At 70.5% G+C, this 57,671-nt stretch carries 42 protein-coding genes, 1 pseudogene and 1 riboswitch (1 of these 44 running past the window's edge); of the genes and pseudogenes, 19 read left to right on the forward strand and 24 right to left on the reverse strand.

Translation table 11 applies throughout. The annotated features are described in order from the left end of the window. Positions 1-141: 141 nt before the first annotated feature. Positions 142-2,106 (forward strand): protein kinase, encoded by a 1,965-nt coding sequence (locus IPL40_12015; protein ID MBK8481886.1) that lies wholly within the window; start codon positions 142-144, stop codon positions 2,104-2,106. A gap of 70 nt (positions 2,107-2,176) precedes the next feature. Here IPL40_12015 and IPL40_12020 read toward each other — a convergent pair whose 3' ends face one another. The 3 genes from IPL40_12020 to IPL40_12030 form a co-directional block, all read right to left on the reverse strand. Continuing rightward, complete coding sequence (locus tag IPL40_12020) at positions 2,177-3,235, reverse strand: LPP20 family lipoprotein (protein ID MBK8481887.1); 1,059 nt, start codon at positions 3,233-3,235, stop codon at positions 2,177-2,179. Between the two features lie 80 nt (positions 3,236-3,315). Further along, complete coding sequence (locus IPL40_12025) at positions 3,316-4,701, reverse strand: hypothetical protein (protein MBK8481888.1); 1,386 nt, start codon at positions 4,699-4,701, stop codon at positions 3,316-3,318. A 68-nt stretch (positions 4,702-4,769) separates the two neighbouring features. Further along, positions 4,770-5,396, reverse strand: coding sequence for a penicillin-binding protein activator LpoB (locus tag IPL40_12030; protein MBK8481889.1), 627 nt, complete (start codon positions 5,394-5,396; stop codon positions 4,770-4,772). 401 nt (positions 5,397-5,797) lie between these two features. On the opposite strand from IPL40_12030, the gene IPL40_12035 reads away from it, so the two are divergent. The 3 genes from IPL40_12035 (at position 5,798) to IPL40_12045 (ending at position 8,638) form a co-directional block, all read left to right on the forward strand. Next, on the forward strand, positions 5,798-7,036 hold the full coding sequence (locus IPL40_12035; GenBank protein ID MBK8481890.1) for an aminotransferase class I/II-fold pyridoxal phosphate-dependent enzyme: 1,239 nt from the start codon (positions 5,798-5,800) through the stop codon (positions 7,034-7,036). A 106-nt stretch (positions 7,037-7,142) separates the two neighbouring features. After that, positions 7,143-7,805 (forward strand): sigma-70 family RNA polymerase sigma factor, encoded by a 663-nt coding sequence (locus IPL40_12040; protein MBK8481891.1) that lies wholly within the window; start codon positions 7,143-7,145, stop codon positions 7,803-7,805. Beyond that, positions 7,802-8,638, forward strand: coding sequence for a zf-HC2 domain-containing protein (locus IPL40_12045; protein MBK8481892.1), 837 nt, complete (start codon positions 7,802-7,804; stop codon positions 8,636-8,638). Before IPL40_12040 ends, IPL40_12045 begins: the two co-directional genes overlap by 4 nt. A gap of 57 nt (positions 8,639-8,695) precedes the next feature. Here IPL40_12045 and IPL40_12050 read toward each other — a convergent pair whose 3' ends face one another. Continuing rightward, positions 8,696-11,020, reverse strand: a complete 2,325-nt coding sequence (locus IPL40_12050) for a VacB/RNase II family 3'-5' exoribonuclease (GenBank protein MBK8481893.1) — start codon at positions 11,018-11,020, stop codon at positions 8,696-8,698. A 449-nt stretch (positions 11,021-11,469) separates the two neighbouring features. On the opposite strand from IPL40_12050, the gene IPL40_12055 reads away from it, so the two are divergent. After that, entirely contained in the window at positions 11,470-12,351 is an 882-nt protein-coding gene (locus tag IPL40_12055; GenBank protein ID MBK8481894.1) for a hypothetical protein, read from the forward strand. Between the two features lie 49 nt (positions 12,352-12,400). Here IPL40_12055 and IPL40_12060 read toward each other — a convergent pair whose 3' ends face one another. The 3 genes from IPL40_12060 to IPL40_12070 form a co-directional block, all read right to left on the reverse strand. Next, positions 12,401-15,742 (reverse strand): valine--tRNA ligase, encoded by a 3,342-nt coding sequence (locus IPL40_12060; GenBank protein ID MBK8481895.1) that lies wholly within the window; start codon positions 15,740-15,742, stop codon positions 12,401-12,403. Between the two features lie 23 nt (positions 15,743-15,765). Then, complete coding sequence (locus IPL40_12065; protein MBK8481896.1) at positions 15,766-16,842, reverse strand: PilT/PilU family type 4a pilus ATPase; 1,077 nt, start codon at positions 16,840-16,842, stop codon at positions 15,766-15,768. Positions 16,843-17,010: 168 nt separating this feature from the next. Next, a complete protein-coding gene (locus tag IPL40_12070; protein ID MBK8481897.1) occupies positions 17,011-17,190 on the reverse strand; it encodes a hypothetical protein in 180 nt (59 codons plus the stop codon). A 1,242-nt stretch (positions 17,191-18,432) separates the two neighbouring features. Between IPL40_12070 and ftsH the strand changes: the two genes are divergently transcribed. Next, the gene (ftsH, locus tag IPL40_12075) at positions 18,433-20,049 is read left to right on the forward strand and encodes an ATP-dependent zinc metalloprotease FtsH (protein ID MBK8481898.1); all 1,617 of its coding nucleotides are present in this window, start codon (positions 18,433-18,435) and stop codon (positions 20,047-20,049) included. Here the strand turns inward: ftsH and IPL40_12080 are convergent. The 7 genes from IPL40_12080 to IPL40_12110 all read right to left on the reverse strand — a co-directional run bounded on the left by IPL40_12080 (position 19,951) and on the right by IPL40_12110 (position 28,224). Beyond that, positions 19,951-21,954: a hypothetical protein gene (locus IPL40_12080; protein ID MBK8481899.1), complete on the reverse strand. Its 2,004-nt coding sequence runs from the start codon at positions 21,952-21,954 to the stop codon at positions 19,951-19,953. The two genes, ftsH and IPL40_12080, sit on opposite strands and share 99 nt — an antisense overlap. Further along, positions 21,955-23,160, reverse strand: a complete 1,206-nt coding sequence (locus tag IPL40_12085) for a hypothetical protein (protein MBK8481900.1) — start codon at positions 23,158-23,160, stop codon at positions 21,955-21,957. It abuts the gene before it with no gap. Positions 23,161-23,346: 186 nt separating this feature from the next. Beyond that, a riboswitch (cobalamin riboswitch) is annotated at positions 23,347-23,539 on the reverse strand. Between the two features lie 108 nt (positions 23,540-23,647). Continuing rightward, positions 23,648-24,445 (reverse strand): endonuclease/exonuclease/phosphatase family protein, encoded by a 798-nt coding sequence (locus IPL40_12090; GenBank protein MBK8481901.1) that lies wholly within the window; start codon positions 24,443-24,445, stop codon positions 23,648-23,650. Between the two features lie 132 nt (positions 24,446-24,577). Continuing rightward, entirely contained in the window at positions 24,578-24,934 is a 357-nt protein-coding gene (locus IPL40_12095) for a hypothetical protein (protein ID MBK8481902.1), read from the reverse strand. 252 nt (positions 24,935-25,186) lie between these two features. Then, complete coding sequence (locus IPL40_12100; protein MBK8481903.1) at positions 25,187-26,128, reverse strand: polysaccharide deacetylase family protein; 942 nt, start codon at positions 26,126-26,128, stop codon at positions 25,187-25,189. Positions 26,129-26,131: 3 nt separating this feature from the next. Continuing rightward, entirely contained in the window at positions 26,132-26,878 is a 747-nt protein-coding gene (locus tag IPL40_12105; GenBank protein MBK8481904.1) for a glycosyltransferase, read from the reverse strand. 38 nt (positions 26,879-26,916) lie between these two features. Beyond that, positions 26,917-28,224: an FAD-dependent oxidoreductase gene (locus tag IPL40_12110; GenBank protein ID MBK8481905.1), complete on the reverse strand. Its 1,308-nt coding sequence runs from the start codon at positions 28,222-28,224 to the stop codon at positions 26,917-26,919. A 123-nt stretch (positions 28,225-28,347) separates the two neighbouring features. Here IPL40_12110 and IPL40_12115 point away from each other — a divergent pair, with 123 nt between their 5' ends. Continuing rightward, positions 28,348-30,504: a glycosyltransferase family 39 protein gene (locus IPL40_12115; GenBank protein MBK8481906.1), complete on the forward strand. Its 2,157-nt coding sequence runs from the start codon at positions 28,348-28,350 to the stop codon at positions 30,502-30,504. 45 nt (positions 30,505-30,549) lie between these two features. Here IPL40_12115 and coaD read toward each other — a convergent pair whose 3' ends face one another. Continuing rightward, positions 30,550-31,068 (reverse strand): pantetheine-phosphate adenylyltransferase, encoded by a 519-nt coding sequence (gene coaD / locus IPL40_12120; protein ID MBK8481907.1) that lies wholly within the window; start codon positions 31,066-31,068, stop codon positions 30,550-30,552. Beyond that, the gene (gene rsmD, locus IPL40_12125; protein ID MBK8481908.1) at positions 31,065-31,643 is read right to left on the reverse strand and encodes a 16S rRNA (guanine(966)-N(2))-methyltransferase RsmD; all 579 of its coding nucleotides are present in this window, start codon (positions 31,641-31,643) and stop codon (positions 31,065-31,067) included. Before rsmD ends, coaD begins: the two co-directional genes overlap by 4 nt. Positions 31,644-31,775: 132 nt before the next feature. Here rsmD and IPL40_12130 point away from each other — a divergent pair, with 132 nt between their 5' ends. From IPL40_12130 to IPL40_12155, 6 genes are all read left to right on the forward strand, one after another. Next, positions 31,776-32,312 (forward strand): hypothetical protein, encoded by a 537-nt coding sequence (locus IPL40_12130; GenBank protein ID MBK8481909.1) that lies wholly within the window; start codon positions 31,776-31,778, stop codon positions 32,310-32,312. Next, entirely contained in the window at positions 32,309-32,971 is a 663-nt protein-coding gene (locus IPL40_12135) for a hypothetical protein (protein ID MBK8481910.1), read from the forward strand. Before IPL40_12130 ends, IPL40_12135 begins: the two co-directional genes overlap by 4 nt. After that, entirely contained in the window at positions 32,968-34,290 is a 1,323-nt protein-coding gene (locus IPL40_12140; protein ID MBK8481911.1) for a FliI/YscN family ATPase, read from the forward strand. Before IPL40_12135 ends, IPL40_12140 begins: the two co-directional genes overlap by 4 nt. Before the next feature lie 72 nt (positions 34,291-34,362). Continuing rightward, positions 34,363-35,661 carry a hypothetical protein gene (locus IPL40_12145; protein ID MBK8481912.1) on the forward strand — a complete coding sequence of 433 codons (1,299 nt, stop codon included), beginning with the start codon at positions 34,363-34,365 and terminating at the stop codon, positions 35,659-35,661. A 64-nt stretch (positions 35,662-35,725) separates the two neighbouring features. Next, the gene (locus tag IPL40_12150; protein ID MBK8481913.1) at positions 35,726-35,980 is read left to right on the forward strand and encodes a hypothetical protein; all 255 of its coding nucleotides are present in this window, start codon (positions 35,726-35,728) and stop codon (positions 35,978-35,980) included. Next, positions 35,977-37,488, forward strand: a complete 1,512-nt coding sequence (locus IPL40_12155) for a HAMP domain-containing histidine kinase (protein ID MBK8481914.1) — start codon at positions 35,977-35,979, stop codon at positions 37,486-37,488. Before IPL40_12150 ends, IPL40_12155 begins: the two co-directional genes overlap by 4 nt. A gap of 82 nt (positions 37,489-37,570) precedes the next feature. Here the strand turns inward: IPL40_12155 and IPL40_12160 are convergent, their stop codons facing one another. Next, positions 37,571-39,214, reverse strand: coding sequence for a glycosyltransferase family 39 protein (locus IPL40_12160; protein ID MBK8481915.1), 1,644 nt, complete (start codon positions 39,212-39,214; stop codon positions 37,571-37,573). Positions 39,215-39,319: 105 nt separating this feature from the next. On the opposite strand from IPL40_12160, the gene IPL40_12165 reads away from it, so the two are divergent. Further along, positions 39,320-40,726, forward strand: a complete 1,407-nt coding sequence (locus tag IPL40_12165; protein MBK8481916.1) for a sigma-54-dependent Fis family transcriptional regulator — start codon at positions 39,320-39,322, stop codon at positions 40,724-40,726. Positions 40,727-40,971: 245 nt separating this feature from the next. Here the strand turns inward: IPL40_12165 and IPL40_12170 are convergent, their stop codons facing one another. Beyond that, the gene (locus IPL40_12170) at positions 40,972-41,235 is read right to left on the reverse strand and encodes a collagen-like protein (protein ID MBK8481917.1); all 264 of its coding nucleotides are present in this window, start codon (positions 41,233-41,235) and stop codon (positions 40,972-40,974) included. Between the two features lie 112 nt (positions 41,236-41,347). Here IPL40_12170 and IPL40_12175 point away from each other — a divergent pair, with 112 nt between their 5' ends. Continuing rightward, positions 41,348-42,277: a hypothetical protein gene (locus IPL40_12175; protein ID MBK8481918.1), complete on the forward strand. Its 930-nt coding sequence runs from the start codon at positions 41,348-41,350 to the stop codon at positions 42,275-42,277. A gap of 10 nt (positions 42,278-42,287) precedes the next feature. Here IPL40_12175 and IPL40_12180 read toward each other — a convergent pair whose 3' ends face one another. From IPL40_12180 to groES, 3 genes are all read right to left on the reverse strand, one after another. Further along, the gene (locus IPL40_12180; protein MBK8481919.1) at positions 42,288-43,562 is read right to left on the reverse strand and encodes a hypothetical protein; all 1,275 of its coding nucleotides are present in this window, start codon (positions 43,560-43,562) and stop codon (positions 42,288-42,290) included. 71 nt (positions 43,563-43,633) lie between these two features. After that, complete coding sequence (gene groL / locus IPL40_12185; protein ID MBK8481920.1) at positions 43,634-45,256, reverse strand: chaperonin GroEL; 1,623 nt, start codon at positions 45,254-45,256, stop codon at positions 43,634-43,636. Between the two features lie 15 nt (positions 45,257-45,271). Beyond that, positions 45,272-45,559: a co-chaperone GroES gene (groES, locus tag IPL40_12190; GenBank protein ID MBK8481921.1), complete on the reverse strand. Its 288-nt coding sequence runs from the start codon at positions 45,557-45,559 to the stop codon at positions 45,272-45,274. A gap of 548 nt (positions 45,560-46,107) precedes the next feature. On the opposite strand from groES, the gene IPL40_12195 reads away from it, so the two are divergent. The 3 genes and pseudogenes from IPL40_12195 to IPL40_12205 all read left to right on the forward strand — a co-directional run bounded on the left by IPL40_12195 (position 46,108) and on the right by IPL40_12205 (position 48,192). After that, positions 46,108-46,698, forward strand: coding sequence for a hypothetical protein (locus IPL40_12195; GenBank protein MBK8481922.1), 591 nt, complete (start codon positions 46,108-46,110; stop codon positions 46,696-46,698). A gap of 122 nt (positions 46,699-46,820) precedes the next feature. Continuing rightward, a pseudogene (locus tag IPL40_12200) lies at positions 46,821-47,027 on the forward strand (ATP phosphoribosyltransferase regulatory subunit). A gap of 91 nt (positions 47,028-47,118) precedes the next feature. Continuing rightward, positions 47,119-48,192 (forward strand): ATP phosphoribosyltransferase regulatory subunit, encoded by a 1,074-nt coding sequence (locus IPL40_12205; protein ID MBK8481923.1) that lies wholly within the window; start codon positions 47,119-47,121, stop codon positions 48,190-48,192. 90 nt (positions 48,193-48,282) lie between these two features. Here IPL40_12205 and topA read toward each other — a convergent pair whose 3' ends face one another. Next, complete coding sequence (topA, locus tag IPL40_12210) at positions 48,283-51,249, reverse strand: type I DNA topoisomerase (GenBank protein ID MBK8481924.1); 2,967 nt, start codon at positions 51,247-51,249, stop codon at positions 48,283-48,285. 148 nt (positions 51,250-51,397) lie between these two features. Between topA and IPL40_12215 the strand changes: the two genes are divergently transcribed. After that, entirely contained in the window at positions 51,398-54,109 is a 2,712-nt protein-coding gene (locus tag IPL40_12215) for a protein kinase (GenBank protein MBK8481925.1), read from the forward strand. A gap of 30 nt (positions 54,110-54,139) precedes the next feature. On the opposite strand, the gene rpmG is transcribed toward IPL40_12215, so the two are convergent. Beyond that, positions 54,140-54,313, reverse strand: a complete 174-nt coding sequence (rpmG, locus tag IPL40_12220) for a 50S ribosomal protein L33 (protein ID MBK8481926.1) — start codon at positions 54,311-54,313, stop codon at positions 54,140-54,142. Between the two features lie 18 nt (positions 54,314-54,331). Then, positions 54,332-57,671 carry the 3' portion of a DNA-directed RNA polymerase subunit beta' gene (gene rpoC / locus IPL40_12225; GenBank protein ID MBK8481927.1) on the reverse strand. Its footprint extends 881 nt past the window's final position, so only the last 3,340 of its 4,221 coding nucleotides appear in the window; its start codon lies beyond the right edge, outside the window; the stop codon is at positions 54,332-54,334.

A 57,671-nucleotide genomic window follows, 5' to 3' on the forward strand; every position in this document is an offset into this window, starting at 1 on the left:
GCGGGGCGACGAAGCGCTGCCCTGCTGCCTCTACTGCCTCTACTGCCTCTGCTGCCGGGCCGGATTGCCAAGGCGCGACCGTACTAATAGCATGGGACGCTTGCTGGCAAGGTCGATCGCGTGCGTCAAGATCCAGCCTCCATGTTTCCGCCCGATCGGCCCGACGCGTCGCAGCTCGGCGCGATCATCGGCGGCCGCTATCGCCTGACGCGACTGCTCGGCAGCGGCGGCATGGGCGAGGTCTACGCCGCCGAGCACCTCCACATCACCAAGCGTGTGGCGATCAAGCTGCTGCATCCGGAGATCCGCGATAGCCCCGAGGCTCTCTCGCGCTTCAAGCAGGAGGCCCAGTCGGCCTCGAGCATCGGCCACGAGGCGATCATCCGCATCGACGACTTCTTCGAGCTCGACGACGGTCGGGTCTGCCTTTGCATGGAGTACCTGGAGGGGCAGAGCCTCAACCAGCTCTTTCATGGCCTACCGCCGCTCGACCCGGCGCGCGGCGTCGACGTGCTCTGCCAGGTCTGCGCCGGCCTGGCTGCGGCCCATGCCAAGGGGATCGTCCATCGCGACATGAAGCCGGAGAATGTCTTCGTGACGACGCGGCCCGATGGCGGCGATCAGGTCAAGATCCTCGACTTCGGCATCGCCAAGGTGCTGAACAGCGACGGCAGCAGCCTGACCAAGACGGGCACGGTCTTCGGCACGCCGAATTACATGTCGCCCGAGCAGGCCCTCGGTCACCGGGTCGACGCGCGTGCGGACGTCTACTCGCTCGGCGTGATGCTCTTCGAGCTCTACACCGGTGACGTGCCCTTCAAGGCCGAGTCGTTCATGGGCGTGCTCTCCCAGCACATCACGAAGCTTCCACCGGTGCCGAGCAGCGTCACGCCGGGCCACCCAGTCCCCGGGCCGATCGAGGCGATCATCCTGCAGGCGCTGGCCAAGGAGCCGGCCGACCGCTTCCAGTCGATAGAAGCCCTGGCGCAGGCCCTCGAGCCCTTTCGCAGCGCGCTCGCCCCCCGACGAGCGGCGTTGCTGGCGCCCGAAGATCGGTCCACGAGAATTGGCCTCGCGTCGGCCACGCCCGTCGCCCCTGCGCAGCCGCCAGCAGTGCCTTCGACCGCGAGCCAGAGCCCCCGAGCCGCGGTGCCCCCGACGGTGCGCGCGCGACCCCCGGCCGCCGTGCCTGGGACCGCGCCCGCCCCTGGGACCGCGCCCGCGCCCGCACCCGCAGTTTCAATTGAGCCGACGGCCCTACCCGAGCGCAGGGGGCCACGCCTGCTCGCCACGGTCCTCACGCTTGGCTTGGTGGTGGCGCTCGCGATCACGGGTGTGCGGTACCTGTTGCGACCGGTCGCAACGGCCGTGCGCGCCACCTCGCTCCAGCGCGCCGAGCCCACGCGCGCCAACCCGACCTCCACCACCGCGCCCCCACCAACGCCCACACCCGAGCCAGCCGCGCGCGCGACCGAGGCCCAGGCCGCCGCGCCAGGCGCGAGCCCCGGGCGACCGAAAGAAGGGCTCTCGGGTCGTCCTCTCGCGGCCGTGCGCACGACGCGACTACCCTCGCGCGCGGTCTGGGCCACGACCGGCGGAGGCGTAATGCCGACCGACGGGCCCATGGCGGCGCCGGATGAGGCTCTTGCCGACGCGCCCACCGAGATGCCGGACGCGACCGCCAGCGCGGCGGCGCGGGACTCCCACCCCGGTGGCGATGACGGCGCTACCGAAACCGGTGCCAGCGCGAAGCCGCCCACCGCCTCGAGGACCTCGGCCCGCACCTCCACCACGGCTCGCGCGGCGTTCTCTGTCCGGGTTGTCTCGGTCCCCGACGATGCGGCGGTGCTGCGCGACGGCCGCCGCCTGATCGAGCGCACACCGCTGACGATCGAGCTACGTCCCGCTGAGCGCACGACGCTGACGCTGGCCAAGGGCGGCTGGCTCGACCACACCATCAACCTGGTCGGCCAGGCCGAGGCGCAAACCGTCCGCGTGAGCCTTCGGCGGCGCGTCTGGGGCGCGGCGCCGAGCGCGCCCGCTGGCACCCCCGCTGGCAGCGAGGAAGGCGCGAGCGTCGGCGGCGCCTCCACCACCGGCCCGTGAGCCGCACGGGCGTGAGGGCCTGACGAGGCTGACGAGGCCTCCCCGGCTGCGAGCCGCGCAGCAGCTACGCTCAGCGACCGAGCGCCTGGTGCAGCCTGTCGGCGAGCAGCGGCGCCACCTTGAAGCAGAGCTTGTTGGCCGCCGTTTGCAGCGCATTGTCACGCCGTGGACGGCCGGTCTTGAGGCGCTCGGCGAAGGCCGCCATCGTGCGTCCGCTGTCGAGATCGGTCACGCGCAGATCGACGCTGACCTGGACCAAATAGGAGCCGTTGACGTAGCCCGCCCAATGCCAGGCCAGCTCGCCATGCACCATCAGGTCCAGGTCGCTCGTCTCCTCGAGCACCTGCACGTCCCGCTGCGCGAGCTGCTCGGCCAGACAGGTCTGGAGGCGCGCCGCGTCGCGTCCGCTGAGCTTGAGCCCGACCTTGAGCTTGGCCCGCGTGCCCGTCAGCTTGGCGACGAGGTCCTCCCAGCCGTGTAGCGGCGGCTTGCCGACGCCGCCCGCGCTGACGATGCGCAGCTCGGCGTTCAGGCCGTCGCGCCGCTGCAGCAGCTCCATCGCCCGCTTGTAGGCGAAGAAGCGCGCCGTCGCGTTGGGCGCGGCATCGCCCTCCCGCACCAGCGCGGCGCTCGCCACGTCCATCCGATCGAGCTCGTCGCGCAGCCCGCGCCCGGCGACCAGCCGGTCGAGCACGGCGAGGCAATGGAAGCGCTGCGGCCCGCCCTCCCAGACCTCGACCAAGCGCGTCCCCTTGAGCACGAAATCAGTGGAGACGCGCGTGAGCTGCTGCACGCCGAGCGCCTCGACGCGCACGCGCCCGAGCTCGTTGACCCGCGAGAAGTGGCTCTCCGCGGCGCTGGAGACCTGCTCGACGTGGGCGGCGAAGATCTTCGCCAGGGCGGCGCGGGCGTCGTTTTCGCAGCTCATTCGATCGCTGCCATGACCGACACCCGTCAGGTACTGCGCCGCGGGATAGCGCGCTGCCGCGGCGCCATCGATCCACACCGGCTGGCCCTGCGGCCCAGTGGGCCCGGCAGCCGAGAAGCCCCGCATCGCTGGCGGCCCGCAGCCCACCAGCAGCGCCGCCCACAGGACTCCGGTCGCGCCTCCTCGCCTCATACTCTTCATCAGGTCCCCCACTCGTCACTGCCGGGGAAGGCGGCTGCCCCCCGTCGCGCGGACACCGCGCTCGCCGCAACGCTTCGCGCTCAGGGCGAGGAATGGAAGGTCAACAGGACCCGTTCACCGCGCCCTACTGTGACCGCGGGCAAGGCGGCCACGCGGCCGTCGGCAAGCTCGACCGTCGGCGCGTGCGTGCCTGGCGCGACGATCACGCGCGCCACGTCGATGCGCGCGGGCAAGGTCGTCCAGCAGCGCTTGTCAGCCTCCTCGGTAGCCTGCCCGGCGACGCTCACCACGGTCTTGGCGAGCCAGCCCAGCTCTGAGCCGCCGGCCTTCTTGCCCGCAGCGCCGGCCGCCTGCTGCGCCAGCGTCTTGGCGATCACCCGCACGATCGCCGCGCGAAAGACGCGCTTGAGCTGCGCGCGCATCGCCTGGGCGGCAATCGCGTTGACGGGATAGGCCGGCTGCGAGCGCCCCTCCGCCGCGCCGGCGCGCAGCGTCAAGAAGGGCTGCGCGGGCTCATGCAGATAGAGCACGGGAAAGGCGACCTTGATCACCGTGCCATCGGGCGGCACCGTGATCCTCGTCCGCCGAACGAGGTCGCCGCCAGGCTCGCCGTCACAGGCCCACTCGCCCTTGCTGCGAAACCAGCAGGTGATGAAGAGGTCGCCCTTGCTCGGCCCCTCGCCATTGAGGTGCAGGAGCACGATCTCGCCGTGGTCGGCGAGCAGGGCCCCCGTCTCGCCGCTCGCCCCAGTCTCCTTGCGGAGGCGGGCGACCTCTTCGGGGTCGCCGTCACGCAGCGCCACGCGCAGCAGGTCCTCCCCGACGTAGCTCGGCGCCCTCAGGCCGTAGTGCGGGGCGAAGTCATCGCGATAGCCCTCCCAGGCCTGCGCGTAGGCGATGCGCGCGTCATCCTGGCTGCCACTGATCTCATAGAGCAGGCCGGTCAACCACTCAGCGAAGGCGTCCTGCCGGTAGACCTCGCGGTTGCCATACTGGGTCGCGTAGAACTTCAGCTTCTGATCGACGCGCCGGGCCTCGACCAGGGCACCGGCGAAGTCGCGCTGCGCGGCGAAGTTGAGCGCCTTGACGACGTTGAGCAACACGCGCTCGTAGTCCTCGCCGGCGTAGTCACGCCGCGCATCCGAGGTCAGCGCCGCGCCGAGCTCCTTGCGCACTGACTTGGTGAAGAGCTCCTCGGCCCGCCGGTCGGCCTGCTCGAGCACGGCGCTCGATTCGGCATAGCGCCGGAGCAGGTGCAGCAGCATGCCTTCGTCCATCCAGTAGGCGACCCGGTCCTGCTCGCGAAAGCGTCCGTTCTGCTTGCCGGCCCGCAGGGCCCCGAGCGCCACCCCGTATTCGCCCTGGCCGAGCGCTCCGCGCACGGCGCTCACCGTCCGCGTCATCCCGGCCTGGCCGCAGCCCGCGAGGACCAGCGCAGCGAGCCCGAAGAGGGGCAGCGCAACCACGAGGCGGCGCGCCTCGGCGCCGCACGCGCGCGCGGCGCCTGACACGGCGTTTGGCCTGGGGCGCGTGCTCACCATTGGTACTCGGCCTGGTCCACGACCTTCTTGATCTGATGCAGCTTGAGCCAGACCTTCTGCTGCGTCTCGGCGTTGATCAGCTCCATCGTCACGGCGTACGCGCGGACGGTCTGGCCGCCTGCGCGATCGATCTGCGAGACAACCCAACCGTTGAGCAGGAAGTCGGTCCCCGTCTCTTGCTGCTGCTCCTTCTTGGTCTCGTCCGAGGCGTGCTCCGCCTGCTCGGCGCGCTCATTGCGCGCGTCCTGAGTCTCATCAGAGGCCGCGACCACCTTCACCACGCCGGAGTTGATCAGCTCCTCCTCGACCTGCTTGGTGAAGAACTTGGTGTTGATGTGCTCGCTCGAACGATTGCGAATCGGGTAGAGCTTGATCACCGGCTCGCGCCGCTCGCGGGCGCTGAATTGCGCGGCCCATGGTCGGCTGAGGCAATCGCGCATCATCACCTCGGCCACCTGGTTGGCGTCGGTGTCGTTCCAGTAGCCGGAGAGATCGACCTGGGCCTTGGGATCGATTCGCTGCACCGTGGTGGCAGGCCCGGCGGTGTAGCACCCTGCCACCACCAGCAGCGCAACGGGAAGCAGCCGAAAAAAGCCGACGCTTGCAGACGACCTTCGCATCGCGTTCTCCATCCGTTTTGCCATCCGTTTTGCCATCCGTTTTGCCATCCGTTTTGCCATCCGCTTTGAGTTGCTCGGCTCTCTTGGAGCCATCACCCGCGAGCGCGCGGCGCCGCAGCGCGGAACCCCGCGCTCCGCGCGCCAGCGTCGCAGCGCGCCGCTCGGTGGCGCGCGTAACCGGGCCGCGCTCACGAACGCGGTCAAGGACAGCGCGCCGTGCCGAAGGGGAAGCGTAGGGCCGGGCTCCGGAGGCTGTCAATCGACGACCCGCGACATCGACGACCCGCGACATCGACGACCCGCGACATCGACGACCCGCGCGCCGCTGCCGGTGCCTCCTGGACGGCCCAAGGAACTGGTGTAGGATGGCCGCGTTTGCCTGCTGTTCAAGGAGCTGGGCGATGTTCGACGAATTGATTCGCGTGGCGCGGCGCACCGAGCATATTCACTACGCTGTACGTGACATCGTCGTGCTGGCCCAGCAGGCCCAACGCGCCGGCAAGGAGCTGCTCTACCTCAACATCGGCGATCCGGGGCTCTTCGACTTTCCGACACCGCCGCACATCATCGAGGCGATCTGCCGCGCCCTGCGCGACCATCTAACCTCGTACGCACCCTCGGAGGGTGTGCCGGCGGCGATCGCCGCCATTCGCGAGGACGCCGAGCAGCGCTGTGGCATCCGGGCGATCCAGGACATCTTCGTCGGCAACGGCTGCAGCGAGTGCATCGAGGTCGCGCTCGCGGCCCTGGTCGACGAGGGCGACGGGGTCTTGCTGCCTCAGCCGGGCTACCCGCTCTACAACGCCGTGCTCGCCAAGCTCGGCGCCGTCGAGCAGCACTACTACCTCGACGAAGCGCGCGGCTGGCAGCCGAACGTCGCCGAGCTGGCCCGCGCCATCGACGCGCGCACCCGCGCGATCGTGCTGATCAACCCCAACAACCCGACCGGCTCCGTCTGCGACCGCGCGACCCTGGAGGGGATCCTCGAGCTTGCCGCCGAGCACAAGCTGGTCGTCCTCGCCGACGAGATCTACGACCGGCTGGTGCTCGAAGGCCAGCACGTCTCGCTGGCCTCACTGCGCGAGGACGTGCCGGTGGTGACGTTCATGGGGCTGTCCAAGATCTACATGGGGCCCGGACTGCGGCTCGGCTGGGCGGTCGTCAGCGGCCCGCAGCGGGTACTCGCGCCCTACATCGACGCCATGCATAAGTTCCTGCGCGCGCGGCTGTCGGCGAGCCACCCGGTGCAGCACGCCGTAGCACCGGCGCTGCGGGGCGATCACTCGCACCTGCCCGCGACGCTGCTCAAGCTGCGGGCGCGGCGCGCGCTGACGCTGCAGCTGCTCAACAGCACGCCGGGGATCCACTGCGTGGCCCCGGCAGCCGCGTTCTACGCCTTCCCGCGGCTGATCGACGAGACCGACGACGCCGGCTGGGTCGCAGACCTCGTGCGTGAGACGGGCGTTGTCGTGGTCCACGGCTCGGGCTTCGGCCAGCGCCCCGGCAGCGCACACTTCCGTGTGGTCTACCTGCCCCAGGAGCCGACGCTGCGCCGGGCGCTCGGGAATATCGCGGACTTCTCCGCCCGGCGGCGGGAGCGCCCCGCGCGGGTCGAAGGCGAGCGGCTCGGCCCGCGATAGCTACGGCGCCCCGCCGCGGCCTGAAATAATACGCCCACCGGCCGGGTTGACGGGATCATGGCGATCGTGACGAGCGATCGCATCGCCCTCGGACGGAACAACGATCATGCCGACCGCCAGCCCACCCCGACCCGAGCGCGACGCCTTCGAGCATGCCGCGCTCGAGCACCTCGACGGCCTCTACGGCCTGGCGCTCAAGCTGACCCGCAGCGGACCTGACGCCGAGGACCTCGTGCAGGATACGATGGTGCGGGCCCTGCGCTTCTTCGAGCGCTTCGAGGCCGGTACCAACCTGCGCGCCTGGCTCTTCACTGTGCTGACCAATACCTTCTACAATCGCGTGCGCAAGGAGCGCCACGATCGGAGCCTCGCCAGCGAAAGCGCGGTCGGGGGACACTACGACCGCTTCGTCTCGGCCGCGACGATGGCCGGCCGCGACACCGAGCAGCGCCTGCTCGACGCCGTCTCGGCCAGGCAGCTGCGCGAGGCGCTCGAGGCGCTGCCAGAGGATTTCCGCCTCGCCGTCCTGCTCTGCGATGTCCACGGCTTCAGCTACAAGGAGATGGCCGAGATCCTCGGCTGCCCCATCGGCACGGTGATGAGCCGCCTCTACCGCGGGCGCCAGCGACTGCAGCAGGCGCTGCACGGATTGGGCGTTGAGCTCGGCCTCTTGCCCTTGAACCCAGCCTCCGTCCCAGAGGACGCCAAAGCGCTCAGCCCGCCCGCCGACCTACAGACCTTTCGCCGCGCAAGGAGGTCGGAGGGATGAGCTGCACCGAACTCGAGCGCTTCCTCGATGCCTACCTCGACGGTGAGCTCGACGAAGCTGCGCGCGCCCCGCTGGCGGCCCACCTGCAGGACTGCGAGCCCTGCAGGGCTGAGGCTGCCTTCGGCCAGCGCCTGCGCCAGCGCGTGCGCGAGGCGGCAGCGACCGATCCGGCCCCCGAGCGACTGCGGCGGCAGATCCGCGAGCTGGTAGCGCAGGGCGCGCCGCACACGGCGCCCCGCGTGGGGACCCAGGGAGCCTCGCGCCCCTGGTGGGGGCTCGCGCTGGCAGCCGCCGCGGGCCTGGCGCTCGTCGTGCTCCCCCGCCTGCGTCCGCTGACGGAGGCGGGCGCAGGCACCGAACGCGGCGCCGTGACCATGGCGGCGCTCGCCGAGCAGAGCGTGCAGTGGCATCGTAGCCGCGCGCCGCTCGACGTGCGCGGCGCCAGCAGCGAGAGCATTCGCGACTTCTTCAGCGATAAGGTTCCCTTCGCCGTGCGGCTGCCGCGCTTCCACGCGCAGCAGGCCCAGCTCGAGGGTGCACGCCTCTCGAGCCTCGGCGGTCAGCAGGCAGCCTACCTGAGCTATCGCATCGGCGGAGACCACGTCTCAGTCTTCGTCGTCGACCCGAGCGTGGTCGCGGCCCTCAGCCGCCGGGACCCGAGCGCTGACCCGACGCGCCAGCCGACCCTCGATCCGAATGGGGCCGGCCGTGTCCGGGTGCGCTGGCGCGGGGTGCGTGGCTACAACTTCGTCCTCTATGCGCGCGGCGACGCCGACTACGTCATCACCTCGGAGATGGACCGCAGCCGGCTCGTGCGCCTAATCGGCCAGTAGCGCCGGCCAGTAGCGCCGGCCAGTAGCGCCGGCCAGTAGCGCCGCGAGCGCTGCCCCTCAGCCGCGCGTCCGTCGGCGACCCGCGCCCGCCTGGCGCGTGCGCTCGGAGCGCGTGCGTTCGGAGCGTGGCGGCGCCCCGCCGCGCGCGGGCCGCGGGCGCGCCCCAGCGCCGCGACCGCTGGCCGCGGCGGGCCAGCTCGTCCCCTCGCGGGAGACGAGCTGCAGGTTGATCTGGCCGCGCCGCAGATCGGTGCCGATGACCCTGACGCAAACGCGATCACCGAGCGCCAGCGCGCGACCGCTGCCTGGTGCGTCGAGCCGCAGCCGCTCCGCGTCATAAACCATCGGCTCGGGCAGCTGCTCGACGTGAACCAGCCCGTCGACGGCCGGTCGGTCGAGCGCGACGAAGACGCCGAAGGCCATCACCCCCGTGATCTGCCCCTCGAGCTCGTCACCGATTCGCTCGCGCAGCAGCCGCGCCCCGTAGAGCCCCTGAACCTGCCTCGAAACGTCGAGGGCCGCGCGCTCGCGCGCCGAGGCGCCCGCGCCGATATCCCGCAGCTCAGCAGCAGAATAGCCGGCCGCAGCAGCAGCGACGAGTCGGCCTCCGGCTGGCTTGCCGGCCGCCCGAAGCTGGGCCTTGACCTGCCGATGGACGATCAGGTCGGGGTAGCGACGAATCGGCGAGGTGAAGTGGAGATAGGCCGCGCTCGCCAGGCCGAAGTGCCCCTCATGTTCGGCGCGGTAGCAGGCCTGCTTGAGCGCGCGCAGCACGAGGTAGGTCAGCGCCCGTCCCGCCCGATGCCGACCGACCGCCTGCAGCGTGCGTTGCAACCAACGCGCCGACGAGGCCGTCAAGCGGGCCTCATCGCTCTCGCGCGCGCTCGCCGTCGGCGCGGCGCCAGGAAGCTTCACGCTATAGCTGGCGAGCCACTGCGCGAGCTGCTGCAGGGCCTCCAAGCGCGGTGCCGGATGAACGCGCCAGAGCGTCGGCTGCTGCGCGCGCACGAAGCGCTGCGCCACCGCCTCGTTGGCGGCCAACATCAACTCCTCGATCAAGCCGTAGGTCTCGCGCACGCCCGGGTCCTGGCGGCTGATCACGATGTCGCGGATCAGCGCCGGGTCGTCGGCATCGAGCACCACCTTGGGCTCCGGCAGGTCGAGGTCGAGGCTGCCGCGCGCCATCCGCCGCGCCCGCAGGGTCTCGGCGACGCGCCGCAAGGCATGGAGCTGCGGCAAATGCTCGCGGTAGGCCTCGCGCGTGCCGTGGAGCTCACCCGCCAGGGCCGCCGCCGCGCCCGCATAATCGAGGCGCGCGCGGCTGTGGATCACCGCGGCCATGCAGTCGCTCTCGACCACGCTGCCGGTCGGATCGACGTCCAGGCGGACCACCATCGCCAAGCGATCCTGCTGCGGCAGCAAGGAGCAGATGCCCGCCGAGAGCGCGGTAGGGAGCATCGGAATCGCGCGATCCGGCAGGTAGACGCTGAACGCGCGGCGCCGCGCCTCCTCGTCGAGCGCCGATCCGGCAGTGACGTAATGGCTGACGTCGGCGACGGCGACCCAGACTCGGGTCGTGCCGCCCGGTCCCGGCTCCATCGCCACGGCGTCGTCGAAGTCGCGCGCGGTTTCCGGGTCGATGGTGACGAAGGGTCGGTCGCGCAGATCGACGCGATCGACGAGGTCGGCGCGCCGAACGTGATCGGGCAGCGCCTCGGCCTCGGCACAGACCGCCGCCGCAAAGGGCTCGACGACGCCCTGCTCGACGAGGACGCGCGCGACCTCGGTGGTGAGCTCGCCGGCCTGCCCGAGCGCCCGCGTGACGACGACCTGCAGTGGCGCGCCTGCGGCGTCTGGATAGGCGACGATGTCGGCGGCCACCAGCGGTCGCGGTTGCGCCGCGGCCCAGGTCTCCAGCGTCGCACGCCCCACCCCGTCGCCGTCGAGCTGGATCGTGATTGGCCGCAGGGCCAAGCGCGGATCGTCCGCGCGCAGGCGCCAGGGCGGACCCTCGACCAGCCCCGTCACCCGCCGGCGCACGCGCTCGATCACGCGCACGACCCGGCCCCGCGCCCGCCCGCGGCCGGCGCTGAGCACCAGCGCGACCCGATCGCCATCGATCGCCTCGGCCATGTCGTCGCCGTCACAATAGACCGGCTCCTCGGCCGTATCGTCGAGCAGCACCAGGCCGCGCTCCTCACCCCCGCGGGGGTTGGCGTTGACGCGCAGCGTACCGAGCCGTTCCCCCGCAGCGGCCTGCGATCGCGCGTTGACGAGGAAGCGACGGCCCTGCTGAGCGACGACGCCGCTCCGCACCATCGCCCGGAGGAGCTGCCGCAAAGCCGGCTGCGATGCGCGGTCGAGCCCGAGGGCGCGGTTCAACGCGCCAGGCTCCAGCCCCTCGGCGCCGCCCTGGCCCAGGGCGGCGAGGATCTCTTGTTGCTTGAGTTGGTCGAGATGCTTGGACAGAATTCAAACCGTTCTGGCGCGTTCGCGCCCCTGCGCGCCCGAGCTGCGACGACGCGCTCGTGGCGCCAATCCTGGCCCTACCGCACGCGCGCATCGGGCGCGGGCGCAGCCTAGCACGCAGCGTGCCGGATGCGGCATGCGACCCGCGTCAGCCGCAGCGAAGAGCCCGGCCCCGGGCCCAGAGGCGCGATTGACACCCCACATTACGCGTGCTACCAGCGCCCAGCTCTCCACAAATGATGGATGGGGCAGCGCAGCACACCCGCTCTCGTGCGGCCATCGCTGCCGCGGGCAGCATCCGCGTGGCGCGCAGCGCCGTGCGGCATCGCGCAGGCCGCTGGAGCGGCAGGAGGATCGGCTACGTGCGAACGTCTTCAGCTCGTCAGGCAGCGCAGCCGACCAACACCCACGTCGAGGAGCGCTCCGTGCGTCGCGGGGACATCGACCTGCGGCTGGTGATCAACCGCTCGCACGGTCACGCGCGCTTCATGGACTATCGCGTCGGCAACTACGAGGCCAAGCGCGAGCTGCTCGACGCGGTGGCGCGGGAGCTCGGCCTGCACAAGATCTTCACGCTGGTGGAGAAGGGCGACAGCCAATCGTGGCGCTCGATCGGCTTCACGCGCGAGGGGATCTTCCCGGGGCTCTTCCGCACGGCGGACGCCTACGCGATGGCCCGGCTCTACGACGAGAGCGGCACCGTGATTCCCGGCGGTCCCGCGCACCGCCAGGCGCCGATCCCCGAGGGTGTGTCGCCGCAGACCCGCCGACTGCGTCGTCCCGAGGGGCTGACGCTGCGCCCGGTGGCGGACGCGACCGCGCGCGGCCAGCTGCTCGAGCGACTCGATGGCGCGCTCGGCCCGCTGCCCTTCGCGCGGCTGCGGGCGCCGGACCTCGCCCTGCAGACGCTGATGCGCCAGCGCAGCGGCTGGATCTGCGCCGAGATGGACACCTCCTTCGGTCACGCCACGCTCGGGATCGCACCGCTGCCCGAGTCTGCCGCCGCGCTGGCGATCGCCAGCTATGCGGGACAGACGCTGATCGATGAGCTCGCCGCCGCGGAGATCGGCAACGTCTTCGGGCTCGCGCCGACCCAGGACTCCTGGGCCACGGCGCTCTTCAGCGGCCTCGGCTTCCGCACGACGGGACAGCTCGTCGACCAGCTCCGCGGCGCCGACAGCGCCTACGTCAATGCGACGGTCTGGCATCGCCGTCTGGTGGCGAAGGTCAAGCACCCCGACTAGCAGCCCCCCGACTGGGCTGCGCCCCTCCCCCTAGCGCCGCCGCCTGCTGCTAGGCCGACGCCTCCTCCAGCTCCTTCAGGCTGCACTGCAGGGCGGCGACGCCGGTCTGGTAGTGCAGCGCGCGGTCGCGCTGCTCCTGCACGACCTCGGCTGGCGCGCGCTCGATGAAGCTCGCGTTGCTCAGCTTGCGCTGACATTGGGCCAGCTCGCGCTCGGCCTTCTCTAGCTGCTGCTGCAGGCGCAGGCGCTCGGCGTCATCGTCGATCACGTCGTGGACGTGGACCTCGAGGTCACCGACGACCTTCACCGCGGAGCCGCGCTGCCGCTTCGCCTGCGCGTCGACCCGCAGCGCCTCCACCGCGGCCAGGTGCTGCACGACGTGACCGTGTTCGAGCAGTGCCTGCTGCCGGTCCGCCGGCAGCTTGATCGTCACCGCCACCGGGTGCCGGGGCGGCACGCCCGCCGCGACGCGCACGTCGCGCACCGCGCGCGTCAGCGCCTGAAGGTCGGCGAAGACTCGCCGCAGCGCGGGCTGCTGGAGGGCTGCCCGCGCCGCCGGCCAGGGCGCGCTGATCAAGAGGGGCGAGCTGACGAGGGGCGCCAGCAGGCCCAGGCCGCGCTCGGGGACCTGCGCGTCGAGGCGCTGCCAGAGGTGCTCAGTGATGAAGGGCACGAAGGGGTGGAACAGCCGCAGCACCTGATCGAGCACATAGGCCAGCACGGCGCGCGCCGTCTGCGCCGTCGGCGACTCCGCGGCCGCGAGCCGCGGCTTGATCAGCTCGAGATACCAGTCGCAGAACGCGCCCCAGAAGAGCTCACGCGCCGCCGTCACGGCAGCGCTCGGGTTGTAGTCCTCGAGCGCCAACTGCACGGTGCTGATCGTCTGGTCGAGCTGATCGAGAATCCAGCGATCCTCGAGCGCCAGCGCCGCCTCATCGACCAGCGGGGACGGGCCCGCCCCGCGCTCGAGGTGACCGAGGGCGAAGCGCGCCGAGTTCCAGAGCTTGGTGCAGAAGGCGCGGCCGACGTCGAAGCGCTCCGACACCAGCTTGCCGGCCGGCAGCTCGGCGATCGTGCCCAGGACATCGAACTCGCCGCCGCAGGCGCCGCAGATCCGAATGAAGATGCTCTTGCCGGTCGCCGTCTGCGCCAGGTCGTTGTGGTGCGCGCAGCGCGGGCAGATCGCCGTCACGGGCAGGCGGATATCCTGCGTGCCGGTCTGCATCTCGCACAGCACGTAGCGCATCGCATCCGTGCCATAGGCCGCGCTGATGTCGACCGGATCGATGCCGTTGCCCTTGGTCTTGCTCATCCGCTCGCCCTTGCCATCGAGGATGTTGGCGTGGATGAAGACGTCGGCGAAGGGGGCCTCGCCCAGCGCATAGAGCCCGCTGAGGACCATCCGGGCGACCCAGAGCGTGATGATGTCGCGGCCGGTCACCAGGCAAGATCCCGGGTAGTAGTAGGCGAGGGCGTCCTGCGCCGCGCCCTCGGGCCCCAGCGGACGCTGGCCCGCCTCGAGCGCCGCCGTCGAGGGATCCGGCCAGCCGAGCGTCGAGAAGGGCCAGAGCGCCGACGAGAACCAGGTGTCGAGCACGTCGACCTCGCGCAGATAGCCGGCGCCTTCGAGCGCCGCGACCAGCGCGGGGTCGTCGTCGAGCAGACAGACGTCGATGCTGCAACGCTCGTCGGCGGCCAGATCGAGCGGCAGCGCGACGCCCGGGGCGAGGACAGATCCGGCCGGGGTCGCGCCGCCCACTGAGCCGTCGAGGCGATGCAAGCGCACGACGACCCGCGGGCTGCCCGCCACCGCCGCGGGTAGCGGCCCCAACGCCGCCCAGAGTCCCGCCAGCGCGCTCGCTCCCAGCTCCGCCCAGGAGCCCTGCCGCGACCAGACGGGGATGCGATGGCCCCACCAGAGCTGGCGACTGATCGGCCAGTCACGCTTCTCGGCCAGCCAATCGAGGTAGGTCTTGGTGTAGCGCTCGGGATGCAGGCGCACGCGACCGCTGGTGACGGCGTCGATCGCTGCCTGCACCAGGCCGGCCGCCGGCCGCTCGCGCGGCGTGCCCCGCCCGAGCACGATGCCGCCGGCGACGTCACCCATCCGCACGAACCACTGATCCGAGAGCAGCGGCTCGATCGGCGTCTTGCTGCGATCGCTATGCCCCAGCTCGACCTCGCGTGCTTCGACGCGCTCGAGCAGCCCCTGGGCCTGCAGGTCGGCCACCACGCGCTCGCGCGCGACCAGGCGGTCGAGGCCAGCGTAGGGCCCGGCCGCGGCGTTGAGCGTCCCGTCAGCTTCGAGGATGTTGATGATCGCCAGCCGCTCGCGATGGCGCAGCCAGACCTCGTAGTCGTTGGGGTCGTGGGCCGGCGTGATCTTGACGCAACCGGAGCCCAGCTCGGGCTTGGCCCAGGCGTCGCACACCAAGGGCAAGGGTCGGTCGAGCAGCGGCAGGCGCACGTGTCGTCCCGCCCGCGCCATATCACGCAGGCAGAGCAGCGTCGGCAGCAGCTCGCGGCGACGCCGCTCCAGCTCGTCGAGTCGTTGCTGCGCCGCGGCCTGCTCCCGCGCGGGCGCCTGGGCCAGCGCTGCCCGCGCCTGGGCGCACGCCGCCTCCAACGCTACGTCGGGCGCGGGATGCACGGCGACGGCCGTGTCACCGAGCATCGTCTCGGGGCGCGTCGTCGCCACGACGACCGCCGTCGGCTCGCCCGGCTGGGGATCGATCACGGGGTAGCGCAGATGCCAGAACTGACCGCTGACCGTCTCGTGATAGACCTCGTCGTCCGAGACGCTCGTCTGCAGGCTGACGTCCCAGTTGACCAGGCGCTTGCCGCGGTAGATCAGGCCGTCGCCGAAGAGGCGCTGGAAGGCGTGCCGCACGGCGCGCGCGCAGACCGCGTCCATCGTGAAGCGCTGGCGCGACCAGTCGCAGCTACAACCCATCCGCTGCTGCTGCCCGACGATGCGGGCCTGGTACTGATCCTTCCAGCTCCAGATCCGTCGCACCAGCCCGTCGCGCCCGAGATCGTGGCGCGTCTTGCCCTCGAGCTCCTTCAGCCGCTTCTCGACGACGGCCTGCGTCGCGATGCCGGCGTGGTCCGTCCCGGGCATCCACAAGGTGTTGTCACCCTGCATGCGATGCCAGCGCGTCAGCAGGTCCTGCATCACGTTATCCATCGCGTGGCCCATGTGCAGCGCACCCGTCACATTGGGCAGCGGCATCATGATCACGTAGCGGCGCTCCGGCGGCCGCCCGTCGGGGACAGCGGCGAAGGCCCCGCTCTCGAGCCAGCGCTGATAGATCGCCGCCTCGACGGTCGCGGGCTCGTAGCTCTTGGGTAGCTGCTGCGCGTCGGACGCGGCTTCACGCTCACTCATCATGCTCTCCTGACCAGCCGCCCCGCTCACTCGATCGTCAGGGCCCGCTGGAAGTCCGAGGCGTTGCTCGCCGCCTGGAGCGCGGTCTCCAGGGTGATCACGCCGCCGCGATAGAGGTCGCTCAGGTGCTGGTCGAAGGACTGCATCTGGTATTGGCTGCGGCCCTGCTCGATCACGTCGCGCAGGCCCGCGACGCGCTGGCTGTCGCGCAGGTACTCCTGCACCGTCGCCGTGACGATCATGATCTCGAGCGCCACGACGCGCCCCTCGCCGTCGGCCCGGGCCAGCAAGCGCTGCGAGATCGTCGCCCGCAGGTTGTCGGCGATGCGATGCCGCACCGCCTCCTGCTCGTCGGCCGGGAAGACGCTGGTCAGCCGCCCGATCGTCTTCGGCGCGTCGGTGGTATGCACCGTGGAGAAGACGGCGTGGCCGGTCTCGGCGGCCTTGAGCGCGATGTCGATCGACTCCGCGTCGCGCATCTCCCCGACGAGGATCACGTCCGGATCCTGCCGCAGCGCCGCGCGCAGCCCCGCGGCGTAGCTCCGCGTATCGAGCCCGATCTCGCGCTGCGAGATCGACGCGCGCACGTTGCGATGCAGAAACTCGAGCGGATCTTCGATGGTGATGATGTGGGCGCTGCGCTTGATGTTGATGTGCTGAATCATCGAGGCCAGCGTCGTCGACTTGCCCGAGCCAGTGGCGCCGGTGACCAGCACCAGCCCACGCTCGGTCTCGGCGATCTGCTGAATCACCGGTGGGAGGCCGAGCTGCTCGAGCGTCGGGATCTCGGAGGGGACGATGCGCAGCACCAACGCGAGGCTATTGCGCTGCCGATAGACGTTGACGCGGAAGCGCGCGATGCCCGGCAGCGAGTAGCTCGAGTCGTGCTCCTGGAGCTCGACGAGCCGCTCCGCCGGCAGCGAGCGCGCCAGCACATGCCGCGCGACGGCCTCGGTGTCGCTCGGCTTGAGCAGCTCATGCTTCAGCGCGACGAGCTCGCCGCGCACGCGGTAGAGCGGCGGCGCGGCGGGCCGAAAATGGATATCGCTGGCCCCGTGACGCACCCCCGCGGCCAAGAGCGAATTCAGCTTGTCGAGTTCCATCGGGCCCGCATCCTATCGCGCCAGCGCGCAGCGCCCCCAGGGCGCGCGGCGCGCGAGTGTACAACAGTGCGGGCATGGCGACAGCGATGGCGAAGCGCGTAGCTGCAGAAGACCCGGCGGAGGTCGAAGACGCGCGCCTGGGCCGTCTACCCCAGGGCGAGGATCAGGCTAGGGGAGCTTCGAGCCAAAGGTCGGGATCAGCCCGCCTGGGTCGAGTTCCGCGCCCCTTGCCGCTGCAGCGAGGCGTCCGAGGTCCGACTGCAGCACGGCGCCGCTCCCACCCGCAGGCGACAGGCGACGCGCGAGCTGATTGAGAACTGCCTGCGTGCGACTCCGAAGCCCGGCCATCAGCTTAGGCTTCTGCTCAGACCCTCGGCTCAGGATCCTCAGCGCGCGAGTGACCAGCTCGACATCCGCCACAAGCAGCGTTCCCCGGTTCGGCTGCGCGTCGGCGACCTCGGCATAATTGATAGGGAGCGGCTCCGACTCCAGCCCCACGCCTGCGCCGGACCCAAGTCTTGCCTCGACGATTGATAAGAGGGACTGGGTTCCCCGCGTCAGCAGCCGTCGGAAACGCTTCGCTCGCGAAACCTTTGGAGGAGCGGCGCGGAGTTTGAGGACCAGGGCATTGAAGCCAGCATTTCCCCCGAGCTGAGTCTCTGCTGACACCGCGGAGTTGGCCCTCACTGCTTCAGACGATAAAAGGCTTTTCCGCCTCGACCCGTGGACCTCGCGCGAAACTTGCCGCCGGCCGACTTCGCCCTCGGGCGCGCGGTGATCACTCCCTGCTGGACAAACAGGGCTGCGGCCCCGTCCAGACGCGCTCGGGGACGCTCTCGGGTCCCGCATGGCGGGCGCCTTGAAGGCGAGCGCGTCGGGCGCGCCGACGCCGAGCGCGGCGAGCAAGCTGAGCAGCCCCAGCAGGCGGGTTCCGGTCAGCTCGCCGGGGGCCCGAGTTGCCTTGCTTCGCACCCTCTGCGGCTCGTTCGTCATCGCGTTCGCTGAGCTTACCTTCATTTCGCTTCATCCCTCCCGCGGAAAGAGCCGGACCTGGAAGGGCCGACGGCGGGTCACGACCCTGCACGACCCACGCCAAACCGCCCTCCTGAGCCAAGCCGCCCGCCGCTGGCGCGCAGCACCTGCCCCGTCGAAGCCGGGCCACTGTCACGCCTCGCGCTCCAACCCGCAAGGCCCTATTCCACCAGCGCTCCGCTCGCCGGGAGCCACGGCACTCCTCTCTCGCAGCTCCGCACCAGCAGGGCTCGCGGCTCCCCTGGTCTCGACCCTGCCGTGCCGTGGTGGCCACCGCACGCGCCGGCGCGGCTCGGCGAGGGCTCCGGAGTTCGGAGCGCCCGGAGCTCGCCCGGAGCTCGGCGCGGCCAAAGTGCGCAGCGCCAGCACGCCGGCGATGGTTCCGAGCAGGGCGAGCGGGGACGAGCGCGGAGCCGGGCATCTCCAGCCGCCGGCCGCCTTGGCAATCGGCCGGGGCAATCGGTGGCCCTGGGCGCCTCCGCTCCCACTGGCGTTGGACATGGTGCCCTCGCCGTTGTATGACGTGCGCCGTGCCGGCCGGTTCCGGTGCGGCTGTTCATGAATCCTTGGTTCATTCTCATCGGTCTCGTCGTCTTCTTCTGGCTCTGGCGCACCAGCCGCGGGGGCGGTGCGCAGCGTGGAGCGTTGGCCTTTGGCCAGAGCCGCGCCCGCGCGGTGCAGAACGAGACCGCCACCTTCAAGGACGTCGCCGGCGTCGATGAGGCGATCGACGAGCTACGCGAGGTCGTCGACTTCCTCAAGAACCCCGAGCGCTACGCCTTGCTCGGCGCGCGCATCCCCAAGGGCGTGATGCTGGTCGGACCGCCGGGCACCGGCAAGACGCTGCTGGCGCGCGCCGTCGCCGGAGAAGCGGCCGTGCCCTTCTTTCAGATGTCGGGCTCTGACTTCGTCGAGATGTTCGTCGGCGTCGGCGCCGCCCGGGTCCGTGACACCTTCAAGAAGGCGCGCGAGAGCGCCCCCTGCATCGTCTTCATCGATGAGCTCGACGCCCTCGGCAGGGCGCGTGGCTCGGGCATGCTGGCGCATGAAGAGCGCGAGCAGACGCTGAATCAGCTCCTGGTCGAGCTGGACGGCTTCGACGCGATGCGCGGCATCATCGTGATGGCGGCGACCAACCGCCCCGAGATCCTCGATGGTGCGCTGCTGCGCGCGGGACGCTTCGATCGCCACGTGCTCGTCGACCGCCCGGGCAAGGACGGGCGCCGCGCGATTCTCGAGATCCACGTGCGCAACGTCCAGCTCGACGCGACGGTCGAGCTCGGGTCGGTGGCCGCCCGCACGCCGGGCCTCGCCGGCGCCGATCTCGCCAATCTGGTCAACGAGGCCGCGTTGCTCGCGGCCCGCCGCGGCAAGACGGCCGTCGGCGCCGCCGAGTTCGACGAGGCGATCGAGCGCGCCGCGATGGGGCTGGAGAAGAAGGGGCGGCTGCTGACCGAAGCCGAGCGGCGCATCGTCGCCTTCCACGAGCTCGGCCATGCGGTCGTGGCCGAGGCGCTACCCAACGCCGACCCGGTCAACCGGGTCACGATCATCCCCCGTGGAATGGCGCTGGGCGTCACCTGGCAGCAGCCTCAGGACGACACCTACGTCACGCTGCGCTCGAACCTGCTCGATCGCATCGCCGTGCTCCTCGGCGGGCGCGCGGCCGAGATGCTCTTCATCGGCGAGCCGAGCACCGGCGCTCACGATGACCTGACGCGCGCCACGGATCTGGCCAGCGACATGGTGCGGCGCTACGGCATGACGGAGGTCGGCGCCCGCACCTTCGAGCGGGCGCGCACGGCGCTGGTCAACGCGGACCAGCAGGCCAGCACTCCACGCGACCACAGCGACCAGATGGCGAACACGATCGACCGCGAGGTGACCCGCCTGGTCGCCGAGGGACTGCAGCGCGCCGGGGAGATTCTGCAGCGCCACCACGACGCCGTGATCGCCCTGGCCGGGCGGCTGCTCGAGACGCAGCAGCTCAGCGGCGCCGAGGTGCGCGAGGGCATCGGCCTACCGGCACGCGTCGCGGCCAGCAGCCCGGCCGAGACCAAGCCCGCGTTGACGGCTTCAATCGGTGGGACGCCGCCGGTAGTTGATCAGCAGCACCGCGTCGAGGTCAAAGCCCTTGGTGGTAAGGCCGCTTTGCGCGATCCCAGCGTCGCGTAGGCGCAGCCAGCGAGCGCTTTCCCAACCGAGCGTGGCGAGATCGAAGGCGTCGCCGCCGGCCTGCGTGGGATCGGTGGGCGTCAGGCAGTTGCGACCGACATTGGCCAGGACCGCGCGTACGCCGGCGCAGCCCGGATGTGGCCAGCGAGCCCCGGCCGCATCGCCGCTCGTGGCAGCCAGGTCACAGGGGAAGTCCTTGAACGCTCCGTCGGCCGGACTCGTGCGACTGAGACCAACGACCGCCGGCTCGCTGAAGCTGCTGAAGGGCCCGGTCTCGAAGGCGTTCTCGAAGACGATGAAGTCTGGGCCGCTGCCGTCGATGATCTCGTGGTCACCGAAGTCGACGATCAGCTCGCCGCCGACGCCGAAGGCCAGCACGCCCTCCACCGCGCCGTGCCTGGCGCCCCCGCCGGTGGGGCCGCCCTGGATCACGCCCGGCAGCGCCGACGCGCCGTGCCCGGCGCCGGGGCCCGGCTGCCAGCGTACGATCGCGCCGATGCCGACCAGCGGCGCGGCGAGAGCGCCGTCGCAGGACGCGAGCGGCCCATCGCCCCGCCGCAGGTCGCCGATTCCCGCGTCGGCAAGGGGCTGCGCGTCGGCGCGTAGCGGCGTCGCCGCGCTGGCATCCGGCCGCGCGGCACCGGCGTCCTCCGCCGGGGGTGAAGCGGTCGCGCCTAGGCGCTCGATCACCTGGCCATCGCGCAGATCGATCAACGCGAGCTCGTTCGTCGCGAAGAGCGTGACCCAGGCGCGCGGGCCCGCGGGCTCCTCGCTGATCGCCAGGTCATAGGGATTCGAGCCGACCGGCAAGACCGTGAAGGGCTGGCTCGATCGGCCGTCGCGCAGGTCGATGCGCTGGAGGTTGTTGGAGAGCGAGTTGACGACATAGCCGTAGCCGTCGTGGACGACGACGCGATTGTTCGCCAGTCCGGTGCCCGCCAGCACGGTCGCCGAGGGCGCGGTGCCCGCCGGCCATTGCACGCGGTAGACGGCATTGGCCAGCGTCATCGCCAGGAGCAGCGTGTGACCCGCCGCATCGGCGGCCGCCACATCGATCGGACCCTCGAGGAGGCTGGCTTCGGTCCCCACTCCCTGGCAGTTGCGGTCGGCCAGCGCGGCATCCCAGGCCTCGCTCAGGCAGAGCGCGTCATCGTTGAAATCGATCACGGCCAGGCGGTCGCCGACGCGGCGCGTGACCGTCAGACCGTTCTCGCCCGAGGGCACCTCGGCGACGATGATCGGCCGTTCGGGACCGCGCAGCACCCGCCGCGCGGCCAGGTCGACGACGAAGACATCTGCGCGCGTACCGCTGCCGAGATAGCCGAGACGCCCGTCCGGGCTAACCGCCAGCGCACCATAGGCGCCGATGCGGGCGTCGTCTGGACTGAGACCGAGGGGAATATAGGCGGCGACCGCGCGCGGCGGGGTCGACCCGCCCAGCTCCAGCAGCTCGATGCCACCGCCTTCGACCACGGTGGCTAGCCCGCGCTGGCGGTCGAGCTGCACGACGCCCGACGACACGACGTAGGCCATGTCGCCGACCACGGTGACATGCTGCGGATTGCGCCCGGTCAGTGGGACGGTCCCGACCACGCGGCGGGTGGCGCGATCGATCACGGTGAGGAAGGGGGCGCCGTAGGCCGGCTCGCCGCGCTCGTAGTGAAACCCCGTATTGGCGACCAGGACCCAGCGCCCGGCGACGGCCACGCCGGCGGGCGCGAAGAAGGGGCCCGGCGCCTCGACGGCGAGCGCCCGTCCTCGCCCCTGCGGCGCGACGCAGCCGGCGAGCCAGCCAACGGCCACAGCCGCGGCGAGCGCGACGATCCTGCGGTCCGCGCTGCTGCGGAGGCCGGCGCGCAGCACGGCCGCAGCGGGGGCCCGCCCGATCAGCGCCGAGGCGACCACCTAGCGCGCCTGCAGCAGCACGAGTTCCTGCCCCAAATCGCCTCGGTCGAGCGTTAGCAGCAGGCGCGAGCCATCGCCGGTGAGCCCAGCGGGCAGGGCGAGCGAGCCGGGGCCGGGGCTGAGGACGGGCACGGGCCGCCCGAGGGCCTCGAGCACAGCCTCGGCGCGTCGCACGGGCTGCCGGAAGACGCCCCGCGCCACGACCGCCCCCTGCTGCAGGTCGTAGGCACTGTCGATGAGGAAGAGTTCATCGCCGAGGACGCTGAGGTCGCCGAGGTCGCCCTCGTAGACCACGCGCCCGGCGCTCGAAGCCACGAGCTGTCGCTGCGCCTTGACGGCCTCCAGCAGCGCAGCGCGCTCGAAGGCGAAGACCCGATTGATGAGGTTGGGAAAGCTCCCGAAGGCGCCGCCCACGTAGGCCACGCTGCGCCCCACCGCGAGGAAGCTGCTCGCGCTACCGAGCTCGGTGATCAGCGGCGCGGCTTTGCCCTCGCGCCAGACGTAGACCGCCTGCTCGCCGCCGACCTCGGCCAGGCCGAGCCCATTGACCAGCAGCGTCTCATCATCCAGCCAGGCGGCGTCGAAGTTACCGGCGGCGGCCACCAACTTCAGCGTTGGAGCAGCGGCGACCAAGAGCCAAACCCCGCCATCCCCACCGCCCAACGTATAACCAGCCGCCAGGCTCCCCCTTGCGCTCAGCGCGAGGTAGGACCCGAAGAAGACGAGCTCGTCCTGGCCCCACGCGGGAGCGCGGTCGAGGGGGCCTAGCGGCTCCAAGGCTCCGAGACCGCCCGCGGGGAGCCAGCTCGCCTGCTGGAGCAGCGCACGTCCGGGCGTAGCTTCCACCGGCGAGAGGGCCCAGAGCGTCTGACCGCCCACGGCCCAGGCGGCGGCGGCCGGCTGGGTCGCGCGGGCCACGACGCAGTAGTCAGCGGCGAGCTGCCAGCCCAGCAGCTCGCGCGTTTCGCTGCAGCGCCAGCTCGCGCTGCCGACCGCCGCGTCGGCGCCGCCGTCGCCCCCTCGCACCCCAGCATCCTCGAGCCGCGCATCCGCAGCGCGCGAGGCCGCGTCGGCGCCGCCATGCCCGCCATCCGACGCTCGCAACGAGGGCAGCGCTTGATCGCCGCAAGCGCCCAGCCCGAGCGCCAGCAGCACCGCCGACGCGCCAGCTCGCGCAAGGGTTCCCCACGACAGCGGTGCACGCATTTCAATCCTCCCCTGGCCCGACACCCGCGGGCCGCTGAGCACCGCGCGCTGCACCATGGGGCGCAGAGCGGGCGCGCTGGCGCTCTTTGGACTCCGAGGAGAGGATGGCGCGCGCGGACACGCCGCTACCCTCAGGCAGCCGCGCGACCGCGTCGCACCGCGTCCTATCACCGAAGACACGGCGCACGAGTCATCGCGTAATGGAGTCGGTCTCCTGGCTCACGGCCTTTATCCCTCTCGCCTTCCCAGACGCCGTGGCGCCCAGTGGCTACATCGAGAGGGCCTGACCGCTCACAGTGGCGGGTCCGCGCCGGAATCACAGCGCCCGCGAGGGCAACTGCTACACCGGCTTCCCGGTACTCCAATCACACTTGCCCGCCCGTGTACGCCGTGTCGTCGGGCGTGTCAAGGCACAGCGGGATCAGGCACAGCGGGATCAGGCACAGCGGGATCAGGCGAGCGGGTCGCCGGGCGGGGAAAGGGCGAGTCAGCGCTGCCGGTCGGCGCCGACCGCCTCGAACTCGACGACGAGCGGCCGATGGTCCATGCCGTGGATGCCCTGATGCCAGAGCACCCGAGCGTCGCTGACGCGCCAGCGGCTGCTGCGATAGAACACATAGTCGATGCGCTGCGCGGATAGCGAGGTCGCCCCGGCACGCGCAGCGGCGTCGCGCAAGGTGCTCGTGAGCAGGCGATAGAGCCGCTGGTCGAGCGCGTCGCGCGCCGTCACCGCCACATCGAAGTTGAAGTCCCCAGCGAGCAGCAGGTCGTCGGCGGTCAAGCGCAGCGCTGCATCGACGATCTCCTGGCCCTGACGCAGCCGGCGCGCCGCATCGAAGGCGTCGAGATGCAGGGAAACCACGGTGAGGGCCCTTCCCTCCCCCACCCGCAAGACGGCGCCCTGCGCCGCGCGGCCCGTGGAGGTCGGGATCTCGAAAGGATCGCCGCCCACGCGCCAGAGCAGGGCCGCGCGGCGATCGTAGGCGTCCCGCGGTACGCGACCGCGCCAGCCATGACCGAGCAGCGCCAGCAGGCGCCCGAGCTGCGTTGCATCGCGCAGCTCCTGGAGCGCCGCCACCTGTGGGTCGACCTGGCGTAGGACCTGGGCCACATAGCCGAGGTCGCGATCCGCCGCACGGGACTCCCAGCGCAGGTGGATGCGCCCGATGTTCCAGCTCAGCACGCGCAGGCGCGGCAGGCCAGGCCGCGCGGCGAGGTGGCGTGGAAGCGCCAGTCGGTTGATCAGGTAGAGCGCGCCAACGGCGGGCAGGCAGAGGAGCGCCAACGCCAACGCCCAGCCGAGGGGGCGGTCGATCCAGGCCGAAGGACGCGCGGGGAACGGCAAGAGGCGGTGCAAGAGGCGGTGCAAGAGGCAGCGGAGCGCGAGCCGCGCGAGCCGGCTACACGGGCCCCAGGCTTACGACCCCGCGGCCGCCTGCGCTGCCTTGTTGCGCCGCTGCTGCGCGCGATAGAGATCGAGCAGGCGCGCCGGGGTCATCCCGCGCAGCTTCGCGCGGTAGTCCTGATCCTTGCTGCGCTTCATCGCGTCGAGCAGCGCGTCGAGCAGCTTCTCCTTGCTGCCGAAACGCTGCTGGACCTCGCTGACGACCTGGTGCAGGCGCAGCAGCTTGGAGTTGGCCGCGGCCAGCAAGCGCTTGCGCAGCTCCGCCTTGTCCTCATCGCCGCGCTCGATCAGCTCGAGCAGCCGGTCGGCGAGCTTCTCTTTTCCGCCATGCTCTTCTTTGACGCGCTGAAGCGGTGTCTTGGGGGCCATCGCCACATCTCCTGCCACGGTCTCGTGCACGAAAACCAGAAACGCCACACCCTCTTCCCGTCTGGGAAGCGACCCATCTGGGAAGCGACCCATCTGGGAAGCGACCCGTCTGGGAAAGGAAACTCCCCGATCGGAGCCCTGGCCAGGCGCGGGCTGTGATCTACGCGAGTTCTGGGGCCCGGTCAACCACTCGGATGCCAGCCGAAGCGCAGCCCGGCGGCGGCGGGGCCTCGGGTCGGCGGATCGGCGCGCTCAGACGCTGAAGCGCAGGGCGGCCTCGCGCAGCGTCACGAACTCGTGGTCGCGCTGCAGCCCGCGCAGGGTCTCGAGCAAGATCCGGAACTTCTCCGCGTGCGGCACGCGCAGGTCGGGTTGGCGCCCGGCCAGCTCGGTCGGAACGCTATCGCTGACCGCGTCCGCCAAGTCGATGCCATGCAGCTCGAGGTTGAAGAGCGGGCGGCGGCCCATGCTCTGCAGCAGCGCGCTCCGCAGCCAGGCCGGGCTGACCGTCAAAAGCGTGCCGATCGCCGGCATGCGCAGCCCCGGCACGACCGCCACCGGCAGCTCGATCAGCGGCGCCGTACCCTGCCGCCAGGGCTCCTCGAGCGACGGGCGATAGGGATCGGGCGGGGCCAAGAGGGCACGGGGATCGCTGAGGACGGCCGCGGAGCGTCGCCCGCGCAGGCTCATCCCCAGCATCACCGCGGCCTTCGCCAGGTAGTAAGGCGGCGAGGGAAACATCGAGCTGTCGTAGCGGTAGCCGAGCGCGACGAGCGCCGCGAGCACCGCGCGATTGATGAAGTAGCCCGGCGCGCGAAAACCGACCGGCGCGTGCTCCGCACCGACGGCCTCGGTGATCAGCTCATGGGCCCGCCCCAACTCCTGCGTGATCCGCTCCGCTGAGAGCCGATTCAGGGCATAGGGGTGGCTATAACTGTGGTTGCCGATCTCGTGACCCGCTGCGGCCAGCTCGGCGAGCGCCGGACCGAGCTCCGGCGACTGCTCGAGGTCCTGACCGACGATGAAAAAGGTCGCCTGCACGCCGGCCGCCGCGAAGAGCTCGGCGAAGCGCGGCAGCGCGCAACGCACGATGGTGTGCAACACCTGCGGCGGCGGCTCACCGAGGCCGTGAATCGAGTAGTAGGCGCTCAGCGGGTCGAGATCGACGCTGACGGCGCAGAGCTTGCGATCCATCGCCTACCGCTCCTTGCGCAAGACGAAATAGAGCCGGCCCAGATTGCGCAGCACGTTGGGCACGCGCTTGAACAGATTGATCGATGGCGCGCGCTTCTCGACCACGCGCACCGGGATCTCGATCACGGGCACGCGCTCTTGCTCGGCGCGAATCACCAGCTCGCTGGCGAAGACGTCTTTATCGACCAGACAGCGCCCCGCAGTGCCCACCAGGCGCTCGCGACGAAAGGCCTTCATCCCGTGCGTGTCCGTGCCGTGGAAGTGCAGCAGCAGCCGTAGCAGCCCGTTGTAGACGAAGGTCGCCGCATGCCGGTAGAGCGGCCGGGTATCGTCGGCCCCGGGCAGGAGCTTCGAGCCAACGACCAGCGCCGCCTCATCGGCGACCAAGCGCTCGAGGGCGCGCCGATAGAAGTCGATGTCGCCCAGGTCGATCTCGTCGCAGACGACGTAGGTCCCGCGGGCGCGCAGGATGCCCTCCTTCAGCGCCCGACCGTAGTTCGGCTGACCAAGCGAGAACCAGCCGACCTCAGCGTACTTCTCGCTGAGCTGGCGGCACTGCTCCGGCGTGCGATCCGTGCTGCCGTTCTCCGCGAGCAGAATCTCGAAGCTCCAGCCCAGCTCGCGCAGCGCCTCGCGCAAGGCCACCACCGAGGAGGCGATGATGCCCTCCTCGTTGTAGACGGGGATAACGGCGCTGATCATCGGCGCCTTGGTCGAGCCATCGGGCAGGCTCTCGCGCGCAGGGGGCATCTCGATCGTCGGACGCTGAGTGCGAGTCATGGGTGTGCTCATCCGCGGAGCGCCAAGGCGTCGGTTTCGGCGGCAGCCTGCCGGCCGGCCAGCAGACTATCCTCCATGGCGTTGTAGATCCAGGCCCCGTAGCGCCCGCAGCTAAAGATCCGGTGCGCCGCGAGGTAGCTCTGAATCGTCGCCACCGCGCTCTCGTAGCCCTCATCGAAGACGACGTAGGCCGGCGCGAGCTCGCGCAGCTCGGCGAAGAGGACGTCCTCGACCGCGTCGATCGCGCCGATCGCGACCAGCCCCTCCAGGGCCTCGCGCGTCGCCTGCGCGGCGTCACCCTCGCGACGCGAAAGCTCGACGTAGAGGCTCGCGCAGCCGGGCGGCGCCATGCTCGGCATCGCGTTGGAGAAGACGCCGACGCGATAGAAGGGATAGCGCTCCTCGGGCACGTAGGCCCAATGGTAGTCGGCTCGGGCGGGGCGCCGCGTCGCGACGTCGAGGTAGCGCACGGGCGTCGCGCGCAGCCGCTCGCCGGCCGCCAAGACGGCCGCCGGCGCGTCGACCAGCAGCCCGAGCAGCGTGGGAAGCGGCAACGAGGTGATCAGCGCGTGGAAGGGCAGGGCCTCGCCGGCAACGGCGACCGTGCCCGCCCGCGGATCGATCGCCTCGGGCGCCGTGCCCAGCCGCGTATGGCTCGGATCGAGCTCTGCCACCAGCGCGCGGGTGAAGCTCTCGATGCCGCCCTGCCGCGGGTAGACGAAGCGCACGTTGTAGCCCAGCGCCGCCGGGCCCGCGCCGACCGCACCGGCCAGCACCTGCTCCAGCGTCGGGATCGGCACGAAGCGGCTGCACCACGCGCTGGTGATCGCCGCCGGGGGCACGCCCCAGAGCTTGCTGTTGTAGGGCAGCATGAAGTGGCGCGCGATGCCTGCCCCGAAGTGGTGCAGGACATATTGCTCGAAGTTGCGCGGCTCCTCGCTGCCGCGCTGCAGCCGAGCCTGGACGAAGCCGAGCAGGCATTCGTAGACCACCGGCGGCGGCAGGCCGTGCAGGTTGGCCTGGAAGGGATAGGGCGTCAGCACGCCATGCGAGTAGATCGCCGCGCGCCGCTCGACCTCCACTAGCGCCTCGCCCATCACGCGCTGCGCCAGCGCGCGCATCGCGTCCGTGCGGAGGTGCAGCCAGTGTCCGGTGTGGTCGAAGAAGAACCCGTCGCGCTCGTTAGTGCGCGCCAGACCGCCGAGCCGGCTCTCGCGCTCGACCAGCAGGTAGGGTCGCCGCAGGTGCAGAGCCGCGGAGATGCCGGTCAGGCCCCCGCCCAGAATAATTGTCGGCTGAGCCCCGTCGCGCGGCATGGGGCGCTGCTTAGCACAGGGCCCGCGAGGCGCCAAGCCAGGGTCGCCAAGCCAGGGTCGGCCCGAGGCCGCGCGCACTCCCCTATTGCATCAGCGCCGCTGCTTCAGTATGAGAGCGTGCCCATGAACGCCCTCTCACGTGCTGCTCGACCCCTCGGGCTGCTGCTGCTCGGCGGCCTGCTGCTGCTGCCTGGACTCGGCTCGTTCGGGCTGTGGGAGCCGCACGAGCTGCGCGGCGCCGACGCGGCGCATGCCGTCTTCGAGCGCGCGACGGCGGCGGACAGCGCGGCTCGCGGCGTCGCCACCGCCCCCGCCCTCCGCCCCCCGACCCCGCCCCTCCAGACCTGGGCCATCGCGCTTGGCATGCGCGTCTTCGGCGCCCATGAGCTGGGCGCGCGGCTCCCACTGGCGCTTTGTGGCCTGCTCGGGCTGCTGCTGGCCTACCGCTTCGCCTCACGGCTCTTCGGCAGCGACGCAGGCCTGGCGGCGGGCTTCGTGCTGCTCACGACCCCGGCCTTCGTCTTCGCCAGCCGTCAGCTCGCGGGCGAGATCGTCGCCGACGTGGCGGCGCTGACGGCGCTCGGTGGCCTGGCGGCCTACCTCTGGCCGCGCGACGGCCAGCGCCGCGTCGCCGACCTGGCGCTGGGTGCGCTCGGCTTGGTCGCCGGCTTTCTCGCGCGCGGCGCGCTGCTCGGCAGTGCCTTTCCGCTGGTCGTGCTGACGATCGCGCTGATCGGGCAAAGACAGACACTCGGCGCCGGCGAACGACGCGTCGTCCTGCCGGCCCTGCTCGGCGCCGTGCTGCTCGCGGCCGCGGCCATCGGCGCGCTGCTGAGCGCCCTCGGCGGCGGGCCGATCCTGCTCTACGGCGCCCTACCCCACGCCTGGGCCAGCCCCGCGACCTTCGATGTCGCGCTGGAGAACCTCGGCTACGGCACCTTCCCCTGGTTCGCGCTGCTGCCGCTCGCGCTCGCGGGCTTCGCCTGGCTCCAGCGCGACGACGACACGGCGCCAGCCAGCGACGCCACCGCACGCGAGGCCGCCGCGGCGCTCGTGCTGCTGCTGGGAGTGGTCCTCGGCTACCTCGTCGCCGCGCTCTGGTCGCCCTTCTTCGGCCCGCTGCGCTATCCCGCGCTGCCATGGGCCTGCATGGCGATCGGGGTCTGGGCCGCCCGCACCTGGCGCGAGGGACTCCGACAGCCGCTCTGGGGCGTCATCGCGGCCAGCGTGCTGCTGGTCTTACACCAGGATTTCTTCCTGCGGCCGGCGACGCTAGCCTTCAGCTTCCTCGAGCAGCCGCCGCCCTTTCCGGCCGGCGTGGACATCCGCCTGGCGACGCGCCTCTTCGGGATCGGCAGCGCCGCGCTCTGTTTGCTCGCCCTCAGCCCGCTCTTCGACGCCTGGCCGCGCCTGGCCGCGCCTGGCGCGCGAATCGCGCGCTCCGCCGGACTGGCCCTGGCGGCGCTGGCGCTGGCCTTCGCCTTCTGGTGCGCGCAGTTCCTCACGCCAGCGTTGAGCCATCACCTGTCGAACAAGGCCCTCTTCACGACCTATCAGCAATGCCGTCGCGGCGACGAGCGACTGGCACAATTCGGCGTCGTCGGCCGCAGCGCGTCGTACTACAACGCGCAAGCGCTCGACACGCTCAACAGCGAAGACGAGCTCTTCGCGCGCCTGGCGCGGCCCGAGCGCCAGTTCGTGCTGATCCCGGCGCCGAACCTCGGCGTGATCCACCGCGCTGCGCGCCAGCGCGGCGTCGCCTACTACGTGCTCGACGATCGCAGCTCGCGCTACCTGGTGCTGACCAATCGGCTGAGCGCGCCCTGCGCGACCGACCACAACCCGCTCAGGCAGTCGGTGACCCGCGTGCGACCGCGCCCCCAACACGCGCTGATCGCCAACTTCGAGCAGCAGGTCGAGCTGATCGGCTACGACCTCCCGGCCTCGGCGCTACGTGGCGGCAAGCTGCCGATCACCCTCTACTTCCACGTCCTCGGCAACGTCGCCCCCAACTACAAGCTCTTCATCCACTTCGACGCGCCCGATAACCGCTTCCACGGCGACCATGAGCCGCTCGCCGGCAAGTACCCGACGCAGCATTGGCTCGCTGGAGACTTCATCGTCGACCGCCATGAGGTCGAGCTGCCGCTGCTGACGACCGTCTCGGGCACCTACGCGATCTGGGCCGGCTTCTGGCTTGGCGAGCAGCGCCTGAAGGTCATCAGCGGACCGAGCGATGGCGCCAACCGCGTGCGCATCGCCACGGTCACCGTGCGCTAGCCTCCGCCTCATTGTCGAGCAGGCAGGGTCCGATCGGGCCCAGTACTATTGCCGAGCGGGCGCTGGGCGCGCGGTCGGGCCGAGCTTCGCGATCAGCGCGCGGCGCACGGGCTCGGGCACAAAGGCACCGACCTCGCCGCCGAGCCGCGCCACCTCCTTGACCAGGCTCGAGCTGACGTAGAAGTTGCTCTGGTCGGTCATCAAGAAGACCGTGTCGAGCGCTGGTTCCAGCGCCCGGTTCATCAGCGCGAGCTGGAACTCATACTCGAAGTCGGCTACCGCCCGCAGCCCGCGCACGATGGTCTGCGCCCCGCGGCGCCGCGCGTAGTCGACCAGCAGGCCGTCGAAGGCGTCGACCTCGACCCTGCTATCCTCGCCGACCACCTGCCGGAGCAAGGCCACCCGCTCGGCGCGTTCGAAGAGCCCACCCTTGCGCGCGTTCTCGGCCACGGCGATCACGACGCGCTCGAAGACACCGAGGGCGCGCTGCAGGATGTCGAGATGACCATGGGTCACCGGATCGAAGGAGCCCGGGTAGATGGCCAGGCGCGGGGCGATGCTCATGTCGACTCCTCAGGCGCGAGCGCTTCGAGCGCCAACAGGCTGACACCCGTCTTCCCATAGCCACGGGTGAGCAAGCGGCGCAAGCCTCCAGCAGAGGCGGGGAGCTCGCGCCGCAAATCATGCTCGACGACGATCAACGCCGCCGGATCGAGCAGGCCCAGGGCCACGAGGGCGGCGAGCGGCGGCCACGGATCGTCGCGATAGGGCGGGTCCGTCAGCACGAGCGCGAAGCGCTGCGGCTCCGCGCCGAGCCGCGGCAGCCCGGCCTCCACCGTCGTCGTCAGCAGAGCAGCCCGCGCGCCGAGGCCGAGCGCTGCGGCGTTCTTCGCGATCACCTCGGCGCAAGAGGCCTCCCGCTCGATGAAGGTGCAATGGCTGGCGCCGCGGCTCAAGGCCTCGAGGCCGAGCGCGCCGCTGCCCGCATAGAGGTCGAGGACGCGCACGCCCTCGAGCTCCAGCCGCGCCGACACCATCGAGAAGATCGCCTCGCGCACACGATCCGCGGTCGGCCGGGTCGCGCGACCCGGCGGTGCGAGCAGCCTCCGTCCACGCGCTTGACCTGCTACGATGCGCATCGCAGCCAGCATCCTAGTCCGTCTCTCGCCTTTCGCCCATCGTTCGGCCGCTGCCTCGGTCGACCACCAGTGGCGACACCAGCGGCGGCACAGCCGTCCTGGCCCCGATCGCTTCTGGTGTATGCTGCCCCGGTGGAGCCGACCACCGCCTTCACAGCCTCGGCCGTCGACGAGCTCAGCGCGCGTGAACGCGGCGTTTTGCTCGGCAGCGTGCTCTTCGCCAGCGAGGCCTCGGGGCGCGTCCGCGGGCTCGCCGCTCCCTTCGCCGAACGCTGTCTGCGGGCGCGTCGCGCCCTCGACGCCCGCCCCGAGCACGAGCGACGCCGGCTGGTCCAACAGCTCGTGCAGCAGCTCGGCTGGCCGCTGCCCGATAAGATCGAAGAGGTCCCGCCCGACGAAATCGCGCGGCTCCTGGAGAGCTGGCCGGGATCCGTTGCCGCGGCTATCTGCGCGCTGCTGCCAAGAACCCTGCAACACGAGCTGGGCCGCTTCGCCCTCCCGCACCAGCTCAGCCCCGCGCTGCAGCACGCCCTCTCGGCTCAGGTGCTCGCGCCGCTCGGACGCCGCGAGGCGCAGCGCCCGACCGCCCGTCCAGCGCCCCCAACCCTCGAGCCGCCCGACCCCGCCGGCAGCGGCCAGCCTCGGACGCCGCGGCGGAGCCCGCGATGAAGGGCCGCGTGATCCGCCAGGCTCCAGGCGCGAACGCGCCAACCTCGCCAGGTGCCGAGGTCGACCGCACGCGCGTGCTGCGAGCCGAGCAGCGGCGCAGCCTGGTCGCTGCCGAGGCGCACCTGAGCGAGGCGCGGGCACGCGCCGAGGCGCTGATCGCCGCCGCGCGCGAGCAGGGCGCGACGCTCAGGCGCGAGGCCGCGGAAGCCGGCCAGCTCGCCGCGCTGCAGGCGGTGGCCGCCGCACAACGACAGGCGCAGGAGGCCGGCACGGCGTGGCTCAAGGCGGTGGAGGACGAGCTGATCGCCCTCGGCGTCGCGATCGCGGAGAAGCTGCTCGCTGCCGCGCTCGAGCTCGCACCGGAGCGCGTCGCCGAGGTCGCCGCAGCGGTCCTGCGCGCACCGAGCTGCGGGCCGCCGCTGATGCTCCGCGCTCATCCCGATGACCTCGAGCACCTGCGCGCGGCGCTGCCCAACCTCCAGCGGGCCGCCCAGACCACCGCGCTCGCCTTGATCGCCGACGCGGCCGTGACGCGCGGCGGCGTGGTCGTCGAGGGCGCGCATGCCCTGCGCGACGGGCAGCTCGCGACCCAGCTCAGCACCGTGGCCAGGTCCCTCGCTGGCCCGACCCAGGGCGCAACCGCGAAGGGTCCGCCGTGACCAGCGCAGCCGCGGAGCGTCTGCGGCGCGCGCGCCAGGCGCTCGAGGGTCTCGATCCAGCGCCGGTCAGCGGCCGCATCACCGAGCTGGTCGGCCTGACGCTGCGGGCCACCCTGCCGGGCGCCCGGGTCGGAGACTACGTGACGATCGCCCGCGCGGGCCAGGCGGGGCTCGGCGCCGAGGTGATCGGGTTCAGCGGCGAGCAGGTGCTGCTGATGCCGCTGGGCGAGGTGCAGGGGCTCGGCGCCAGCAGCCGGGTGATCAACAGCGGCGAGCGCCTCAGCCTGCGCTGCGGAAGCGCGCTGCTCGGCTGCGTGCTCGACGCGCTGGGCGAGCCCTGGGACAGCGCCACGCCGCTCGCCCGCGAGCTCCACCCCTGGGCCTGCGATCGTCCGCCACCCGATCCCCTCAGCCGCCCGCCGATCACGCGACCGCTGACGCTCGGCGTCCGCGCCATCGATGGCCTGCTGACGGTCGGAGAGGGGCAGCGCCTCGGTCTCTTCGCCGGCTCCGGCGTGGGCAAGTCGACGCTGCTCGGTCAGCTCGCGCGTCAGGCCGAGGTCGATGTCTGTGTGGTTTGCCTGATCGGCGAGCGCGGCCGCGAGGTCCGTGAGTTCATCGACGGCGCGCTCGGTCCCGGGCTCGCACGCGCGGTCGTCGTCTGCGCCACGAGCGACGTACCACCGCTGCTGCGCCTCAAGGCCGCGCACACCGCCACCGCCGTCGCGGAGTGGTTCCGCCAGGACGGTCGGCGCGTGCTCTTGCTGATGGACTCCGTCACGCGCTACGCGCGGGCGCTGCGTGAGGTGGCGCTGGCCGCCGGCGAGCCCCCCGCGCGCCGCGGTTATCCGCCGAGCGTCTTTGCGCAGCTGCCCCGCCTGCTCGAGCGCGGCGGGACGGCGCCAACAGGCTCGATCACCGCGATCTACACCGTCTTGGTCGAGGGCGATGATCTCGAGGAGCCGGTGGCGGACGAGACCCGCGGCATCCTCGACGGCCACATCGTCCTCTCGCGCCGGCTGGCCGAGGAGGGGCATTGGCCGGCGATCGACGTGCTGCAGAGCGTCTCCCGCGTGATGCCCGCCGTCACCGACGAGGCGCAGCGCCGAGCCGCCCAGCGCCTGCGCCAGCTCCTCGCCGTCTACGAAGCGCGCCGCGACCTGATCGTGTTGGGCGCCTACCAGCGCGGCTCCGACGCCGAGACCGACCTGGCCGTCGCCAAGATCGACGCCATCCGCCGCTTCCTCCGCCAAGGCGCCCACGAGCGCTGCTCCCTCGGCGAAACCACCGAGGCGCTAGGCGCGCTGCTCCGCGACTAGCTGCGGCGCGCGCCGCAGCTTCGGACCCGCGCTGTGGTAGCCTCCGCGACGACGACTATGGAGTGAAGCCTCATGCGCCTGCCGCTCGTAGTGCTCGTCTCAGCGCTTCTCTTGCTCTTCGCGGCCCCGCGTGCGCATGCCGCGCCTTACCCGACCGCGCCGCTGCCGACGAGCACCACGTCGACCCCTGAGGGCCCGATCAACGCGGCGGTGAAGCCGGCAGCGAAGCAGGGCCTCACGCTAGCCACAGCCGACGGTCGCGTCTCGCTGACCGTGCGGGGCCGGCTGCAGGCGCGCTACGAGGCCGACCTGCCCCATGCCGCGGGCGCCTCGGCCTCGCAGATCGTGCAGCTCCGCCGCGTGCGCCTGGTGCTGCAGGGCCACGCCTGGAGCAGCCACCTGCGCTACTACTTCCAGCTCGGACTCGCGCCCCGTGATCAGCTCGGCGGACTCACCGCTGACGACGGCAGCATCAGACGCAACCCGCTGCGCGACGCCAACCTCGAGTTCGACCGTTGGCGTGATTTGACGGTGCGGGTCGGCCAAATGAAGGTGCCCTTTTCGCGCGAACGCGTGCAGTCCTCCAGCGCGCTGAACCTCGTCGACCGCTCAGCGGCCAACGAGGAGTTCAACCTCGATCGCGACCTCGGCCTGCAGCTGACCTCGAGGGATCTCGGGGGAAGGGGCTGGCTCGGCTATAGCATCGGCATCTTCGCCGGCCACGGACGCAACGCCTACCAGCCGCAAGGCTTCGGTATGCTCTACGTCGCGCGCCTCGAGGCGCGCCCGCTCGGCAGCTTCGACGACTACCTGGGCGCGGACCTCGCGCGCGAGCCACGCCCGCGCCTCGGCCTCGGGCTGGCCTATGCCTTTCAGGATCAGGCGGTCGCCGATCGGGGCGTGTTTGGCGAACGCTTCGCCGACGGCGGCACGAGCGACTTCCACCACGCCACCGCCGATCTCGTGCTGAAGTGGCGCGGCTTGGCGCTGCAGGGGGCGCTGCATTGGCGCCACGCGACCCAGCGCCGGGGCGGGGGCACGCTGGACGAGGCCGGCGCGCCGCTAGCGCTGGTCGCAGGGCGCAGCGGTATCGGCGCCTTCGCCCAGCTCGGCTGGCTGCCACTGCCCTGGCTCGATCTCGAGCTGGTCGCGCGCTACGCCTTGCTGCGCGATCCCTACCACAGAGGGGTGAGCAGCCTGCCCCAGCGTGACGAGGCCACGCTCGGCGCGAGCTACTACTTCGCCAAGCACGACCTCAAGCTACAGCTCGACTATGCGCGCAGCTTCGACGATACGATCGCGCGGCGCTATTGGGACGCGCTCAGCGACGGCACCGATCGCCTGCGTCTGCAGCTCCAGCTCTATTTTTGACGCCGAGCGCTGGATCGCCGTTGCGCCAGCGCTGCTGCGCGCAGCATCGGGAGGAGAGCTGACCATGGGCAGTCGGCGCAAGCGCAGACGCAGCGATCGGGGCAGCCGCGGCGGCGGCGCGGGCGGTGGCACGGGCCGCGGCGCGGGCGGTGGCAGAGAAGCGACCCGGGGCGGTTTGCTCGGCGGCCTTCGCGGCGGCTTCAAGGGCATCGTCGGCCAGGGTGCGCCGCGCCGGCGCGAGTCGTTGCTGAGCCGTTGGCTGAGCTATGCGTTGCTCGCCGCGGCCGTGGCCCTGCTGATCTACCGGCTCAACCGGTGAGGACTCCGGCGAAGCGCGGCCCGGCGCTCACGCGCGCCGGCACCCTCGGCGGCCACCCACAACGGGCGAGCTCTTCGCTCTTCGGCCGCATGCTCGTCGCGCACCTCGTCCCGAGCCTCCTGCTCTTAGCGCTCTTTGGCTGGCTGATCGACGGGATCGCGGCGCGCGAGCTCGAGGTGTCGCTGGGCCGCCGCCTGACCGCCGTGGCCCAGGCCGCCACGAGCCAGGTGCCACCCGACGTGATCCGCTTTCTTGGCGCCGGCGACGACACGAGCCGCACCGCCCGCCGCCTGCACCAGCGCCTCGACGAGCTGCGGCGCCGCACGCGCGTGGCCCGCATCTTCGTGCTCGACGGGGCCCTCCGCAGCCGCGCCGACACCGATGCGCGCGTCCGCATCGGTGACCACTACTACCAGGCCGAGGCCCATCGCAACGAGCTGCAGCGGGTCTTCCGCGGCGGCGAGGCCAGCTCACTGCTCTTCATCGGGCGTGACGGCCGCAGCTACAAGACCGGTTATGCCGCGCTCCGCGACGGGGCCCAGGTCATCGCCGCGCTCGGGGTCGAGGCCAGCCCGGAGTTCGTCGACGCGCTGGCCAGCCTGCGCGCCTACCTGATCCTGGCCGGCCTGGGCATCAGCCTGCTGCTGGTGGCCGTCACGCTCATCGTCGCGCGCCGTGTCACGCGGCCCTTGCGGCAGCTCGCCAACGCGGCCGCGCGCATTGGCGCCGGCCAACTCGAGACGCCAGTCGCCCCGCATGGCCGCGACGAGGTCGGCGTGCTGGCGACGACGATGAACCAGATGCGCGTCGATCTGCTGGCGCGCGAGCGGCAAGCCCAGCTGATGCTCGCGGGCATCGCGCATGAGGTGCGCAACCCCCTGGGCGGCATCGCGCTCTTCGCCGGCTTGCTGCGCGAGGAGCTGGCCGAGCACCCGACCCAGCGCGAGATGGTCGCGCGGATCGAGCGCGAGACCGAGCACCTCAAGCGCATCGTGACGGAGTTCCTCGACTACGCTCGCCGCTCGCCGCCGCAGCTCGCGCCGACTGCCCTGGCACCGCTGCTCGCCGAGGTCGCCGAGGTCCTGGCCAACGACGCCCAGCTCGCGCAGGTCGTGCTGCGCCACGAGAGCGAGGCGCTGATCGTCCCCGCCGACGCCGAGCGCTTGCGGCGCCTGCTGCTCAACCTGGCGCGCAACGCGATCCAGGCCTGCTCGGCGGGCGGTCAGGTCACGCTGCGCTGCGCCCTGGAGGGGGAGCAGGTCGTCCTCGAGGTGATCGACGACGGCTGCGGCATTCCCGCCGCGCTGCGCGAGCGCGTGCTCGAGCCCTTCTTCACCACCCGCGAGCGCGGCACGGGACTCGGCCTCGCGCTCTCGCAGCACGTCGCCGAGGATCACGGCGGCACGCTCGAGGTGCATGGCGACGAGGGTCGGGGCACGACGATACGCGTGACGCTCCCCGCGGCCGGAGCCGCGCCAGCGCCCGCCTGCAACCGCGAGGACGGCTGATCGCCCCACGATCGAGTGACGCAGCCGAGTGACGCAGCCGCGACGGGGTGGGTGGTCGCGGGGGCAAGACGGCTTGCGCGGCTCAGGGCCTCGCGAGCGCGCGCCGCGCGGCGGCGCCAGACGGTGGGCCATAGGCCGGACCGGCGAAGACCTGCGCGTAGACCAGGCCCTGCAGCCGCACGCTGAAGAGCGGACGCCGCCCGGTCGTGTAGCGCTGGACCTCGGCTTTCTCGACCTCACGCTGCAGCAGGCTGAGGTAGGTCACGATGTACTCGGCTTGGGCGAACTCCGCCACGTCATAGCTCAACCAGGGCCGCAAGCAGCGATGGTAGACGAAGAGGCGCAGCCGTGGCGTCGCCCGGCCGCGCCGACGCGCGTCGCCGGCGATGAACTGCGCCACCTCCTTGAGTCCCTCGCCCTGCCCGAGGGTGACGACTGCCTCCGGGTCGAGGCCAGGCAGCGTGCTCGTCCAGGCCACTGGATGCGGCCAGCTCTGCACGATGCGCCCCGTGCGAACGCCGAGCGCCAGCACCAGCGCGAGCGCCAAGAGCCAGCGCGGCACCGCGCCCAGCGCCCCGCCTCGCTCGCCACGCTGGAGGATCATCCCAGCGCCCGCCGCGGCGCATAAGGCCAGCGGCGGTATCAGTGGCAGCAGGTAGCGGTCAATGCGCTTGGGGCTGAGCACGAGGCTGCCGACGAAGGGGGCGTAGGCCAGCAGCAGCGGCCAGAGGCGGCGGTCGAGCCCCTGCGCGCGCGCGGCGCGTCGCCCAGCCCGTGAGAGCCAGCGCCCGAGCGAGGCGAGGTAGAGCAGCGCGAGGAGCAGCAGCTCGGGCGTCAGCCGGAGCAGGAGCACCGCGAGATAGAGCCCGACGCCCGCGTCGGAGGCGTGGATGCGCCCCCAGGAGAACATGTTATGGCCAGCGCCCACCAGACTCGTCGCCGCGCGGTAGACGCGCAACACGGTCGCCCGCGGCTCGACCCAGAGGGCCGGCCACAGCGCACAGGCGGTGGCGAGCGCGCAGGCGGTCAGCAGGCACAGGCCGGCGACGAGACGCCAGCGTTGGCGCACCGCGCCCGGCCGCAGGGCGGCCACGAGGAAGCTCAGGGCTACCCCGACGGCCACGCCCGCCGCGGTGATCTTCGACAGGACGGCCAGGCCGAGCAGCACCCCGGCGCCCGCTGACCAACGCAAGGAGCGCTCCCGCAAGGCGACCGCGCTCGTCAACGCCGCGAGCCAGGTGAAGCCGGTCAAGGTCATATCGAGCTGAAAGGCGCGAGCGTGGCCGACCATAAAGGGTTCGCTGGCCAGCAGCAGCCCGACGGTTGGAGGCAACCAGGCGTGGCGCCCACCGAGCAGCCGGCCCAGCAGGAGGTAGCTCGCGCCGATGACCAGGCTGCTGAGCAGCACGAGCGGCGCCATCGCCACGACGATCGTCGCCGGGCTCAGCGGTTCTTCGAGCAGCCCGGCCAGGCGCAGCGCGCCGCCGGTCAACCACATGAAGGTCACGCCCACGTGCTCGACCTGATAGGTCGCCGCCCAATCACGCGCAGCGAGCGCCTGCCAGAAGCTCTGAACCCACGCGTACCAGCCCCAGGGCACGTCGACGTGGACCCAGGCGTCGAGCGTGAAGCAGCGCAGCAAGAGCGCGTAGCCAGCCAACGCTGCCGCCCAGACGAGCCGCCTGCGTCGGGCCGCGGCCGCTGCCGCGGGTGGGGAGCAAACCATCGCACGTTCCTAGCGCCACGCCTCACGGCTGTAAACAGCCCCGCCTCGCGGCCCTCCCTCGCACTGGCGTTGCTCCGGTCGGGAGCTCTGGGCTAACGTCGGGCGATGGCCACCGTGTTGATCATCGACGATAACGAGACCCTGCGTCTGGGCCTCGGCCACATCGTGAGCAAGATGGGCCATGCCGTGCTCGCGGCCGCCTCGGGAGAGGAAGGGCTAGCGCTCTTCGCGAAGCAGGAGGTCGACTTCGCGATCACCGATCTCAAGATGAAGGGCATCGACGGCGTGCAGGTGTTGCGCGCCATCGCCTCGCGTGACCCCGACTGTCCGACGCTGATCGTCACGGCCTTCGGCACGGTCGAGACGGCGGTCGAGGCGATGAAGCTCGGCGCGTTCGATTTTCTGCAGAAGCCCTTCGCCCCGGAGATCGTGCGCCTCAAGGTCGAGCGCGCGCTCGAGCTGCGCGCCGCGCGGCGGGCACGCCAGCGGCTCGAGTCCGAGAACGCCTACCTGCGGCGCGAGGACCAGGGCAACGTGACCGAGCTCGTCGGTGCGTCGCCGTCGCTGCGCCAGGTGCTGCGCGTGATCGAGAAGGTCGCGGCGAGCGAGGCGTCGGTGCTGATCGAGGGTGAGAGCGGCACCGGAAAGGAGCTGGTCGCCCGCGCGATTCACCGCGGCAGCCGGCGCAGCAGCGGGCCCTTCATCAAGGTCAACTGCGGAGCGCTCACCGACACGCTCCTCGAAAGCGAGCTCTTCGGCCACGAAAAGGGCGCCTTTACCGGGGCATTCAAGCGCCGCCTCGGGCGCTTCGAGTTGGCGGACGGAGGCACGCTGCTGCTGGACGAGGTCGGCGACGTATCCCCGAGCATGCAGCTCAAGCTGCTGCGCGTCCTCCAGGAGAGCGAGTTCGAGCGCGTCGGCGGCGAGGCCACGGTTCGCGTGGATGTGCGCATCGTCAGCGCGACCAATCGCCGGCTGCAGGAAGAGGTGCGCGCTGGGCGCTTCCGCGAGGACCTCTACTACCGCCTGCATGTCGTCCCGCTGCTGATTCCGCCGCTGCGCGAGCGGCGGGAGGACGTGCCGCTGCTGGTCCAGCACTTCATCGCGGCGCGGGCGCCGCGCACCAACCCGCGCGTCGTGGGCATAACGGACGCGGCGTTGGGCCGGCTGATGGCACACGATTGGCCGGGGAACGTGCGCGAGCTGGAGAACGCGGTCGAGCAGGCCCTGGTCTTCGCCGAGGGGGAGCGCATCGACGTCGGCGCGCTGCCGCCTCAGCTCCGCGGTGCGAGCGTGGCGGCCGGGCTCACCCTGCCCGAGCAAACGACGGCGCTCCCGGAGATCCTCGACGACCTCGAGCGCCAGCTAATCCAAAAGGCGTACGACGCCTGTGGAGGGGTCAAGACCGAGACCGCGCGCCGCCTGGGCATCAAGCCGAGCGCGCTCTACTACAAGCTGGAGAAACACGGCATCGGCGACCCGCCGGCCGCACGCCAAAAATCTGAGAGCTGAGATACGAAACCTCAGTTTTTTGAGGGTGGCACCGACCGGCCGCTGGGTACTCGGAAGGGAGCGATGCGAGATCATGGGAAATCGGAAGGCGGCCAGGACGGACGCGGTGCTGGCATAGGCATTGCTTCGCACTGGTGCATGGGAATACTGCGAGCGGACGTGAGCGGGTTGAGCCGAGGCTTGCCATCGGTCGTGCCGCTCGTGCTGATCATGCTGCTCGTGCTCGTCGGCCTGCCACCGTCCACTCAGGCCCAATCGGGACGCGCATTGCCGGGTGTGCCTGCGTTGCCGGGTGTGCCTGCGTTGCCGGGTGTGCCTGCGTTGCCGGGTGTGCCTGCGTTGCCGGGTGTGCCTGCGTTGCCGGGTGTGCCTGCGTTGCCGGGTGTGCCTGCGTTGCCGGGTGTGCCTGCGTTGCCGGGTGTGATTGTCGAGCGCGAAGGGCAGCTCGATCGCCTCATCGGACACCAGCGGCTGCTCGAAGGCAGGCTCAGCGAGCAGAGCGAGCACATCGCGCGCCTCAAGCGCCAACAGCCGGGCCTGCAGCGGGACGCCCGACTCCAGGCCGCGCTGCGCGAGGCCCAGGCGATAGCCGCGCGCCTCGATGGACTGCAGCAGGGACGCGTGAAGCAGGCACGTGGCGCGCTTGAGCAAGCCTATCGGGCAGCGCTGGCGCAGCCGACGACGAGCACGATCCTGCGCGCGCGCCTGCAGCAGCGGCTGCGGCGCCTGCTGACGGCCGCGTCGAGGCCATCCACAAGGATTGTCGTCGGCGCGACCGCCGGGCCGCTAGACGATGCGGAGGACCTGGAGACCAAGGCCGACCTGCTGCGCGACTCGGCGGATAAGGTCGAGCGCCAACTTCGCACCGTGCGCACGCAGATCGCTGTGTTGGAGCAGCGAACCCGGCTGCAGCGTCACCAGGTGGCGGCCAACGCGGACCTCTTCATCGAGGAGGCGCCGCGCTGGGTCGCCCAGGCGCGAAGCGCGGTCTCCGCCACGAGCGTCGCCGCGGACACCTCGCCCAGGCGCGACCCCGTCAGCGCTCCGCGCGAGGTGGTCCCGGATGGGGTCGGGGCGAGCAGCGAGGCCTCTCCGACGCCCAGGGGGCCGATCAGCGTCACGACAAGCGTCCCAGGCGACGCGCCCAGCGCTTCGAACGCGCCGGCCTCCGGCCTCGGCTCGAGCGGCACCGACCTGCAGTCCGGCGGCATGCAGGCTGCCTCGGGCAGCGGCAGTGACAGGGCTGGCGGCGTTGCGCAGAGCGACCCCGGCGCTGGCGCCTCGCCGGGCGACGCCACCTCGACCGCGCCATCGTCGGCCTTCAGCGGCAGCGGCCCGGTGACGACGACCACGACCACGGTGACGCTGGCGTCGGTCCTTGACCCCGGAACCGTGCGAGCGTTGCAGCAGGCCGCGCGTTCGGGCAATCCGAGCGCCCACGCGGCGGCGCTGAGGCAAGCGGCCGAACGCCTCGAGCAGCTGGCCCGGCGGCTCAGCGCGCAGGCGCAGGGGCTGCGTCGCGACGCCATCCGCGAGCGCGCGCAGCATTAACTGCCCGCGCTCAGCGCGCGTCGCTGTCAAAGGCGAAGCGCAGCGCGAGCAGCGCGGTCTGGCGCACGAAGCCCAGCCGCGTCAGCGCCGTCGTCGCCGCTATCGACTCGTTGACATAGACAGCCCATCGCGCGACCAGCGACCAGCGCGCGCTGAGCTCTCGGCCGAGATAGACGCCGAGGCGAGAGCGATTCTCCTCGTCGAGCAGCGGATTGAAGGGCTGTCCTGTTGGCTCCAGCGCCGCGCTCCTGCGGAAGCTGCTCACCTGCACCACGCTCTCCAGGCTGGCATAGACCGCCCAGATGATCGGCACGGTGAAGCGCATGCCGACGATGTGTCGCAGGTAGCGCTGGTTGTCGCTATTCGATCCGTTGAGCTCGAGCCCATACCACCAGGCAGCGGTCGCGGGGCCCTCGTAGCCGAGCTGAAACCACAGCAGCTGGTCCCAATCGGCGCGACGCACGGAGGGATCGCGAATGCAACCACCCTGCTCGGAGGCGCGGCAGAGCGTGCGCTGGCCGCTGAACCAGCGCCGACCGAGCGTGAACGTGGCCCCCAGCGTCCAGGCGCTCGCGGCGGTCTCCGCGGCGGTCGACCAGCGCCATCGGGCCGCGACGCTGCCGAGCGGCCCGTGGAAGTCGAACTCGGCGTTCGGTTTGAAGTGCAGGCCCTGGTAGCCCGCGTCGAGCACCAGCGCCGGCCAGCCGCCGCGCTGCGCCCAGGAGGCGCGTAGCGACGCGCTTGCCAGCCGCAGATCGCGCTGGACGGTCTTCAGCGTCCCATCATCGGGCGTCGGCTGGAAGACCTCGTAGTAGCTTCCGTGCAGCCCGAGGCGCAGGCCTGCCAGGCCCCAGGAGCCGGCGAGCAGCGCCCGCTGAACGTATTCATCAGCCGCGGAGAGGGATCCGCCACGCAGGAAGAGCTTGCCGCCGCCGCTATAGCTCAGGGCCAGCGCGTGGGTCGGCGCGCCCAGCGCAAGCGCGAGGTCGCCGGAGATCCGCAGCAGGGGCGAGGCCAGCAGGCGCGAGCGATCATCGCCCGCCACGCGGAGCGCGTTGCTGTCGTACTCGGGGCCAGCCTCGGCGTTTGCGGTCCAGCGCCTCGCTGCAGCCGCGGAGCCCATCAGGCCCGAAACGACCAGCGCAGCGCTGAGGGTGCACCCGCAGAGCCTCGTCGGGCGCGAGCGCGGCGGCAGCGCCAGCGCCGAGCGCTGAGTGCTGAGGCGAGTCAGACCAGGCACTGGTGGATTGTAGTAGAGCACGAGCCCCAGCGCGCCGCCGACCATCGTGCGGGCAAAAAAAGAGCCCGCCCCCGATCGGGAGCGGGCTCTGCGGCTTCACCGCAGCCGGGGCAGAACTACATGCCCATGCCGCCGGGGCCCGGAGCGCTCGGCTCCTTCTCCTCACGCGGCTTCTCGGCGACCATCGCTTCCGTCGTGATCATCAGACCCGCCACGCTCGCCGCGTTCTGCAGCGCCGTGCGCACGACCTTGGTCGGATCGATCACGCCAGCCTTGAACAGATCCTCGTAGGTGTCGGTTGCGGCGTTGTAGCCGAACTCGCCCTTCCCTTCCTTGATCTTCTGCACGACGATCGATCCCTCGACCCCCGCGTTCTCGGCGATGGCGCGAGCCGGTGCCTCGAGCGAGCGGGCGACGATCTCGACACCCTGACGCAGGTTGTCGCTGACCTCGATCTTGCGCAGCGTCGGCAGGCAGCGCAGCAGCGCCACACCGCCACCGGGGACGATGCCCTCTTCAACGGCCGCGCGCGTGGCATGCATGGCATCCTCGACGCGCGCCTTCTTCTCCTTCATCTCGGTCTCGGTCGCCGCGCCCACCTTGATCACCGCCACGCCACCGACGAGCTTGGCCAGCCGCTCCTGCAGCTTCTCCCGGTCATAGTCCGAGGTGGTGTCCTCGACCTGCCGGCGAATCTGCTCACAGCGACCCTGGATCTCCTTCTTGCCACCGGCGCCGTCGACGATGGTCGTGTTGTCCTTGTCGACCGTCACCCGCTTGGCGCGGCCGAGGTCTTTGAGGGTCAGGTTCTCCAGCTTCAGACCGAGGTCCTCAGTGATCGCCTGGCCACCCGTGAGCACCGCGATGTCCTTGAGCATTTCCTTGCGGCGGTCGCCGAAGCCCGGGGCCTTGACGGCACAGGCCGAGAGCGTGCCACGGATTTTGTTGACGACGAGGGTCGCCAGCGCTTCCCCGTCGACGTCCTCAGCGATGATCACCAGCGGGCGTCCCGCCTTGGCGATCTGCTCGAGGACCGGCAGCAGATCCTTCATGCTCGAGATCTTCTTCTCGTGGATCAGGATGAAGGGATCATCCAGGGCGACTTCCATCCGCTCGGCGTCGGTGACGAAGTAGGGCGAGAGGTAGCCGCGGTCGAACTGCATGCCCTCGACGACCTCGAGCGTGGTCTCCATCGCCTTGGCTTCCTCGACGGTGATGACGCCTTCCTTGCCGACCTTCTCCATCGCCTCGGCGATGATGCGGCCGATCGTCTCGTCGCCGTTGGCGCTGATCGCACCGACCTGGGCGATCTCCTGCTTGCCCTTGGTCGGCTTGGACATCTTTCTCAGCGCCTCGATGACCTTCTCGACCGAGAGGTCGATACCGCGCTTGAGATCCATCGGATTGTGACCCGCCGCGACCAGCTTCAGGCCCTCGCGGTAGATCGCCTGTGCCAACACAGTCGCGGTGGTGGTGCCGTCGCCGGCCACATCGGAGGTCTTGGAGGCGACCTCCTTGACCATCTGCGCGCCCATGTTCTCGAACTTGTTCTCGAGCTCGATCTCCTTCGCGACCGTGACGCCGTCCTTGGTCACGGTGGGCGAGCCCCAGGACTTGTCGAGCACTACGTTGCGCCCCCGTGGACCGAGCGTAACCTTGACCGTGTCGGCCAGCAGGTTGACGCCCTTCAGGATCGCTGCGCGGGCTTGTTCGTCGAATGCAATCTGCTTCGGTGCCATGTCTACCCCCCTGACCTACTCAATGATGCCGAGGACTTCGTCCTCACGCAGGATGAGGTGCTCTTCGCCCTCGATCTTGATTTCCGTACCTGAGTACTTTCCGAACAACACGCGATCGCCGACCTTGACGGCCAGCGCGCGCAGCTCGCCATTCTCCAGCACTTTGCCGCCACCTACGGCTGATACCTTGCCCTCGATCGGCTTTTCCTTCGCCGTGTCGGGGATGATGATCCCGCCCTTGGTCGTCTCGTTCTCGTCGATGCGCTTGACGAGGAGCCGATCCTGAAGAGGCCGCACTTTCATGAGTCTTCCTCCTTCTCTTGCTCAACTGCTTGCCAAGCCTCTTGCCAAGCTTCTTGCTCGGCTTCTTGCTCGGCATTCTTCGGAACTGCTTGATCAACCTTGCTCAACGGGGCCGCCAGAGGGCCGGCTCGTCAGCGCTTGCCCAACCCCGCCAGCCCTGGCCCACCACTACTTGCTTCGCGTACTTGCTTCGCGTACTTGCTTCGCGTACTTGCTTCGCGTACTTGCTTCGCGTACTTGCTTCGCGTACTTGCTTCGCGGAAGCGCCGGTTCGGGCGTCCCCATATCCGCTCCTGATACCCGCTCCTGCGTCGACCACCCCCTGGTCCCCCCGCAGGCGGCGCTGATATAAACACGCTGCCCCCCACCGTCAACCCCCCCCGGATCGGTTTTTCTGCAGTTTCGGTGCAGTCGGAGCGCTGCGACGGCCGCCAGTCACGGCGCTGGCAGCGCAGCTGGAATCCCGAGACAGGGCTAAAGTTCACGACCGAGGGCGACGATGAGACAGACGGGGGGTCTTGCGCGGCGCGCAGACCAGAGGTGCCCGAATGAGCCGAGCCATTGTCGCGCTCACCGCTCCGGACGAGTTCTTCCGAGAACTCATCGAGCTCGTGCTGGCGCATCACGGGTTGAGACCGCACGACGCCACCGCGGCCTACCTGGTCCGCTTGCTCTGCGAGCTGGTCCAACGTCCCGTCGACGAAGTCGTCCGGCCACTGGCGCACGCGCTAGCCCAGAGCCGCGCGATTCCCCCCGCCAGCCGCATCGCCGAGCTCCTGCGCATCGGCGAGGACACCTTATATCTCACGAGCTTCTTCCGTCAGAACCTGCGGCGACGAAAGCTCGACGTGGCCTACTATGAGGCCCTTGGCGGCGAGGCCTACAGCCTCCTTAGCCGGCTGACCGCGCCTCCTGCGGCCCACGGATCGATGCACCTGGTGTTCGGCGAGCTATCGGAGGCCTTTCCGCGCTTCGCCGGCGTGCTCGCCGAGGTCCAGCTCCACGGGCTTCCGGCGACCGACCTCGGCGCGGTCTACGAGACCTGGCTGGAAACGGGAAGCAAGCTGCTCGAAGCGCGTCTCCGCGATGCCGGCATGGTAGCGCTGCGCCCCCGAGGGTCACCTGACGACAAGAACTAGCGCGCCGGGCCGGCCGTCGACCTCAACGGAGACCCCTGCCGGCTCAGCGCCGGCACCCCATTGCCATCTGCTGCGTTGTGTGGTGCCCTGCGCAGCGCCCGAGCCGGGGAGGTTGGGTCCGAATGAGCCGTATCAGCACCAAGCCGCCCAGCGGCACGCGGGACTTCCTACCCACGGACCTCGCCCGCCGGCGCCATGTCGTGAGCGTGGTCGAAGCGGTCTTCGGCCGTTACGGTTTCGTCGCGCTGGAGACGCCGGCGATCGAAAACCTCTCCACCTTGCTCGGCAAGTACGGCGAGGAAGGCGATCAGCTGCTCTACCGGCTGCTGCATCGGCGCGACGCGCTGACCAGAGCGCTCGCCACCGAGGGTGTGAGCGAGGGGCAGCTCGCCGACCAGGGGCCTGCGCTACGATCTGACGGTGCCGCTCGCGCGGGTCGTCGCCGAGCACCGCGAGCTGCCACGCTTCTTCAAGCGCTACCAGATCCAACCGGTGTGGCGCGCAGACCGCCCGGGGCGCGGTCGCTTTCGCGAGTTCTACCAATGCGACGTCGACATCGTCGGCGCCGACGGTCCGGTCGCCGAGGCAGAGGTCTGCGCCGCGGCCGCCGAGGTGCTCGCTCGGCTCGGCTTCGACGACTTCGCGCTGCAGCTCAACCACCGCGAGCTCTTGCGAGCCTTGGTCAGCGCCGCCGGGATCGACCCGTCACAAGAGGGCACGGCTCTCGTCGCGGTCGACAAGCTCGACAAGCTCGGCCGCGCCGGCGTGGAGCAGGAGCTGGTCCAGCGGGGGATCGGCAGCGCTGCTGCGCAGCGCCTGCTGGCGCTGCTCGAGGGCGCGCCCACCGCGGACAATGACGCCTGCGTCTGCTGGCTGCGGGAGCAGCTCGGGACGAGCTCCGCCGCTGCGCTAGCGCTACCGGCGCTCGATCAGCTTGCCGCGCTGCTCGAGCTGCTGGCGGCGACACCGGCCGCCGCACACGTGCGGCTCAATCCCGCCCTGGCCCGCGGGCTGAGCTACTACACGGGCCCCATCTTCGAGGTCACGCTGCGCGACCTCGCGGGCAGCGTCGGTGGCGGCGGGCGCTACGACAACCTGATCGGGATGTTTGGCAACCAGCGCATTCCCGCGGTCGGCTTCTCGCTCGGCCTCGAACGCATTCTGCTGCTGCTCGACGAGCGCGGGCTCTATCCCGCGCGGAAGACCGGACCCGAGCTGCTCCTCTGTTGGTTCGGCGTGGAGACGAGCGCCGTGGTGCGCAGCGCGCATGCCCTGCGCGCCCAGGGGCTGCAGGTGGAGGTCTACCCGCAGCCGGCCAAGCTGGCCAAGCAGCTACAATACGCCAGCGCGGCGGGGGTCGGCGCGGCAGCCGTCGCGATCCTCGGCGCCTCCGAGGCGAGCGCGGGCACGATCACCCTCAAGCAGCTCGAGTCGGGCCGGCAAGTGACAGTGCCTGAAGCCGAGGCTGCGGCCCTGCTTCGGGGCTGGACATAGCAGGCCGTCAGGACTCGATCGCTAGCGCGCTCTTCCGCTGGCGCGCTCTTCCGCTGTTTCGCATTTCAGCGGCCTCGTCGGGGCGGCGCTCTACTCGGCAGCGGCTTCGCCGCCAGCAGCGCCTTCACCGCCACCGCCTTCGCCACCAGCAGCGCCGACGGCGCGCGTGCGGCCCGAGGCACGGGTGGTGCGACGCACGGCACCGGTGCTGCGACGGCGCGGGCGCGGGGCGCGTGGATCGACGCCCTGCTCGCGCAAGCGCTGCTCGCGGACGGCGAGCAGCTCGAGGGCCTCGTCCAGCGTCAGCTTGGCCGGATCGCGCGTGCGCGGCACCGAGGCGTTGACCTGCCCGTCGGTCACATAGGGACCGAAGCGCCCGTTGCGGACCTCGATCGGGGTATTCGTCGTCGGGCTGTCCCCGAGACGCGCGAGCACGGCGTTGCGCGCCTCGCGCTGGCTGGGTTGGCGGGGCTGCGCCAACAACGCCACGGCCTCGTCGAGGGCGATCGCCAAGAGCTGCTCGTGGCCAGTCAGGCTCCGCGTCTCCAGGCGCCCCTCCGGGGTCACCATCGAGACGTAGGGGCCATAGCGACCGTCCTGCACGCTGACCTCGAGGCCCGTGTCCGGGTGCTTACCCAAGATCCGCGGAAACGACAACAGTAGCAACGCCTCGTCGAGCGTCAGCGTCTCCGGGCGCATCGTCGGCCAGACGCTGACCATCTTCGGCTTGCTGCCCTTCTTGACGTTGCCCTTCGGCGTCAGCTTCGGATCGTCGAGCTGCACGTAAGGCCCGTAGCTGCCGCTCTTGATGTAGACGGTCTTGCCGCTGGTCGGATCGACGCCCAGCACGCGATTGGACTGCTCCGCCTGCTGCAGCATGCGCTCGGCGGCAGCGAGGTCGAGCGCGTCGAGCGACACGTCATCGGCCAGGCTGACACGACGATCGGTGTCGCCCACCTGCAGGTAGGGTCCATAGCGACCGACGCGAGCGGCGAGCGCCTGGCCGTCAGCCAGCGTGCCGAGCGGCAGCGCACAGACCTCGCGGGCGTCGATCTGCTCGACACCGCTGCCCGTCAGTCCCATCAGTCCGACCTCGGCCAGGCGCGCGCGCGGCTGCAGCGCCGCCGGACGCTTGACCTCGGGCGAGGCCTCGCCCGGCGCCGGCGCGACGGGGCGGGGCTTGCGCGCGCCGCGCTTGGCCGTCGCATCGATCGCGACCACCGGACTGGGACGCGGGCCATCCTCGCCATAGTAGAAGCGCGAGAGCCAGGGCGTCGACGGCTGCTCGCCGCGTCCGATCGCGTCGAGCTCGTTCTCCATTCGGGCCGTGAACTCGTAATCGACGAGATCCTCGAAGTAGCTCTGCAGCAGCCGCACGACGGCGAAGGCCGTCAGCGTCGGCACCAGCGCGCTCCCTTGCTTCCAGACGTAGCCGCGCTCCTGGATGGTCTGAATGATCGAGGCGTAGGTCGACGGCCGCCCGATGCCCCGCTCCTCGAGCTCCTTGACCAGGCTCGCCTCGGTATAGCGCGCCGGCGGCTGGGTCACATGCTGCCGCACCTCGGCGGCCTCCGCCATGAGCGGATCGCCCTCGACGAGCGGTGGCAGGACGCGCTCCTTATCCTCGAGCTCGGCCTCCGGATCGTCCGAACCCTCGACGTAGGCGCGCAGGTAACCGGCGAAGCGGAGGACCTGGCCCGAGACCGCCAGCAGCGCGTCGCCCGCGAGCGCTCGCTGCGGCGCGGGAAGGTCGTCAGCGGCGACGGTCGCGCGAATGCGGACCTGGGTGCGCTCACCGACGGCGTCCTTCATCTGCGAAGCGACCGCGCGCTTCCAGATCAGCTCGTAGAGCCGCGCCGCCTCCGGATCGAGCTCGCCACGCAGCGACTCGGGCGTGCGGAAGACCTCCCCGGCCGGACGGATCGCCTCATGGGCCTCCTGCGCGCCCTTGACCTTCGTGGTGTAGAGCCGCGCCTCGGCGGGCAGGTAGTCGGCCCCAAACAGCTCTGTCACCACCTGCCGCGCCGCCTGCAGCGCCTCGCTCGAGAGCGTGGTCGAATCGGTACGCATATAAGTGATGTAGCCGCTCTCGTAGAGCCGCTGCGCCGCGCGCATCGTCCGCTGCGCCGGAAAGCCGAGCTTACGCCCGGCCTCCTGCTGGAGGGTCGAGGTGATGAAGGGCGGGTGCGGTCGCTGCACGAAGGGCTTGCGTTGCACCTCGAGCACCGTCGAGCGGCGGCCTTGCAGCGCCGCCGCCAGCCCCTTCGCGGCGCTCTCGTCGAGCAAGAGCACCTGCTCGGCCCGCGCGCTCTCCGTGAGCTCGCCCGTGGACGGCGCGAAGTGGCGCCCCGCCGCGACGCGGCGGCCTGCAACCTCTTGCAGCTCGGCGACCACGGTGCCGCCCTGCCGTTCCGGAGCCTGGTCGCGTAGGGTCAGCGCGACGCTGCAATACGCACCGCTCTTGAACGCTAGGCGCCGCTCCTCGCGCGTTACGACCAGGCGCACCGCGACCGACTGGACGCGGCCTGCCGAGAGCCCGGGGCGAATCTTGCGCCATAGCACCGGCGAGACCTCGTAGCCGTAGAGTCGATCGAGGATGCGCCGCGCCTCCTGCGCCTCGACGAGATCGCGATCGACCTCGCGCGGCGTGCGCAGCGCCTGCTCCACCGCGCGCTTCGTGATCTCGTGGAAGACCATCCGCCGCACCGGCACCTTGGGCTTCAGCACCTCGACGAGGTGCCAGGCGATCGCCTCACCCTCGCGGTCTTCGTCCGTCGCGAGGTAGACGACCGAGGCCTGCTTGAGCAGATCCTTCAGGCGCTTGACCTGGGCGGCCTTCTCGCTCGGTACGACGTAGAGCGGCTTGAAGTCGTTCTCGACGTCGACCCCGGTTCGCGCCCAGGGCTTGCCGCGATGGGCGCTGGGGATCTCCGCGGTGCGCGAAGGGAGGTCGCGGATGTGCCCAACGGACGAGGCCACGACATAGCCAGACCCGAGCAGGCGCGCAATCGTGCGCGCCTTGGCGGGTGACTCAACGATGATCAGAGGTTGTGCCACTGGAATCGGGTCCTACGCAGCCCGCCGATCGTCGGCGCGGCGGCATTCAATAAACCGCATTGCCAGCGCTGTAAAGGGCGGCGCGCGCCGCCGGCGCCGACTGATCCGTGTTTGACACCCTGCGCCAAAACACGGAACCTTCGAGAACATGAGGGAAGTCAGTCGTCGCTGTCCGATCTGCGCGCAGGCCTATGCCGAGGAGGAGGAGCGCCTTTGTCCCGTCCACGGCCTGCCCCTGGTCGAACCGAGGCTGCCCGCGCCCGACGCGATCGGCGAGCTGACGGGCCGCGTCCTCGACAGCCGCTACCTGATCGGCGGGTTGATCGGCCGCGGCGGCATGGGCGTCGTCTACCTCGCCGAGAATCTGCGCCTTGGCCGTCGGGTGGCCATCAAGGTCCTGCACCGCGATCTGTCGTCTGACGGCAAGATGCGCCAGCGGCTCTTCCGCGAGGTCCAGGCCACCTGCCGGATCGACCACCCCGCGGTGATCACGATCTTCGACTACGGCGAGGACCCGACCGCTGGCTGCTATCTGGTGCTCGAGTACCTCGAAGGCACGAGCCTCGAGGGCTACCTCCGCCAACACCGCCGGCTGGCGGTGGCCACCGCGTTGAAGCTGACGGCTCAGATCGCCGGCGCGCTGGCCGCCACGCACGGCGCCGGGCTGATCCATCGCGATCTCAAGCCGAGCAATGTCTGGCTGCTGCCCGATGGGCGCGTGAAGGTCCTCGACTTCGGCCTCGTCAAACCGACTGCGGGCAATGAGGACACCAGCTTCGTCACCATCACCACCGCGGGCATGGCGCTCGGCACACCGTGGTACATGGCGCCCGAGCAGGCGTCCTTCCGGCCGCTCGACCCGCGGAGCGACATCTACAGCCTCGGCGTGGTGCTCTACGAACTGCTGACGGGCCGGACCCCCTTCATCAGCAGCAATCCGCTCGAGGTTGTCCTGGCGCAGCGTAACGACCCGGCCCCGCTACCGCGTGAGCTCAGCCCGCCGGTCGAGCTGCCACAGGCCGTCGAGCTACTGCTGCTGCGACTGCTGGCGAAGGACCCGGAGCGGCGGCCGCAGAGCTGCGCCGAGCTGATCGACGAGCTCTATGGCATCGCCCTGGAGAACGATATCGAGCTCGGCGAGGTCCACGTCGTACCGAACGCGGAAGCCTCGCCGCCGCGCGAGCTGCGTGAGGATCCGCACGCGACGCTGATCGACGAGGCCCTGCCCGCGCCGCCCGAGCCCCTCGAACACACGCTCGCCGCCGCCCTCGAGCAACGCCGCGGCGAGCTGACGGAGCGGGTCCTCGTCGAGCTGCGCCAGGCGTTTCCGCACTATCGCGCGCTCGAGCTGCTGCCGCTGCGCGCCAGCATCGATCGGGTCCTCCGCGTCGTGGCCAGCGCCTTGCTCAGCGAGGGCGAACCCTTGCTGCCCGACGCGCTCAAGCAGCTGGCCGACGAGCGCACCGAGCAGCAGTTCACGATCGTCGAGGTCCTCGGCTCCTTCTTGCTCGGCTGGAACGTCTGCCGTCCTCTCTTCGCCGAGGTCGTCCAGCACGATCCACTGCAGCTCGTAGCGCTGCAGGAGCGCGCCGACCGCCGCATCCTGGCGCTCTACCTGCGCCTCGTCGAGCACTACTTCGCGCGCTTCAATGGACGGTTGATTCGCCTCAACGACCTGCTGACCCGGCGCAACAGCCAGCTCCAGGCGATCCGCCAGGAGATGACCGAGCAGGTGCGGGCGACCTCGGGTCAGCTCGCTGAGGTCGAGCGCCTCAAGGCGCGGGTTGTCGACGGCATCTCCTCGGGGCTGCTGCTCGTCGATGACGAATCCCGTCGAATCATCCTCTGCAATCGCGCCTTCGAGCGCATTTTCGGCATCCCCGCCGCCGACCTGATCGGCCGAACCCTCGACCACGCGCTCGGCTTTGTCGAGGGCATACCGCAGGACGAGCTCGGCGAGCTGCTGCGACTGCACGGCGAGATCGGTCTGCGTAAGCTCCGCGTCGCGCTCAACGGCGGGGCTCACCGAACGGTTTACCTGCGCGGCGAACGCTTCGAGGCGCCGCGCGGCGGCACACCGCAGCTGCTCTTCGTCGTCGATGACGTCACCGAGCGCGAGCAGATCATCAACAGTTTTTCACGCTACGTCTCACGCGACGTCGTGCGCCGCGTGCTCAAGCTGCAGGGCTCCGTGCAGCCCTCCGGCGAGCGCGTGCAGGCGGCGCTGCTGGCCTGCGGTCTCGAGGGCTTCGGCGGGCTGCTCGCCGGCCTCGATGCCGAGGCGGCCACGCTGCTGCTCAGTGAATACCTGCGGCTGATCGGCGACGCCGTGTTCCGCCACGGCGGCATCGTCGAGGCGGTGGTTGGCGATGCCGTGCTGGTCTACTTCGCCCAGCCCCGCGGTAGCTGCGCGGGCGCCCTGAGCGCCGCACAGGCGCTCTGCCAGGACGCCGACATCTTCAACGCGCAGCGCCGCGCGCGCGGCGAGCCCGTGCTCCCGATCGGCCTCGGCGTTCACGTCGGCGAGATCCTGCTGCTCAATGTCGGCAGCGATGACTGGATGGCACAAACGATCGTCGGCGATGCCGCTGCGCTGACCCGCGCGCTGCAGCGTGCCGCGGCGGCCGGCGAGGTCCTGCTAAGTGCTGCTGCTGCTGCTGCTGCGGGGCCCACCGCTGTGCTGGCGCCGGGACCCACGATCGACACCGGCAAGGGCCGACAGCCAACCTTCCGGATGGCAAGCTCCCGTATGGTCGACGCGCGTACGGTCGACGCGGGCATGCTCGAGGTGCGAACGGTCGAGACGACCTCTAGCCCCCCGGATCCGGGCGCGCCGTCCAAGGCGGAGGCCGCGAGCTAGGGGCTCAGCCGCGGGCCACGAGCACCCTCGCTACTTGATCTTCGCTTCCTTGAACCAGACGTGCTTCCGTGCGACCGGGTCGTACTTCTTGAAACGCAGCTTGTCTGGCGTCGTGCGCTTGTTCTTCGTCGTCGTGTAGAAGTAGCCAGTCTCGGCCTCCGAGACCAGGCGAACCTTCTCACGCTGCTTGCTCTTGGCTGCCATCTCCCCGCCCTCCGCTGCTTATTCCGCGACAACCGCTGCTGGTGCCGGTGGCGCACTGACCGCCGCCACGACGCTCGCTGCCAGCGCCAGCGGGACCTCGTCGTCCTCAGGCGCGTCAACGTCGACGGTAAGGCGCCGGTACGCCCCGAGACCCGTGCCGGCCGGAATCAACCGACCCATAATCACGTTCTCCTTCAGACCGCGAAGGTAGTCGACCTTGCCCGCCACCGCGGCCTCCGTCAGCACCTTGGTCGTCTCCTGGAATGACGACGCGCTGATGAAGCTCTCGGTCGAGAGCGAAGCCTTCGTGATTCCCAGAAGGAGCGGCTCGCCGGTCGCCGGTCGCCCGCTCTCCGCCAACACGCGCTTGTTCTCGTCGTCGAACTGCCACTTCTCGACCTGCTCGTCAACGAGGAAACGTGTGTCTCCGACCTGGGTCACGCGCACGCGCCGCAGCATCTGCCGAACGATGACCTCGATGTGCTTATCGTTGATCTTGACGCCCTGCAGTCGGTAGACCTCTTGAATCTCGTCGACCAGGTACTTCGCCAGGGCCTTCTCGCCCCGCACCCGCAGGATGTCGTGCGGGTTGGCCGCCCCATCCATCAGCGGCTCACCGGCCCGCACGCGATCACCCTCGCGCACCGCCAGATGCTTATTCTTCGAGATCAGATACTCCGAGACGTCGCCGACGTCCGGCGTGATCACGACCTTGCGCTTCCCCTTGCTATCCTTGCCAAAACCGACGATGCCGTCGATCTCGCTGATGACCGCATGATCCTTCGGCTTGCGCGCCTCGAAGAGCTCAGCGACGCGGGGCAGACCACCCGTGATGTCCTTCGTCTTCGTCGTCTCGCGCGGAATCTTCGCTACCACGTCACCGGCGACGACGACATCACCTTCATTGACGAAGATGTTGGCGCCGACGGGCAGATGATAGCGCGCCACTCCATTGCCCCCTGGCAATGCCACCGGATCGCCACCCTCGCGGTCGACGATCGCGATCGTCGGACGGATGTCGGGATCTTTGTTCTCGCGAATGACCTTGCGCGAGAGCGCGGTGACCTCGTCGAGTGACTCGGTCATGCTGACGCCCTCGATCACGTCCTGGAACTCGATCACCCCGCTGACCTCCGTCACGATCGGCATCGCGAAGGGGTCCCACTCCGTCAGAATCGCCCCGGGCTTCACGCGCTGACCGTCCCGCACCGGCAGGTGCGCCCCGTAGACCAGCGCGTAGCGCTCGCGCTCACGGCCGGAGTCGTCCTGGACGACGACCTCCGCGTGCCGGTTCATCACCACGAGCACGTCGCGCTCGCCGGCGCGGAAGGGCACCGTCGTGCAGTTCTCCAGCCGAACCGTGCCCTCCGTCCGACACTCGAGGGTCGACTCCTCGTGCCGCACCTGACCGACGCCGCCGATGTGGAAGGTGCGCATCGTCAGCTGCGTACCCGGCTCGCCGATGCTCTGTGCGGCAATGATGCCGATCGCCTCGCCGATGTTCACCTCGTAACCACGGGCCAGGTCGCGCCCATAGCACTTCGAGCACACGCCGCGCCGACTCTGGCAGGTCAACACCGAGCGGATCGTGATCCGGTCGATGCCCGAGTCCTCGATCACGCGCACCTTGTCTTCGTCGATCTCCGTCGTCCCGGGGACCAGCACATCCTCGGTGATCGGATCGACCACGTCGTCGAGCGAAACGCGGCCGAGGATCCGGTCGCCCAGCCGCTCGATGACCTCCCCGCCCTCGACCAGCGCCGTGATCTCGAGTCCATCGAGCGTGCCGCAGTCGAACTCGGTGATCACCGAATCCTGCGCGACGTCGACCAGGCGGCGCGTGAGATAACCGGAGTTCGCTGTCTTCAACGCCGTATCCGCCAGCCCCTTGCGAGCGCCGTGCGTCGAAATGAAGTACTGCAACACCGACAGACCCTCGCGGAAGTTGGTCGTGATCGGCGTCTCGATGATCTCACCGGAGGGCTTGGCCATCAGCCCGCGCATCCCGGCGAGCTGGCGGATCTGCTGGGCCGAACCGCGTGCTCCCGAGTCGGCCATGATGAAGATCGGGTTGAAGCTCGGCATCGTGCGCTCGGTCTGAGTGCGCTCGTCGTGCAGCGTCTCCGTGCCGATCTCCTTCATCATTTCGCCGGCTACAGCCTCGGAGACCTGCGCCCAGATGTCGACCACCTTGTTGTAGCGCTCGCCGTCGGTGATCAACCCCTCCGTATACTGCTCCTCGATCTCCCGCACCTCGTCGCCGGCCGTGCTCAAGAGCCGCACCTTGGCCTGCGGAATCACCATGTCATCGATCGAGATGCTGACTCCGGCGCGCGTGGCGTAGTGGTAGCCGAGCGTCCGCAGCTTGTCGGCCAGCAGCACGGTCTTCTTCTCGCCGCACTTTCGCACCGCGGCGTCGATCAGCTCGGTCAGCTGCTTCTTGCCCATCACGCGGTTGACGAGGCGGAAGGGAAGCTCCGAGGGGACGATCTCGAAGAGCAGGACGCGCCCGACGGTCGTACGCTCGAGCTTGCCGCCCACCCGCACCTTGATCGCCGCGTGCAGGTCGACCTGGCCGTGGTCGAAGGCCATCCGGACCTCGTCGCTGGAGGCATAGACCCCCGCCAGCGTCGTGTCCTTACTGGGATCCTCGCCCTCATTGCCCAACGCCCCGCGCGCGAAGGCGCGCTCGCGCGTCATGTAATAGAGGCCGAGAACGATATCCTGCGAGGGCAGGATGATCGGCTTGCCGTGAGCGGGGCTGAGGATGTTGTTCGTCGACATCATCAGCACGCGCGCTTCCATCTGCGCTTCCATCGAGAGCGGCACGTGGACCGCCATCTGGTCGCCGTCGAAGTCTGCGTTGTAGGCGGCGCAGACGAGCGGATGGAGCTGAATCGCCTTGCCCTCGATCAGCACGGGCTCGAAGGCCTGAATCCCCAGTCGGTGCAGGGTCGGTGCGCGGTTGAGGAGAATCGGGTGCTCTTTGATCACCTCTTCGAGGATGTCCCAGACCTCGGGGCGCTCCTTCTCCACCAGCTTCTTGGCGGACTTGATCGTCGTGACCAGGCCGCGCTCCTCGAGCTTGTTGTAGATGAAGGGCTTGAAGAGCTCGAGCGCCATCTTCTTCGGCAGCCCGCATTGATGCAGCCGCAGCTCCGGACCAACGACGATCACGGAGCGTCCCGAGTAGTCCACCCGCTTGCCGAGCAGGTTCTGCCGGAAGCGCCCCTGCTTGCCCTTGAGCATGTCGGAGAGCGACTTGAGCGGACGCTTGTTCGGACCGGTAATCGTCTTGCCACGCCGCCCGTTGTCGAAGAGCGCGTCGACCGCCTCCTGCAGCATCCGCTTCTCGTTG

Source organism: Pseudomonadota bacterium, from assembly GCA_016711215.1.
GTDB lineage: Bacteria > Myxococcota_A > Polyangia.

Bases quoted from the DNA above. Each gene is read 5' to 3' on its own strand.
- IPL40_12015 (MBK8481886.1), top strand. From the start codon at position 142: ATGTTTCCGCCCGATCGGCCCGACGCGTCGCAGCTCGGCGCGATCATC.
- IPL40_12020 (MBK8481887.1), bottom strand. From the start codon at position 3,235: ATGAAGAGTATGAGGCGAGGAGGCGCGACCGGAGTCCTGTGGGCGGCG.
- IPL40_12030 (MBK8481889.1), bottom strand. From the start codon at position 5,396: ATGCGAAGGTCGTCTGCAAGCGTCGGCTTTTTTCGGCTGCTTCCCGTT.
- IPL40_12035 (MBK8481890.1), top strand. From the start codon at position 5,798: ATGTTCGACGAATTGATTCGCGTGGCGCGGCGCACCGAGCATATTCAC.
- IPL40_12040 (MBK8481891.1), top strand. From the start codon at position 7,143: ATGCCGACCGCCAGCCCACCCCGACCCGAGCGCGACGCCTTCGAGCAT.
- IPL40_12045 (MBK8481892.1), top strand. From the start codon at position 7,802: ATGAGCTGCACCGAACTCGAGCGCTTCCTCGATGCCTACCTCGACGGT.
- IPL40_12060 (MBK8481895.1), bottom strand. From the start codon at position 15,742: ATGATGAGTGAGCGTGAAGCCGCGTCCGACGCGCAGCAGCTACCCAAG.
- IPL40_12065 (MBK8481896.1), bottom strand. From the start codon at position 16,842: ATGGAACTCGACAAGCTGAATTCGCTCTTGGCCGCGGGGGTGCGTCAC.
- IPL40_12070 (MBK8481897.1), bottom strand. From the start codon at position 17,190: ATGGCCGGGCTTCGGAGTCGCACGCAGGCAGTTCTCAATCAGCTCGCG.
- ftsH (MBK8481898.1), top strand. From the start codon at position 18,433: ATGAATCCTTGGTTCATTCTCATCGGTCTCGTCGTCTTCTTCTGGCTC.
- IPL40_12085 (MBK8481900.1), bottom strand. From the start codon at position 23,160: ATGCGTGCACCGCTGTCGTGGGGAACCCTTGCGCGAGCTGGCGCGTCG.
- IPL40_12095 (MBK8481902.1), bottom strand. From the start codon at position 24,934: ATGGCCCCCAAGACACCGCTTCAGCGCGTCAAAGAAGAGCATGGCGGA.
- IPL40_12100 (MBK8481903.1), bottom strand. From the start codon at position 26,128: ATGGATCGCAAGCTCTGCGCCGTCAGCGTCGATCTCGACCCGCTGAGC.
- IPL40_12105 (MBK8481904.1), bottom strand. From the start codon at position 26,878: ATGCCCCCTGCGCGCGAGAGCCTGCCCGATGGCTCGACCAAGGCGCCG.
- IPL40_12110 (MBK8481905.1), bottom strand. From the start codon at position 28,224: ATGCCGCGCGACGGGGCTCAGCCGACAATTATTCTGGGCGGGGGCCTG.
- IPL40_12115 (MBK8481906.1), top strand. From the start codon at position 28,348: ATGAACGCCCTCTCACGTGCTGCTCGACCCCTCGGGCTGCTGCTGCTC.
- coaD (MBK8481907.1), bottom strand. From the start codon at position 31,068: ATGAGCATCGCCCCGCGCCTGGCCATCTACCCGGGCTCCTTCGATCCG.
- rsmD (MBK8481908.1), bottom strand. From the start codon at position 31,643: ATGCGCATCGTAGCAGGTCAAGCGCGTGGACGGAGGCTGCTCGCACCG.
- IPL40_12135 (MBK8481910.1), top strand. From the start codon at position 32,309: ATGAAGGGCCGCGTGATCCGCCAGGCTCCAGGCGCGAACGCGCCAACC.
- IPL40_12145 (MBK8481912.1), top strand. From the start codon at position 34,363: ATGCGCCTGCCGCTCGTAGTGCTCGTCTCAGCGCTTCTCTTGCTCTTC.
- IPL40_12150 (MBK8481913.1), top strand. From the start codon at position 35,726: ATGGGCAGTCGGCGCAAGCGCAGACGCAGCGATCGGGGCAGCCGCGGC.
- IPL40_12160 (MBK8481915.1), bottom strand. From the start codon at position 39,214: ATGGTTTGCTCCCCACCCGCGGCAGCGGCCGCGGCCCGACGCAGGCGG.
- IPL40_12165 (MBK8481916.1), top strand. From the start codon at position 39,320: ATGGCCACCGTGTTGATCATCGACGATAACGAGACCCTGCGTCTGGGC.
- IPL40_12170 (MBK8481917.1), bottom strand. From the start codon at position 41,235: ATGTGCTCGCTCTGCTCGCTGAGCCTGCCTTCGAGCAGCCGCTGGTGT.
- IPL40_12180 (MBK8481919.1), bottom strand. From the start codon at position 43,562: ATGGTCGGCGGCGCGCTGGGGCTCGTGCTCTACTACAATCCACCAGTG.
- groL (MBK8481920.1), bottom strand. From the start codon at position 45,256: ATGGCACCGAAGCAGATTGCATTCGACGAACAAGCCCGCGCAGCGATC.
- groES (MBK8481921.1), bottom strand. From the start codon at position 45,559: ATGAAAGTGCGGCCTCTTCAGGATCGGCTCCTCGTCAAGCGCATCGAC.
- IPL40_12195 (MBK8481922.1), top strand. From the start codon at position 46,108: ATGAGCCGAGCCATTGTCGCGCTCACCGCTCCGGACGAGTTCTTCCGA.
- IPL40_12215 (MBK8481925.1), top strand. From the start codon at position 51,398: ATGAGGGAAGTCAGTCGTCGCTGTCCGATCTGCGCGCAGGCCTATGCC.
- rpmG (MBK8481926.1), bottom strand. From the start codon at position 54,313: ATGGCAGCCAAGAGCAAGCAGCGTGAGAAGGTTCGCCTGGTCTCGGAG.